This is a genomic window from Burkholderia sp. CCA53, from assembly GCF_001685525.1.
GTDB classification, from domain to species: domain Bacteria; phylum Pseudomonadota; class Gammaproteobacteria; order Burkholderiales; family Burkholderiaceae; genus Burkholderia; species Burkholderia multivorans.
Genome location: NZ_BDDJ01000002.1, coordinates 2,067,878 through 2,125,548, shown reverse-complemented (window position 1 = coordinate 2,125,548; position 57,671 = coordinate 2,067,878). Strand labels below are relative to the sequence as shown.

Genomic DNA, 57,671 nt, shown 5'->3' with positions numbered 1-57,671 from the left:
CGACGTGCAGCGCCGACACGATGCTCGCGAGCACGACGTTGACGACGGCCGCGCGATAGCCGCGCGACGGCGTGGCGGCGGCCGACGCCGCGACAGACGATTCGGTCATCTGCGATCTCCGTTGTGAGCGGTCGCGCGCATCGGCGTATCCGTTGCGGGCACGAGCGAACCGGCGCCCATCATACAAATTGAAGTTCACTTCAAGTAAAGGGGCGCGGCGAGCAACGATGCGTTTCGCCGATCGAGGCAATCGGCGTAATGGTGCGGTCGAGCCAATCGGCGTAATCGGCGTAATCACCGCAATCGAGCCGATCGACGCAATCGGTGCAATCACCGCGTATTGCTGCGATGCAGGCCACGCGTATGCGCGCCGCGCGACGACCGGTGCGCAATCGACCGCGCGGTTCTCGGCCGCGACACACCACAGTCGACGCGCCTCCGTCTCGCAAACCGTCTCAATCGGCTGAGACGAACGTCCCAGCGTCTCACCCGCCGCCCGATGCGCACGTGCAGCACCGCGCGTCGGCGCATTCGCACGGCGCCTTGGCCGGCGCGGCTGCGCACGATGGTGCGCCGCCCATCGCCTGCCCCGCGCGGCGCTCGCGCGCCACACGCAGCACGCTGGCCCCGTTCCTGCATGCGGTGCGTCGCGCGATCGCACAGCGCGCCACGGTGCCGCGCATCGCGGCACGACGACAGACAACCCACGGAGACAACAACATGAGTACACCCGCATCGAGTTCCGCCCGCAGCATGAAGGCCGCCGTGTGGCGCGGCCGCCGCGACATCCGCGTCGAAGAGGTTCCCGTGCCCGAGCGGCCGCCGGCCGGCTGGGTGAAGATCCGCGTGCACTGGTGCGGGATCTGCGGCTCGGACCTGCACGAATACGTCGCCGGCCCCGTATTCATTCCGGTCGATGCGCCGCACCCGCTGACGGGCCTGAAAGGTCAGTGCATCCTCGGTCACGAGTTCAGCGGCGAGATCGCCGAGCTCGGCGACGGCGTGACGGGCTTCGCGATCGGCGACCGCGTGACTGCCGACGCCTGCCAGCATTGCGGCACCTGCTGGTACTGCACACACGGGCTCTACAACATCTGCGAAAACCTCGCGTTCACCGGACTGATGAACAACGGCGCGTTCGCCGAATACGTCAACGTGCCCGCCGAACTGCTGTACCGGCTGCCCGACGGCTTCCCGACCGAGGCCGGCGCGCTGATCGAGCCGCTCGCGGTCGGGCTGCACGCGGTGAAGAAGGCCGGCAGCATCGTCGGGCAGACCGTCGTCGTAGTCGGCGCGGGCACGATCGGGCTGTGCACGATCATGTGCGCGAAGGCAGCCGGCGCGGGCCGCGTGATCGCGCTCGAGATGTCCGACGCGCGCAAGGCGAAGGCGCTCGAAGTCGGCGCGAGCGTCGTCATCGATCCGAAGACCTCGGACGCGATCGCCGAGGTGAAGGCGCTGACGGGCGGCTACGGCGCCGACGTGTCGTTCGAATGCATCGGCCACACGACGACGGCGAAGCTCGCGATCGACGTGATCCGCAAGGCCGGCAAGTCGGTGATGGTCGGGATCTTCGAGGAGCCGGCGCCGTTCAACTTCTTCGACATCGTGTCGACCGAGAAGGAAGTGATCGGCTCGCTGGCCTACAACGGCGAGTTCGCGGACGTGATCCGCTTCATCGCCGACGGCCGGATCGAGGTGCAGCCGCTGATCACCGGCCGCATCGCGCTCGGCGACATCGTCGCGCGCGGCTTCGAGGAACTCGTCCATCACAAGGACCGCAACGTGAAGATCATCGTGCAGCCGGCGACCTAGCCGGCACGGCGCGGTCGGCGCGGCCGCGCGATGCCGGCTGTTTCCTGCCGAGCACCGCCGCACGCGGCATCGCGCGATTCTTCGATATACTGGACCGCACAACTTTCGCGCATGCCCGTCCGGCGGGCGCCTTGGTCCGCTCGGCCTCCGCATGCGCGTCCTGTCCACACACACGCGAGAGTCGCCCGTGAAACCGCGAGCCGGCCTGATCCTCGAATTCGTCGTGAACCTGCTGCTGCCGTGGGTTGCCTACCGCGTCGCGCATCCGTATTTCGGCGAAACCGGCGCGTTGTATGCCTCGGCGGTGCCGCCCGTCGTCTGGTCGATCGTCGAGTTCGTGCGGTCGCGGCGCGTCGACGCCGTGTCGCTCGTCGTGCTGTTCGGCATCGCGCTGTCGATCGTCGGGATGGCACTCGGCGGCAGCGCGCGGACGCTCTTGATGCGCGAGTCGCTCGCGTCCGGCGCGATCGGCGTGGTGTTCCTGCTCTCGCTGTTCCGTGAACGGCCGCTGATCTTCTATCTCGCCCGCGCGACCGTCGCACGCGAGATGGCCGGCGGCGCGGCGCGCTTCGAGGCCGTCTGGGCCGAACAATCGGGGCTGCGGCAGATGCTTCGGCTGATGACGTTCGTCTGGGGCGTCGGGATGACGCTCGAGATGCTGCTGCGCTGCTGGATGGTCGCGACGTGGCCGGTCGAGCGCGTGCTGGTCGTGTCGCCGATCATCGGCTACTCGGTGTTCGGCGGGCTGCTCGCCTGGACGTTCTGGTACCGGCGGCGGATGCGCGCCCGCAACAGCGTCGACATCCCGACCCGCGAAGGGCTCACGGAAACCGCAGGCCCCTGAAGAGCGGCCGGTTCCCGGCCGGTGCGGCCTCGCAGCGGCGCACGGCCGCCTGCCTGTATCGCTGCGGTATGATGCGCGCCATCTTGTCTGACGAATCCGACGCGCCGCATGACCGCCCTCTCTTTCCCCTTCGTCGCGACGTGGTTCGCGCTGTTCGCGTCCGCCGCGCTCGCGTGGCATCGTCCGCTGCGCCGCGCGAGCCTCGTGCTGGCCGTGCTCGGCTATGCGGGCGCACTCGCGCTCGGCGAACTCGCGCCGATCGCGCTGCTGCCGCTCGCCCTGCTGGCCGCGATTGCGTGGGGTGTCGCGCCGGGCCGTCCGCCGACGCTGCGCATCGTCGCGCACATCGCCTTCGTCGCGCTGGCGATCGCATTGAGCCTGCATCTGCTGCCGGGTTTTCATAATCCCCGCGTGATCGGCCCCGTGCGCTTCACGCCCGATGCGGTGCCGTTCACGATGTACCTGAACCTCGACAAGCCGCTCGTCGGACTCTGGCTGATGTGGGTGCTGCCCTGGATCGCGCCCGCCGTGCCGATCTCACGCGCCGTGCGCGTCGGTGCCGCCGCAGCCGTCGCGACGGCCGGCGCCTGTCTCGCGGGCGCACTCGCGTTCGGCCTCGTCGGCTGGGCGCCGAAATGGCCGCCGTCCGGCTGGCTGTGGCTCGCGAACAACGTGCTGCTCGTCACGCTCGCCGAAGAGGCGCTGTTTCGCGGCTATCTGCAAGGCGGGCTCGAACGCGTGCTGCGCCGGTTCTCGTGGGGTGCGCCCGCGGCGCTCGCGATCGCCGCGCTGGCGTTCGGCGCCGCGCACGCGGCCGGCGGCTGGCCGTGGATCGTGCTCGGCACCGTTGCGGGCATCGGCTATGGCATCGCCTGGCGACGCGGCGGGCTGTTCGCCGCCGCGCTCGCGCACATCGGGCTGAATCTCGTGCACTTCGCGCTGTTCACGTATCCGATGCTCGCCGCCGCGCGCTGACGGCAAGCGGCGCCGCGCGATGCGTGACGGCGCCGTCAGTTGAACCCGGCGACCGCGTGCGGCACGTACGGACGTTCGAGCGTCGCGATCTCGTCGTCGGTCAGCTTCAGGTCGAGCGCGGCGAGCGCGTCGTCGAGCTGGGGCAGCTTCGAGATGCCGACGATCGGCGCGGTAACGCCGCGCTTCTGCGCCACCCAGGCGAGCGCGACCTGCGCGCGCGGCACGTTGCGCGCGGCCGCGATCGCGGCAACTGCATCGACGATCGCGCGATCCGCATCGGCCGTCGCATCGTACAGCCGCTGGCCGACCGCATCGCTCTGCTGCCGCTCGGACGATTCGTCCCAGTTGCGCGTCAGGCGCCCGCGCGCGAGCGGGCTCCACGGAATCACCGCGATCCCTTCGGCTTCGCAGAGCGGCAGCATTTCGCGCTCCTCCTCGCGGTACAGCAGGTTCAGGTGATTCTGCATGCTGACGAAGCGCGTCCAGCCGTGCTGCCGTGAGGTGTAGAGCGCCTTCGCGAACTGCCACGCGTACATCGACGACGCGCCGATATAGCGCGCCTTGCCCGCCTTCACGACGTCGTGCAGTGCCTCGAGCGTCTCCTCGATCGGCGTGCTGTCGTCCCAGCGGTGGATCTGGTACAGGTCGACGTAGTCGGTGCCGAGCCGCTTCAGGCTCTGGTCGATGTCGGTCATGATCGCCTTGCGCGACAGCCCCGCGCCGTTCGGGCCCGGCCGCATCCGGTAGAACACCTTCGTCGCGATCACGACCTCGTCGCGTTTCGCGAAGTCGCGCAGCGCGCGACCGACGATCTCTTCGGACGTGCCGTCCGAGTACATGTTCGCGGTATCGAAGAAGTTGATGCCGGCTTCGATCGCGCGGCGGATGATCGGGCGGCTTTCCGCTTCCGGGAGCGTCCACGGGTGCGTGCCGCGCGACGGTTCGCCGAACGTCATGCAGCCGAGCACCAGCTTCGACACTTCCAGTCCTGTGGATCCGAATTTCACGTATTCCATCGTCTGCCTCGCCAGTCGGGTTGAGCTTGCGGCCGATGCGCGACGAAACGCGCGCACGCGCCGCGGCCGAAACGTTGCATGTTATACCGGCCCGCGCGCGCCTGCAGGCGCGGGGATCGGTGCGGGGCGAACGTCAGCGGATCTGGTCGGCGATCGGCCGCAGGAATTCGGAGAAGCCGGTCAGCATGATCTGCACGCCGACGCACAGCAGCAGGAACGCGGACACGCGCATCGCGACCTTCGTCCCTTCGGTGCCGAGATAGCGCGCGAGCAGCGCGGCACGGCTGTACGTGAGCCAGATCACGACGCCGATCAGTGCCGACACCGCAACCGATACGATGCTCGACAGCATGAATTCGGAGAGCTTGTGCGTGCGGTTCGCGTTCAGCGCGATCGCGGTCGCGATGGAGCCCGGGCCGACGGTCAGCGGCACCGTGAGCGGGAAAAACGCGCGCGTCATGATCGCGTTCGCGTCGATCGGCTTGACGGGCGTATCGCCGCCGCCCGGCACGTCCGGTTCGTTCAGCATCTGCCAGCCCGACACTGCGACCGCGAAGCCGCCGCCGATGCGCAGCGCCTCCATCGAGATCCCGAAGAAATGCAGCACCGGCGTGCCGACGAAGAATGCGACCATCAGCACGATGAACGCGTTGAACGCGACCTTCTTCGCGAGCAGATGCCGCTCGTGCTCGGTCAGCGTTTCGGTGCGTTCGAGAAACAGGAAGGCGATGCCGATCGGATTGATGATCCCCATCAGGCCGGTGAAACCGAACAGGATCTCGGAGATAAGGCGGTGAACGATCATCGGCGCGAACAAACGGTCGGGGCTGGGCCGGCGGCGTGCCGGGGGTCACGCATTGTAGAGCAAGCGCCTGGCGCCGCGCGCAAATCGTGCACGCGTTGCGCAACGCGCCGCTCGCGCGCGCATCCCGCAAGCGAGGCGAGAACACAATGCGCGGGCCCGCCTTTATTCCGCAGCCGGCTCCCACGCAGGCGCACGCTTCGCGAAGAACGCAGCGAAGCCCTCCTTCGCTTCGTCGGTCGCGCGCACGCGCGAGATCGTCTGAGCGGTGAACGCCGCGCGGGCGTCCGACTGCGGATACTCGCCGATCGCATCGAAGAAGCGCTTGATCTCCATCAGCGCGTTCGGGCCGTTGCGGCCGAGTTCGGCGAGCGTCTTGTCGAGCGCGTCGTCGAGTGCATCGAGCGGGACGGCCTGATGGATCAGCCCGATCGCGACCGCGTCGTGCGCGCTCAGCTGCGTCGCCGTCAACGCGAGCCGGCGCGCCTGACGCTGGCCCACTGCCTCGACCAGATACGGACCGATCACGGCCGGCAGAATCCCGAAGCGCGCCTCGCTGACCGCGAACCGCGCGTGCTCGCTCGCGATCACGATGTCGCAGGCCGCGCAGAGGCCGACGCCGCCGCCGAACGCGTGGCCCTGCACGCGCGCGACGGTCGGCTTCGGACACTGCCGGATCGCACGCATCATCGCGGCGAACCGCTCCGCGTCGCGCAGGTTCGCGGCAGCGTCGTTCGCGCTCGCACGCTGCATCCACTGCAGGTCGGCGCCGGCGCAGAACGCGCGGCCGTCCGAGCGCAGCACGATCGCACGCACACCGTCGCGCGCGCCGAGCACGGTAAACGCGTCGGTCAGCTCGGCGATCATCGTCTCGTCGAATGCGTTCAGCACGTCGCCGCGCTGCAATGCGACGGTCGCGATGCCGCGCGCATCGACCGTCACGGCCAGAGTCTTCAATCCATCCATCGAACAGGTTTCCTCGCTAAAAGACAGCAGCGCCCGCCACGGCGCCGCGATTACGCGGCGATCCGCCGGTCGACCACGCGTCGCGCCTTGCCGGTCGCGCTCGCCGGAATGCCGCCCGCGGCCAGCACGGTCACGCCGGCCGACACGCCGATCATCGTCTTGATGCGATGCTGCAGCGCGCGTGCGATCTCGGCTCGTTCGCCGTCGGTCGTGCTCGCGGTCGCTTCGGAGCGCAGCTCGACCGCGAGGTCGAGCCGGTCCATGTGCCCGTCGCGCGACAGCGTGATCTGGAATTGGCCGGACAGCTTCGGCTGCGCGACCACGAGTTCCTCGATCTGGCTCGGGAACACGTTCACGCCGCGCACGATCAGCATGTCGTCGGAGCGGCCGGTGATCTTCGCGAGGCGGCGCATCGCGCGCGCGGTCGGCGGCAGCAGCGCGGTGAGATCGCGCGTGCGATAGCGGATCACCGGCATCGCCTCCTTCGTCAGCGACGTGAACACGAGTTCGCCCTCGCTGCCGTCCGGCAGCACCTCGCCCGTCACCGGATCGACGATCTCCGGATAGAAGTGGTCTTCCCAGATCACCGGGCCGTCCTTCGTCTCCACGCATTCGCACGCGACGCCCGGGCCCATCACTTCGGACAGCCCGTAGATGTCGAGCGCATCGATGCCCGCGCGCGTCTCCACTTCTTCGCGCAGCGCCTGCGTCCACGGCTCGGCGCCGAAGATGCCGATCTTCAGCGACGACTGCGCCGGGTCCATTCCCTGCCGCACCATCTCGTCGATCAGGTTCAGCATGTACGACGGCGTGACGAGGATGATCTTCGGCTCGAAGTCGCGGATCAGCTGTACCTGCTTCTCGGTCTGGCCGCCCGACATCGGCACGACCATGCAGCCGAGCCGTTCCGCGCCGTAGTGAATCCCGAGCCCGCCGGTGAAGAGTCCATAGCCGAACGCGTTGTGCAGCGTGTCGCCGGGCCGGCCGCCCGCCGCGCGGATCGACCGTGCGGTGACGTTCGCCCACGTGTCGATGTCGCGCGCCGTGTAGCCGACCACGGTCGGCTTGCCGGTCGTGCCGCTCGACGCGTGCACGCGCACGACGTGCTCGCGCGGCACCGCGAACAGCCCGAACGGATAGTTGTCGCGCAGGTCGTGCTTCGTCGAGAACGGGAACTTCGCGAGATCGGCAAGCGTTTTCAGATCGTCCGGATGCACGCCCGCCGCGTCGAACGTGCGGCGATAGTGCGCGACGTTGTCATACGCATGGCGAAGCGACCATTTGAGGCGCTCGAGCTGCAGCGCCTGCAGTTCGTCGCGGCTGGCGGTCTCGATCGGCTCGAGCGCGGCGGCGGGGTGCGTCGGGTAAGTCATCGGGCTGCTCCTCCAAGGGAATATGTCGTTGTCGTGATCGGGATCGCGGCTACGCGCGCAACGACCGGCCGGCCGCGTGCCGCGCGGCGATGCGCGGCGAGACGCGATAGCGGTCCTCGCCGTAGCTCGCGGCGAGGTTCGACAGCACGCGGTACACGCGGCCGACGCCGATCGCGTCGGCCCACGCGAGCGGGCCGCACGGGTAGTTGACGCCCTTCTCCATCGCGAGATCGAGATCGGCGGGCGAGCAAACGCCCTGGTTCACGGCGTCGGCCGCCTCGTTCGCGAGCATCGCGACCGTGCGCATCGCGATCATTCCCGGCACGTCGCCGAGGCCGATCACGCGGAAACCGGCCTCCTGGAACAGGCCGACCGCGTCCGCATAGGCGGCGTCGCTGCATTGCAGGGCGCGCGCGAGCGCGACGACGCCGGCCTGCGTGTAATCGCGCGCGAGATCGACGAGCACGAGATCGGCCATACCCGTTTGCGCGGCGCGCTCGGTCGCGGTGCGGCCGTCCGTCAGCGCGATCGACGCGCGGCCGGCCGTCGCGATCAGCTCGTGCGGATGCGCATCCTGCACGCGCGCGCCCGCGATGCGCTCGGCCAGGCGCGCATGCAGCGCGGCGGCCGGGCCGTCGACGGCGAACAGCACGACGTCGACCGGCGCGTCGCGCGGCGGTTCGACCTCGGCGACGGGCGGCGCAGCGCCGTCCGCATAGGAATAGAAGCCGCGCCCCGACTTGCGGCCGAGGAAACCCGCGTTCACGAGTTCCTGCTGGATCAGCGAGGGTGTGTAGCGCGGATCGTTGAAGTACGCGCGGAACACCGATTCGGTCACCGCGAAGTTCACGTCGTGGCCGATCAGGTCCATCAGTTCGAACGGCCCCATCCGGAAGCCGCCGGCGTCGCGCAGCACCGCGTCGATCGACGCGGGCGTGCCGCCCTGTTCGTTCAGCACGCGCAGCGCCTCCGCGTAGTACGGCCGCGCGACGCGATTGACGATGAAGCCGGGCGTCGACTTCGCCATCACGGGCTTCTTGCCCCACGCGGCCGCGGCCGCGTAAAGCGCCTGCGCGACCTCGGGCGCGGTCGCGAGCCCGCTGACGACCTCGACGAGCGCCATCAGCGGCGCCGGGTTGAAGAAATGCAGGCCGGCGACGCGCTGCGGCGCGCGCAGCCCGGCCGCAATCGACGTGATCGAGATCGACGACGTGTTTGTCGCGAGCAGACACGCATCGTCGACATGACGTTCCAGCGTCGCGAAAATCTCGCGCTTCACGTCGAGCCGCTCCGCAGCCGCCTCGACGATCAGCGCCGCGGGCGCGAAGTCGGCGAGCGCGCGCACGGCGCGGATGCGGCCGCCGGCGGATTCGGCCTCGGCCGGCTCGAGCCGCCCTTTCTCCGCGAGCCGCGCGAACTGCGCACGAATGCCGGCCAGCGCCTTGTCGCAAGCGGCTTCGTTCAGGTCGTACAGCAAGACCGTGTGGCCGGCCGCAGCCGCAACCTGCGCGATACCTGCGCCCATCGCGCCGGCGCCGATCACGCCGACGACGGCCGACAGCGGCAACGCGCCGGGGTTCGTCGAATGTGCAGAAGAAACAGCCATCGCTTGCGATCCGTCATCAAGTGGAAGTGCGAGCGATTATAAACCGACCGGTCGGTAGATTTATGTCAGGGCGAGCCCGAATTTGTCGGGCAACGCAGCATGACGGAAGCTGCGACGACACAAAATCGACATGGCCGGGCACTTTTTTCGAACAGAAAGGTCAATGTAAGCGTTCGAAAACGAGATAACGGTCCCGGAACGCCTGATAAGATTCGACGAATCGCCGGCTTTCGGGGGAAAACCGCGTGTCGAGCCGACATCGGCGCCCGGCGTCGGTCATGCGGGGCCGGAACGGCGCCGCGACCGCCCCGCCGGCCGCATCGAACCGTTTCATCCAGCGACGGGCTCCGGCCCGCCCGCGCCCGTCGCGGCCTCGCGGCCGCACACCTCGGCGACGCTGCCGCGCCGCCATCCTTCAGCTGCATCGTCCTCGTTCGGCGGATTGTCCGGCCGGGCTTCGTCAACCCGTGGCGACGCATCGCGCGTCGCCACTCGAATAAGGAAACCCTCCATGCCGATCTCGTCCAACCAGCTCCCACGCTGGACCCTCTGGGCCCCGCTTGCCGCCTGGCTGGTGCTCGCGCTGTCGCGCGTCGTGCCGGCCGAAGGCCTCGTCATCGCGCTGTTCGCCGCCGCGCTCGCGGGCGCCGTGTTCGCCGCCGTTCACCATGCCGAAGTGGTCGCGCATCGCGTCGGCGAGCCGTTCGGCACGCTTGTGCTCGCGGTCGCCGTGACGGTCATCGAAGTCGCGCTGATCGTGTCCGTGATGCTGGGCGCCGGCCCCGAGAAATCGGGCCTCGCGCGCGACACCGTGTTCGCCGCCGTGATGATCATCTGCAACGGCATCGTCGGGCTGTGTCTGCTCGTCGGCGCCTGGAAGCACGGCGAACAGGACTTTCAGGGGCGCGGCGCAAGCAAGGCGCTCGCGGTGCTCGCGTCGCTGTCCGTGTTGTCGCTCGTGATGCCGAACTATCTGAGCGCGGCGCCCGGCCCGATGCTGTCGAAGTCGCAGCTCGCGTTCGCCGGCGTGTCGTCGCTCGTGCTGTACGGCGTCTTCGTGTTCGTGCAGACGGTGCGCCATCGCGACTACTTTCTCGCCGATCACGACAGCGCGAACGAGGCCGTGCATGCGGCGCCGCCGAGCGGCCGCACCGCACTGATCAGCCTCGCGCTGCTGTTCGCGAGCCTCGTCGCGGTCGTGCTGCTCGCGAAGCTGCTGTCGCCGGCCGTCGAGCATGCCGTGATGAAGCTCGGCGCCCCGGAAGCGGCGGTCGGGATCGTGATCGCCGCGCTCGTGCTGCTGCCCGAAGGGCTCGCGGCCGTGACGGCCGCACGCGCGAACCGGCTGCAAACCAGCATGAATCTCGCGCTCGGCTCCGCGCTCGCGAGTATCGGGCTCACGATCCCGACGGTCGCGGCCGTGTTCATCTGGGTCGGCCAGCCGCTGACGCTCGGCATCGGCCCGATGGAAACCGTGCTGCTGGCGCTGACGCTGCTCGTCAGCACGCTGACGCTGAGCCAGGGTCGCACGACCGTGCTGCACGGCGTCGTGCATCTGTCGCTGTTCGCCGCGTATCTGTTTCTGTCGGTCACGCATTGACCTGTCGCCGGGCCTGGCCGCACGTCGATTCAAGCGTGCGGCCGGGCCGGCGCTCTGCCCCTTTCCCTTCGCCTTTTCGCTTTGAGCCTTCCTGCGTCGCACTCGCTCGCCGGCGCGACCCTCACGCGATGCCGCCGTCCGCGCTTTCCGTCAGAAACCGTTCGACCATCGCATTGAATACCGGCAGCGCCGGATTGTCGTTGTCGGTCCGCCACGCGAGATACAGTTCGGCCGCGACGTCGACGTCCGCGAGCGGACGAAACACGACGCCGTCCACGTGCAGCTCGCGCGCGGACGCCGGCACGAGCGCGGCGCCGAGCCCCGCGCGCACGAGGCCGAGGATCGTATGCGTCTGCCCGACGTAATGCAGGTAGTTCGGCAGCCGCCCGGCGCTCGCGAACATCCCGGAAATCATGTCGTGGAAATACTTGCCTTCGTTCGGCGAATACGCGATGAACGGCTGGCGATCGAGATCGTCGGGGCCGATCCGTTCGTGCACGGCGAGCGGCGCGCCTTCTGCGACCGCGACGAGCATCGGCTCGCGCTGCACCAGCCGATATTCGAGCGGCTGGCGCGCGGCGCGCTGGCGCACGAACCCCGCATCGAGCATCCGCGACGCGAGCGCGTCGATCTGCACCGTCGACACCATCTCGCGCAACTCGACGTCCACGTCCGGCAAGGCGTGCGCCGCATGCGCGAGCAGCATCGGAATCATCCGGTATGCGCTGACCGCCGTGAAGCCGAGCGTGATGCGGCCCGCGCCGCCGTGCGCGACGCGCTGCGCGGCCTGTTCGGCCCGCGCCGAGAATTCGAGGATGTGCCGCGCGTCACGCAGAAAGCGTTCGCCGGCCGCGGTCAGACTCACCTGCCGGCTGCTGCGCTCGAGCAACGCGATGCCGAGCGCATGTTCGAGCAGCTGGATCTGCCGGCTCAGCGGCGGCTGCGTCATGAAGAGCCGCTTCGCCGCGCGCCCGAAGTGAAGTTCCTCGGCGACCGCGACGAAGCAGCGAAGCTGGTGCAGTTCGATCATTCAAGCGTTGAATCAATCAACAGGCCTTTGATGTTAGGCCAACATCGATGCGATTCCTATACTCGGTTGCACCCGATGCGCGACCCGCGCCGCGCACGCCGACCGAGACGTTGATGACCATCGATATCCTGCTTACCCAGCCGCTTCCCGAATCGATCGACGCCGAACCGTCCGCCCGCTACGCGGTGCATCGGCTATATGCGACCGATGAGCCGGACGCATTGGTCGCGCGCGTCGCACCGCGCATCCCGGGCGTCGTGATCGGCGGCGTCAACGGCTTGTCCGCCGCGCTGATGGACCGGCTCGGCGCGCTCGAAATCGTCGAGATCAACGGCATCGGCACCGACGCCGTCGATCTCGAACGCGCCCGCGCACGCCGCTCGTGATCGGCTACTTCGTCGCGCACACCGGCTCGTTTGCCGGCGCCCTGTGGTTCGTCGCCGCGCACGGGCTGATCGGCATCGCCGCGTACGCGTGGCTTGCGGGCCGCTTCGAGCGGATTCGCGTCGCAGCGGACGGGTGATCGCCGCGGTTCAGGATCGCGCGTTCGGGCGATACGCCCGCGCGCCGCATCACGCTCGCTTCAGGCCGCCGCTTTGCGCCTGCTCGGTCGTCAGCCGGTCGAGCTCGCGCAGGTCGTTCTCCAGCGCCGGCGTCAGCGTCGTGCGCAGATGGTCGAGGAACGTGCGGATCTTCGCATCGAGATAGCGGCGCGTCGCATAGACCGCATAGACGCTGACGGTCTGCAACCGGTATTCGGGCAGCACGCGGATCAGACGCCCTTCGCGGATATCGTCGAGCACCGTATAGAGGGCGACGCAGGCGATCCCGCGCCCGGCGCGCACCGCGACGCAGAGCGCGTCCGGCACGTTGACCTGGAACGGCGCGGGCTGCAGTTCGTACACGGTCTCCTCGCCGTCGGCGCGTTCGAGCCGCCACTCGCTCGCGGGCGACGCCGGTGTGTCGAGACGCAGGCACACGTGATTCGGCAGATCGTCCGGCGTCTGCGGCGTGCCGTGCCGCGCGAGATAGTCGCGCGACGCGACGAGCACGCTGCAGCTCGTGCCGCAGGTCTGCGCGACGTAGCCCGAATCGGGCAACTGCGACGCCGTGACGATCGACACGTCGTACCCTTCCTCGACGAGGTTCGGCATGCGCTGCGCAAGCGTCAGCTCGACCGACACCTCGGGGTTGTCCTCCTGATAGCGGACGATCGACGATACGACATGACTCTGCCCGAGCCCCGTCATCGCATGGATGCGCATTTTCCCGCTCGGCCGCAGCAGCGCATTGCGCGCCTCGGCGTTCGCGTAGTCGATCTCCGCGAGGATCGATTTCGCGCGCTCGAAATAGCGCTCGCCGCTTTCGGTCAGACCGAGATGACGCGTCGTGCGATGCAGAAGACGCGTCTGCACGTGCGCTTCGAGATTCGACACGGCGCGCGACACCTGCGCTGTAGTCGCATCGATCTCTTTCGCGACCGCAGTGAAACTGCCGGCTTCGACAACGCGCACGAACAGGCGCATGTTTTCGAGCATGTCCATTGAATTGGCTTCGGAAGAGTCTGTGGGGAGAAGGCGTCGGCCGCGCGCGCGTCAGCCGGGCGATGCAGCACGGCCACGAACCGCGCGACATCGCTCACCGTGCCGGGGAGAAGGCGGGAGAGCGGGCATGGCGGACGGGGTTCTGACATAGCGGGGATTCGGTGGCCGGAATTGTACGCCGCCGCAGACAAATTTGCGCAATGACGCACGCGGCGGCTTTCATCGAATGAAAGGTTGCCGCAAGGAACGCGCGTCGCCTGCGCGCAACGCGTTGATGCAGCGCGACAATTTGTATCACGACGCGATATAATTCCGGCCCGGCCCGCGGCATGCCGCCGCGATGCGTCGGATCTTTTCAACCGTTACGTCCATGTCGTCAGGCTCCTCCCCGTCGCGCCGCACGCTGCGCCAATGGCTGCACAGCTTCATTCCCCACCCGATGACGCTCGGCTGGCGCGAGCGCCTGCGTTCGTGCACGGGCGCGCTCGTCGGCATTGCGACGGTCGGCGTCACGATGCGGCTGCTGCCGGGCGTGCCGGGCCTCGTGCCGCTGCTGGTCGCGCCGATGGGCGCCTCGGCCGTGCTGCTGTTCGCGGTGCCCGCGAGTCCGCTCGCGCAGCCGTGGTCGATCATCGGCGGCAATCTCGTCGCCGCGACCGTCGGCGTCGCGTGCGCACAGTGGATCGCGGATCCGATCACGGCGGCCGCGGTCGCGATCGCCTGCGCGATCGGCGGGATGTTCGTGCTGCGCTGCGTGCACCCGCCGTCGGGTGCGGTCGCGCTCACGGCCGTGGTCGGCGGCCCCGCGATCCATGCGCTCGGCTTCGGCTTCGTGCTCGAACCGATTCTGCTGCAATCGGCGATCCTGCTGTCGGCCGCGCTCGTGTACCACGCGCTGACCGGCCACCGCTATCCGCACGGCAGCGCGCGCGGCGACGCGAAGCCGCAGGCGGCGACGCCGGCACGCGGCGGCTTCAGGCGCGAGGATCTCGACGCGGTGCTCAAGCGTCGCAGCGAATGGCTCGACGTCGATCCGGACGATCTCGAAACGCTGCTGCGCGAAACCGAAATGCAGGCCTATGCGCGCACGTTTGGCCAGCTCACGTGCGCGGACCTGATGACGAAGAACGCGATCAGCATCGCGCCGTCGACGTCGATCACCGCGGCGCTCACGCTGCTCGACCGTCATCGCGTGAAGGCGCTGCCCGTCGTCGACGCGGACGGCCGGCTGACCGGCATCGTCACGCGCGCGGACCTCACGCGCCCGCTGCGCCGGCCTGCCGCGCTGTGGCAGCGCCTGTCCGCGCGGCTGCCCGAATCGTTCGGCGGCCAGCCGCCGAGCGTGTCGACCGTGATGACGCGCGACGTCGCGTCGGTGCCGCAGACGCTGCCGCTGACCGCGCTCGTGCCGCTGTTCACGCATTCGGGCCACCACCATATTCCGGTCGTCGACGCGTCGCGCCGGCTCGTCGGCATCATCACGCAGACGGACCTCGTCACGGGCCTGTACCAGCAGACGCAGATACTCGAAGCCGCGTAACGCGCGCGAAAGCCGAACAACGCAAACATCGTTCAAATACGGCCATTTATATCATGTTGTGATATATTGGCGCGCTATTGAAACCGACCTTCCGCCCCTGCGATGACCGATAGCCGACGTGCGCTGACCAAAAGCGACTTCCAGCAACTGTCCGAATTCCGCTACCAGATGCGGCGTTTCGAACGCTTCTCTGAGCGCGCCGCGCAAAGCGAAGGCGTGACGCCGCTGCAATACCTGCTGCTGCTGCACATCAAGGGCTATCCGCACCGCGAATGGGCGACCATCGGCGAACTCGCCGAGCGGCTGCAGGCGCAGCATCACGGCGTCGTCGCGCTCGTCACACGCTGCGAGGCGCTCGGCCTCGTGAAGCGCAAGCCGAGCGAAGCCGATCGCCGGCAGGTCGAGGTGCACCTCGAGCCGGCAGGCGAAACGCTGCTTGCGCGCCTCGCGGCGATGCATCGCGCCGAGCTGAAGTCGCTCAAGGGCGCATTCCAGGTTCCCCAGATCGATTACTGACCTCCGTTTTTCCGACTCCGATGAACGCACCGCACAAACGCGATTTCTCGACCAACGAACGCCTGCCCAGGATCGCGTTGCTAGCCGCCGTGATCGGCCTGCTCAGCACGCTCGCAGCGTTCGTGCTGTTGAGCCTGATCCATCTGTTCACGAACCTGTTCTTCTTCCAGCAGTTCTCGTTCGCTGACCGCTCGCCCGCCGGCAACACGCTCGGCGCATGGGTCATCGCCGTACCGGTGATCGGCGCGCTCGTCGTCGGCCTGATGGCGCGCTTCGGTTCGGAGAAGATCCGCGGGCACGGCATCCCCGAAGCGATCGAGGCGATCCTGTTCGGCAAGAGCCGCATGTCGCCGAAGGTCGCGGTGCTCAAGCCGCTGTCGTCGGGCATCGTGATCGGCAGCGGCGGCCCGTTCGGCGCCGAAGGCCCGATCATCATGACGGGCGGCGCGCTCGGCTCGCTGATTGCGCAATGCGTGCACGTGACGGCCGCCGAGCGCAAGACGCTGCTCGTCGCCGGTGCGGCCGCCGGCATGACGGCCGTGTTCGGCACGCCGGTCGCCGCGGTGCTGCTCGCCGTCGAGCTGCTGCTGTTCGAATGGCGGCCGCGCAGCTTCCTGCCGGTCGCGCTCGCCTGTGCGGTGGCCGGCTTCGCGCGCGCGCTGTTCTTCGGCGTCGAGCCGCTGTTTCCGCTGACGACGGCCGCGCCCTCGCCCGTCGCGCTGCTGTCGTGCCTCGTCGCGGGCCTGCTGTCCGGCGTGCTCGCCTGCGGGCTGTCGGCCGCGCTGTATCGCGTCGAGGACACGTTCGCGAAGCTGCCCGTGCACTGGATGTGGTGGCCCGCGCTCGGCGCGATCGTGATCGGCGTCGGCGGCTGGCTCGAGCCGCGCGCGCTCGGTGTCGGCTACGACGTGATCGGCGATCTGCTTCATCAGCACATCGCACTGCAGATCGCCCTCGCGTTGCTCGTCGTGAAAGCCGTGATGTGGGTCATCGCGCTCGGCTCGGGCACGTCGGGCGGCGTGCTCGCGCCGCTGCTGATGCTCGGCGCGGGCCTCGGCACCGTGCTGTCGCCGGTGCTGCCGGGCGGCGATCCGGCGCTGTGGCCGCTCGTCTGCATGGCGGCGACGCTCGGCGCGACGCTCGGCGCACCGCTGACCGCGATCGTCTTCGCATTCGGACTCACGCACGACGCGAATGCGTTGCTGCCGCTGCTCGCCGCGACGCTCGTCGCGCACGGCTTCGCGACCGTCGCGATGAAGCGCTCGATCATGACCGAGAAGATCGCGCGCCGCGGCTATCACATCTATCGCGAATACGGCGTCGATCCGCTCGAACGGCACGACGTCGGCGAGGTGATGACGCCCGCCGACGCGCTCGTCGCGATCGACGGCACGGCGACGCTCGAGGCGGTGGCCGCGCAGTTCTTCGGCGCGCAGCAAACGCATCGCGCCTATCCGGTCGTGCAGAACGGCCGGCTGCTCGGCGTCGTCGATCGCGCCTTCGTCGACGCGCAGCGCGCGCAACGCACGCCCGACACGTCGATCGCGACCGCGCTCGCCGATCGCGCGCCGGCGATCGCGCTGGCGCACGAGACCTGCCGCCTCGTCGCGTCGCGCCTCGCGATGCTCGGGCTCGAGCGGCTGCCGGTCGTCGACGATCCGCAATCGATGCGCCTCACCGGGATCGTGTCGCGCAGCGATCTGATCAAGCCCGCGCTTCAGCATTTCGACGACGAACACAAGCGCGAGCGCTTCCGTCCGATCGTGCCGGCGAATCTGCGCGATCCGGGCGCGCGCAAGGCGGGCTGATGCGGTCGCGGGGCCGGGGCCGCATTGCCGCGTTGCGCTGCCCCGCGCCGCACCGTCGCTGCGTTTAAAGTTGGTTGACAATTAAGCAGACGAAAATTTGTCATCATGGCACTCATGCGACGGGGCCATCAGCGGTCTTCCCAGCCATTCCAACCTCGCAGTTCGATAACGACAATCAACGATCCGGCGCGCGACGCGGCATGGCGGCAACGCATGCTGCGTCGCGATCGCCGCGATCGTCGCGTTGCCCGATCGCCGAACGCGGCGCGTTCGTCGATGCGCAGCTCGTGAAAAACGGATGCCGCAATCGGCCGGCGAGCGTGCGCCCGTTCGACAAGGACGTCTCGGCAACCGCCAGCACTTTCCCCGGTAGAACGAAACGCGCGATCAGCGCCCGCTTGCGACGCACTCGCAATCCATCGGCGCCTGCGCACGAATGCTGCAAGGCGATCTTCGAATTCCCATACGTGAATGAGATGACGCGCGGTACGAACTGCGCGGCATCACTTAGCGCGCCTATCGTTTTCGTACTCGCCCGGCCGGTATTGCGCGCCACTCTGCGATGGCGGACCTGCGGCGCGAGAAACGGCATTGGCGAACGCCTGCCGTTGAGTGCATTTCAATTGCACGCAAGATCGCGTCGACCGGAATGGCCGGCAAAATTTCGGAAGGACGCGACGACGAGAGTTGGCGCAACCAGCCGGCCACCCTGCTGACAAACACGTCGGCACACGACGCGCTCGAAGGCGCCCGGGAAACGGCCGCCGCGCTGCTGCAGGTCTCCGCGCGAAGCGCGAAGCCCACCCTCATCGCGACCTCCACACCCGACGATCCGACGACGATCGACGCGATGACGCACGCGTGCGCCGCTTCCGCTTGCCCATGCCGCGCCGCTCGATCGGCACACCGTACTTTCGGCGGTCGGACCGCGCGACTGCCGCACCGTCGAGCGCGAAACCGGCCGCTCGCGAACACCGCACCGCGAGCGGCCGCCCCACCTTCAGAACTTCCACAACAGGTTGCCGTACAACGCGTGATCGCTGACGTGGCCGCCGACCTGGCCGCTATACGACAGTCCCACCGACAGGTTCTTCGTGACCGCCGCATCGACGCCGACTTCGAGCACCGCAGCGTCACGCGCGACCGGCACGCCGACCACGTTGAACGGCGTCCCGCCGCTCGCGAACGACAGCGTCGAACCGGGCTGCGTATTGCCGAACGCATGCCGCCAACCGACCGTGCCGTACGCGGAGACCTTGCCCTTCGTCGTGACCGCCAGATCGGTCGACGCACGCACGCCGAGCGTCGAGAAGCCGAGCCCGCTCGTGCGCGATTCGCCCTGCAGCGCGGCCGCGCCGCCGCTCTCGTTGAAGCCGCCGGTATGCACGCTCGCGTAGGCGAGGCCGACGAACGGCTCGAGCGCGACGTTGCGAATCGCGGTCGAGTAGCCGATCTCGGTGAACACCTGCGTCGCGTTCGCGTCGTAGCTGGCGGTGTCGTGATCGGCGAAGCTGCCGAACGACGGATTGCGCTCGCTGTGCACGCGATACCACGACTGCGCGAGGCCGCCCCGGATGTTCCACGCGTCGTATCGGCCGCTCGCGTACAGCGCGATCGTCTCGCCGTTCACCTTCGCCGATTCGTTCTGGTCGGTATTGAGCAGGCTGCGCGATGCGCCGCCCGCGATACCGACGCGCCAGTGGCTGCTGACTTCCGCGTCCGTACCGACGATGAAGCCATACAGGTTGCGGTCGATCGATGCGACGTCGTCGCCGTCGAAGCGGCTGTGCGAGCCGTAGATGCGGCCCCACACCGCCGGCTTGAACGACTTCGCCGGCGTACAGCCGTTCTCCGCCGCAAGCCGACGATCGAGCGACGCCGCATGATCGTCCGCCGACACCGGCGCCTCGCAGCCGCACAACGCCCCGCCCGGCTGCGAGCCGAGACGCGCGCGATCGAGCACCGCGTCACGCACGTAGCGGCTGTCCGACAGCAGCACGCTACGCGTGCTCGGATACAGATCGCCGGCCAGTTGCGCGAATGCGCGGCTCGCGGTCGGCGCATCGGCCGTCAGCACCGTATCGAACAGCGGGTTGCCGGCGCCCAGCGTGCCGACCGCGCCGGCCGCCGCCTGCCCGTCGGGCGTCGAAGCCACCGAGGCAAACGGCGTGCCGTTCGGCGCGAGCGACAGCAGCACGCGCGATGCGTCGTACTGGAGCGTCGGCGTGAGGAACGCATACGTCGAGTTCACCGCGCTGAATTGCCCTTGCACGCCTGCGCCCGCATTGACGATCGTATAGAGCTTGCCCGGCTGATACTGCCCGGTCGCCGCGACGACCTGCACCGTCCCGCCGTTGAGCGCGGCCGAACCCGTCACGTCGAGGCCGCCGCTTTGCTGCGGCGTGGCGCCGACTTGCAGCGTCGAGCCGGGCTGGAACGTCGCGTTGCCCGCCACCTTCAGCGGCTGGCCGAGCTGCAGCACCGATGCGGTGCCGCCGCCCGACACGACCAGACCGCCGATCGTGCCCGTTCCCGTGACCGTCGCGCCGTTGCCGACCGTCACCGGCGAGTTCGCCAGCGAACCGGTGACGGCAAGCGTGCCGCCGGTCACGTTCGTCGGGCCCGACAGCGGGTTCGTCCCGCTCAGCACTTGCGCGCCCGTGCCGGCCAGCGTCAGCGGGCCGGTGCCCGACAGCGTGCCAGCGAACGTGCCGGTGCCCGCCGTGTTCACCGTCAGCGGCGTGCTGCCGAGGTTCACGTTCGAGCCCGTCGTGCCCGACAGCGCGCCGATCGACTGCGGTGCGGCCGAGCCCGCCAGGTTCAGCGTCGCGCCGCTGCCCGCGAGCGTCACCGGGCTCGTCGGCGCGAGGCTGCCTGCGCCCGACAGCGCGAGCGTGCTGCCGCTGCCGATCGTCGTGCCGCCGGTGTACGTGTTCGCGCCGGTCAGCGTCTGCGTGCCGCCGCCCTGCACCGCGAAACCGCCGCTGCCGGCGATCGTGCCGCCGAACACGCCGCCCGCGGGGCCGGCCACGGTCAGCGTATTGCCGCCGAGGTTCACGGTCGAACCGGCCGTGCCCGACAACGCGCTTGCCGTCTGCGGCGTCGTGGCACCGCCGACATCGAGCGTCGCACCGTTACCGGCCAGCGTCAGCGCGCTGCCGGCCGACAGGCTGCCGGTGCCGCCGACGGCCAGCGTGCTGCCGGTGCCGATCGTCGTGCTGCCGGTGTACGTGTTCGCGCCGCTCAGCGTCGTCGTCGACGGGCCGTTCACCGCGAGGTTGCCGCCGCCCGAAATCGGGCCGCTCAGGCCGAGGTTGTTCGCGCCGCCGACCGTCAGCGTCGAGCCCGTGCCGAGGTTCACCGCGTTGCCGAGCGTCGTGCCGGCCACACTGGTGCCGAGCGTGCCGCCGCTGCCGCCGACGCTCAGCGTGCCGCTGCCGAGCGCCGTCGGCGTGCCGGCCACCAGCGTGCCGCCACCCGTGACGAGCGTGCCGCCTGTGTAGCTGTTGGCGCCGGAAAGCGTCGTCGTCGACGGGCCCGTGAGCGCGAGCGTGCCGCTGCCCGAGATCGGGCCGCTCAGGCCGAGGCTGTTCGTGCCGCCGACCGTCAGCGTCGAACCGCTGCCGAGATTCACCGCGTTGCCCAGCGTCGTGCCCGGCGTGCTCGCGGCCAGCGTGCCGCCCGCGCCGCTCGTGTTCAGCGCGCCCGTGCCGAGTGCCGTGTTGCTGCCCGCGATCAGCGTGCCTCCGCCCGTCAGGTTCGTGCCGCCCGTGTACGTGTTCGTGCCGGTCAGCGTTTCGGTGCCCGTACCCGACAGCGTCAGGCTGCCGCCCGTGCCCGCGATCGTGCCGCCGTACGTGCCGTTGCCCGTGCCGCCCAGCGTCAGGTTGTTGCTGCCGAGGTTCACCGTCGAACCGGCGACACCCGAGAGCGTGCCGGTTGTTTGCGGCGTGGTCGCGCCGCTCACGTCGAAGGTCGCGCCCGCACCGGCGAGGTTCACCGGGCTGCTCGACGAGAGGCTGCCGTTGCCGCTGATCGCCAGCGTGCCGCTGTTGATCGTCGTCGCGCCGGTGTAGGTGTTGTTGCCCGTCAGCGTTTCAGTGCCCGTGCCCGACAGCGTCAGGCCGCCCGTGCCGCCCACCGTCCCACCGAACGTGCCGTTGCCCGAACCGCCGAGCGTCAGCGTGTTGCCGCCGAGGTTCACGGTCGAACCCGACACACCCGACAACGCGCCCGTCGATTGCGGCGTCGTCGCGGCGCTTACATCGAGCGTGGCGCCCGTGCCGGCCAGATCGATCGCGCTGCCGCCCGAAAGACTCCCGCCCGCACCAACGGCGAGCGTGCTGCCGCCGCCGATCGACGTGTTGCCGGTGTACGTGTTGGTGCCGGTCAGCGTCGTCGTCGACGGACCGTTCACGGCCAGATTGCCGCTGCCCGAGATCGTGCCGCCGAGGCCGAGGTTGTTGGCACCGCCGACCGTCAGCGTCGAACCCGAACCGAGATTGATCGCATTGGTCAGCGTCGTGCCGGCCACGCTCGTGCCGAGCGTGCCGCCTGCGCCGCTCGTGTTCACCGCGCCGGTGCCGAGCGCCGAGCTGTTGCCGGCCAGCAGCGTGCCGCCGCCCGTCAGGTTCGTGCCACCCGTGTATGTGTTGTTGCCCGTCAGCGTCTCGGTGCCGGTACCCGCCAACGTCAGGCTGCCGCCCGCACCCGCGATCGTGCCGTCATACGTCCCGCTGCCCGAACCGCCGAGCGTCAGCGCATTGCCGCCGAGATTCACGGTCGAACCCGCGACACCCGAGAGCGCGCCCGTCGATTGCGGCGTCGTGGCGGCGCTCAGGTCAAGCGTCGCGCCGGCGCCGCCCAGATTCACCGCACTGCCGCCCGACAGAGCGCCCCCCGCACCGACAGCGAGCGTGCTGCCGTTGCCGATCGTCGTATTGCCCGTGTACGTATTCGTACCGGTGAGCGTCGTCGTCGACGGGCCGTTCACGGCCAGATTGCCGCTGCCCGAGATCGTGCCGCCGAGGCCGAGGTTGTTAGCACCGCCGACCGTCAGCGTCGAACCCGCACCGAGATTGACCGCGTTGTTCAGCGTTGTGCCTGCCACGCTCGTGCCGAGCGTGCCGCCTGCGCCGCTCGTGTTCAGCGCGCCCGTGCCGAGTGCCGCGCCGTTGCTCGCGATCAGCGTGCCGCCGCCCGTCAGGTTCGTGCCGCCCGTGTAGGTGTTGTTGCCCGTCAGCGTTTCGGTGCCGGTGCCCGCCAGCGTGAGGCTGCCGCCCGCACCGGCGATCGTGCCGTCATACGTGCCGCTGCCCGTGCCGCCCAGCGTCAGGTTGTTGCCGCCGAGGTTCACCGTCGAACCCGCGACACCCGACAGCGTGCCCGTCGTCTGCGGCGTGGTCGCGCCGCTCAGGTCGAACGTTGCGCCCGCACCCGTCAGGCTCACCGGTGTCGTCGCCGACAGGCTGCCGCCCGCGCCGATCGCGAGCGTGCCGCTGTTGATCGTCGTCGCACCGGTGTAGGTGTTGGCGCCCGTCAGCGTTTCCGTGCCCGTGCCGCTCATCGTCACGCCGCCGGTGCCGGCGATGTTGCCTGCGTAGGTGCCGTCGCCCGACCCGCCGAGCGTCAGGTTGTTGTTACCGAGGTTCACCGTCGAGCCCGCCACGCCCGAGATCGTGCCCGTCGATTGCGGCGACGCGGCGCCGCTCAGGTCGAGCGTGGCGCCGGCCGCCGTCAGGCTCACCGGGCTGCTCGACGAGAGGCTGCCGTTGCCGCTGATCGCGAGCGTGCCGCTGTTGATCGTCGTCGCGCCGGTATACGTGTTGTTGCCCGTCAGCGTTTCGGTGCCCGTGCCCGACAGCGTCAGCCCGCCCGTGCCGCCGATCACGCCCGCATACGTGCCGCTGTCCGCGCCGGCGAGCGTCAGCGTATTGCTGCCGAGGTTCACGTTCGTGCCCGTGCCGCCCGACAGCGCGCCGGTCGTCTGCGGCGACGTGGCCGCGCTCAGGTCGAGCGTCGCGCCCGTGCCGGACAGGTCGATCGTGCTGCCCGACGACAGCGTGCCGCCCGCCCCGACCGCCAGCGTGCTGCCGCCGCCGATCGTCGTGCTGCCCGTGTAGGTGTTGGTGCCCGACAGCGTCGTCGTCGCCGGACCGCTGACGGCCAGATTGCCTGCGCCGGAAATCGCGCCGCCCAGCCCGAGATCGTTCGTGCCGCCAACCGTCAGCGTCGAGCCGCTGCCGAGATTCACCGCGTTGCCCAGCGTCGTGCCCGGCGTGCTCGCGGCCAGCGTGCCGCCCGCGCCGCTCGTGTTCAGCGCGCCCGTGCCGAGTGCCGAGCTGCTGCCAGCGATCAGCGTGCCGCCGCCGGTCAGGTTCGTGCCGCCCGTGTAGGTGTTCGTGCCCGTGAGCGTTTCGGTACCCGGGCCCGACAGCGTCAGGCTGCCGCCCGCGCCCGCGATCGTGCCGCCGTACGTGCCGTTGCCGGTGCCGCCCAGCGTCAGGTTGTTGCTGCCGAGATTCACCGTCGAACCGGCGACACCCGACAGCGTGCCCGTCGTCTGCGGCGTGGTCGCGCCGCTCACGTCGAAGGTCGCGCCGGCACCGGCGAGATTCACCGGGCTGCTCGACGAGAGGCTGCCGTTGCCGCTGATCGCCAGCGTGCCGCTGTTGATCGTCGTCGCGCCGGTGTAGGTGTTGTTGCCCGTCAGCGTTTCGGTGCCCGTGCCCGACAGCGTCAGGCCGCCCGTGCCGCCGACCGTCCCGCCGAACGTGCCGTTGCCCGAACCGCCGAGCGTCAGCGTGTTGCCGCCGAGGTTCACGGTCGAGCCCGCAGTGCCTGACAACGCGCCCGTCGATTGCGGCGTCGTCGCGGCGCTTACATCGAGCGTGGCGCCCGTGCCGGCCAGATCGATCGCGCTGCCACCCGAAAGACTCCCGCCCGCCCCGACCGCGAGCGTGCTGCCGCCGCCGATCGACGTGTTGCCCGTGTACGTGTTGGTGCCGGTCAGCGTCGTCGTCGACGGACCGTTCACGGCCAGATTGCCGCTACCCGAGATCGTGCCGCCGAGGCCGAGATTGTTCGCACCGCCGACCGTCAGCGTCGAACCCGAACCGAGATTGATCGCATTGGTCAGCGTCGTGCCTGCCACGCTCGTGCCGAGCGTGCCGCCCGCGCCGCTCGTGTTCACCGCGCCGGTGCCGAGCGCCGAGCTGTTGCCGGCCAGCAGCGTGCCGCCGCCCGTCAGGTTCGTGCCGCCTGTGTAGGTGTTCGTGCCCGTCAGCGTCTCGGTGCCCGTACCCGCCAACGTCAGGCTGCCGCCTGCACCCGCGATCGTGCCGTCATACGTCCCGCTACCCGAACCGCCGAGCGTCAGGTTGTTGCTGCCGAGGTTCACCGTCGAACCGGCGACACCCGACAGCGTGCCCGTCGTCTGCGGCGTGGTCGCGCCGCTCACGTCGAAGGTCGCGCCCGCACCGGCGAGATTCACGGGGCTGCTCGCCGACAGGCTGCCGCCCGCACCGATCGCCAGCGTGCCGCTGTTGATCGTCGTCGCGCCGGTGTAGGTGTTGGTCCCCGTCAGCGTTTCGGTGCCCGTGCCCGACATCGTCAAGCCGCCGGTGCCGCCGATCGTGCCCGCAAAATTGCCGTTGCCGGAACCCGCCAGCGTCAGCGTGTTGCCGCCGAGGTTCACGCTCGTGCCCGACACGCCGGACAGCATGCCGCTCGTCTGCGGCGTCGTCGCCGCGCTGATGTCGAGCGCCGCGCCGGTGCCGGCGAGATCGAGCGCGCTGGCCGCCGACAGACTGCCGCCCGCGCCGACCGCGAGCGTGCTGCCGCTGCCGATCGTCGTATTGCCCGTATAGGTGTTCGTGCCGGTGAGCGTCGTCGTCGACGGGCCGCTGACCGACAGACCGCCGTTCCCCGAAATCGCACCGCCGAGGCCGAGATCGTTCGCGCCGCCGACCGTCAGCGTCGCGCCTGCGCCGAGATTCACCGCATTGCCGAGCGTCGTGCCGGCGACGTTCGTGCCGAGCGAACCGCCGTTGCCGCTGACGTTCAGCGCGCCGGTCCCAAGTGCGCTGCCGTTGCCGGCGATGAGACCGCCGCCGCTCAGCGTCGTGCCGCCGTCGTACGTATTCGTGCCGGTGAGCGTCGTCGTCCCGCTGCCGGTCTGCGCGAGGCTGCCGCTGCCGGAAATCGTGCCGCTCAGGCCGAGATCGTTCGCGCCGTTCAGCCCGAGCGTCGCGCCCCCGCCGAGCGTGATCGCGTTGCCGAGCGTCGTGCCGCTCACGCTCGCGCTCAGCGTGCCGTTGCCGGTCACGTCCAGCGCGCCGGTACCGAGCGCGGTGTTGCTGCCGACGCTCAGTCCGCCGTTGCTCAGCGTCGTCCCGCCGCCGTAGGTGTTCGCGCCGCCGAGCGTAGTCGTGCCGCTGCCCGACTGCACGAGGCCGCCCGCACCGGAAATGATGCCGTTCAGCCCGAAGTCGAACGCACCGCCGAGATTCAGCGCCGAACCGGCGCCGAGATCGACCGCGTTCGCGAGCAGCAGGTTGGCCGTGCTCGCGCTGAGCGTGCCGCTCGTGCCGGTAACGCTGAGCGTGCCCGTGCCGAGCGCCGTGTTGTTGCCGACCGACAGGCCGCCGGCATTCAACGTCGTGCCGCCCGAATAGGTGTTCGCGCCGGTCAGTGCCGTCGTCCCCGTGCCGCTTTGCGCGAGACTGCCGCCGCCCGAGATGATGCCGCTCAGACCGAGGTTGTTCGTACCGCCGAGCGTGAGCGCCGAACCCGTGCCGAGGTTCACGGCGTTGCCGAGCGTCGTGCCGGCGCTGCGCGCGGCGAGCGTGCCGCCCGCGCCGCTCGTGTTCAGTGCGCCCGTGCCGAGCGCCGACGCGTTGCCGGCGACGAGCGTGCCGCCGCCCGTGAGGCTCGTGCCGCCCGTGTACGTGTTCGCGCCGTTCAGCGTTTCGGTGCCGGTGCCGGAGAGCGCGAGGCTGCCGCCCGCGCCGGCGATCGTGCCGTCGAACGTGCCGCTGCCCGTGCCGCCGAGCGTGAGGCTGTTGCCGCCGAGATTGACGGTCGCGCCGGCCACACCGGACAGCGCGCCCGTCGTCTGCGGCAGCGTCGCGCCGCTCAGGTCGAACGTCGCGCCGGCGCCGGCCAGGTTCACCGTGCCGTTCGCGGCCAGGCTCCCGGCGCCGCCGATCGCCAGTGTGCCGCTGTTGATCGTCGTGCCGCCCGTATAGGTGTTCGCGCCGGTCAGCGTCTCCGTGCCGGTGCCGGACATCGCGAGCCCGCCTGCGCCGCCGATCGTGCCGCCGAACGTGCCGTTGGCGGTGCCGCCGAGCGTCAACGTATTGCCGCCGAGATTCACGGCCGAGCCGGCTGCGCCGACCAGCCCGCCCGTCGTCTGCGGCGACGTGGCCGCGCTGAGGTCGAGCGTCGCGCCCGCGCCTGCCAGATCGAACAAGCTGCCGCCGGACAGGCTGCCGCCCGCACCTACCGCGAGCGTGCTGCCGTTGCCGATCGTCGTGTTGCCGGTGTAGCTGCCCGCCCCCGTGAGCGTCGTGATCGACGGGCCGCTCACCGCGAGATTGCCGCCGCCCGAAATCGCGCCGCCCAGGCCCAGGTTGTTCGCGCCGCCGACCGTCAGCGTCGCGCCCGCGCCCAGGTTCACCGCATTGCCGAGCACCGTGCCGCCGACGCTCGTGCCGAGCGAGCCGCCTGCGCCCGTCACGTTCAGTGCCCCTGTGCCGAGCGCCGAGCCGTTGGCCGCGATCAGCCCGCCGCCGCTCAGCGTCGTGCCGCCCGTGTACGTGTTGGCGCCGAGCAGCGTCGTGATGCCTGCGCCGGTCTGCGCAATGCCGCCGTCGCCGGCGATCGCGCCGCCGAGGCTCAGATCGGCCGCGCCGTTCAGGCCGAGCGTCGCGCCGGCGCCGAGGTTCACCGCGTTGCCGAGCAAGGTGCCGGCGACGTTCGTGGCGAGCGTGCCGCCCGCCCCGCTGACATTCAGCGCACCGGTGCCGAGCGCCGCGCCGTTGCCCGCGATCAGTCCGCCGCCGCTCAGCGTGGTGCCGCCCGTGAACGTGTTCGCGCCGAGCAGCGTCGTCGTGCCGGTGCCGGTTTGCGCGAGGCTGCCGTTGCCCGCGATCGTACCGCTCAGCCCAAGATCGTTCGCGCCGTTCAGCCCCAGCGTGACGCCGGCACCGAGATTGACCGCATTGCCGAGCGTCACGCCCGGCACGCTCGCGCCAAGCGAAGCCGAGCCGTTGACGTCGAGCGCGCCGACGCCGAGCGCCGCGCCGCTGCCGACGATCAGGCTGCCGCCCGTCAGCGCCGTGCCGCCTGCGTAGGTGTTCGTGCCGATCAGCGCTTGCGAGCCGGTGCCGGAAAGCGTCAGCCCGCCCGCACCGCCGATGTTGCCCGCGAAAACGCCGCTACCGCTGCCTGCGAGCGTCAGGTTGTTCGAACCGAGATCGATCGTCGAACCCGCGACACCGGACAGCGTGCCGATCGACTGCGGCGTGGTTGCACCGGCGATGTTGAACTGCGCGCCAGCGCCCGTCAGGTTGACGGGACTCGACGCGGCGAGGCTGCCGCCCGCGCCGATCGCGAGCGTGCCGCTGCCGATCGTGGTGCCGCCGGTAAACGTCTCGGCCGCGGTGAGCTTCGTCGTACCCGGGCCGCTCACGGACAGACCGCCCGCGCCGGAAATGATCCCGCCCAACTCGAGATCGTTCGCACCGCCAACCGTCAGTGCTGCGCCCGCGCCGAGCTGGATCGCATTGCCGAGCACCGTGCCGCCGACGGTCGTGCCGAGCGAGCCGCCCGCGCCCGTCACGTTCAGCGCGCCCGTGCCGAGCGCGCTGCCGTTGCCGGCCAGCAGCCCGCCGCCGCTCAAGGTCGTGCCGCCCGTGTACGTGTTCGCGCCGAGCAGCGTCGTGATGCCCGTGCCGGTCTGCGCGAGGCCGCCGTCGCCGGCGATCGTGCCGCTCAGGCCGAGATCGTTCGCGCCGGTCAGCGCGAGCGTCGCGCCCGCGCCGAGGTTCACCGCGTTGCCCAGCGTCGTGCCGCTCACGCTCGCGCCGAGCGCGCCGCCGGCGCCCGCGACGTTCAGCGCGCCGCTGCCGAGCGCCGTATTGCTGCCCGCGAGCAGCGTGCCGGCGCTCAGCGTCGTGCCGCCGCCGAAGGTGTTCGCACCGGACAGCGTCGTCGTCCCCGCGCCGCTCAGCACGAGGCCGCCGGTGCCACCGATCGCGCCGCTCAGCCCGAGGTCGTGCGCGCCGTTCAGCGTCAGCGACGCACCGTTCAGGTTGATCGCATTCGCAAGCGACGCGCCGGCGGCCAGATCCGCGCTCAGCGAACCGCCGAGGCCGCTCACGTTCAACGCGCCGCCGACGCCGAGCGCGCTGCCGCCTTCGACGATCAGGCTGCCGCCGCCGGTCAGGCTCGCGCCGCCGGTAAACGTGTTCGCGCCGGACAAGGTCGTCGCGCCAGTGCCGCCGAGCGCCAGGCCGCCCGCGCCCGAGATCGCGCCGCTCAGGCCGAGATCGGCCGCGCCGTTCAGCCCGAGCGTGGCGCCCGCGCCGAGGTTGACCGCATTGCCGAGCACCGTGCCGCTCGCGTTCGTCGCGAGCGAACCGCCGGCGCCGATCACGTTCAGCGCGCCCGTGCCCAATGCCGCCGCATTGCCGGCGACGAGGCCGCCGGCACCGAGCGTCGTGCCGCCGCTAAACGTGTTCGCGCCGAGCAGCGTCGTCGTGCCGGCGCCGGTTTGCGCGAGGCTGCCGCTGCCGCCGATCGCGCCGCCGAGGCTCAGGTCGACCGAGCCGTTCAGGCCCAGCGTCGCGCCGGCGCCGAGATTGACCGCATTGCCGAGCAGCGTGCCGGCCGCATTCGTCGCGAGCGTGCCGCCGGTGCCGGTCACGTTCAACGCGCCCGTGCCCAACGCCGCCCCACTGCCCGCGACGAGCCCGCCACCGCTCAGCGTCGTGCCGCCGCTGAACGTGTTCGCGCCGAGCAGCGTCGTCGTGCCGGTGCCGCTTTGCGCGAGGCCGCCGTTGCCGCCGATCGCGCCGCCGAGGCTCAAGTCGGCCGCGCCGTTCAGGCCGAGCGTGGCGCCTGCGTCGAGGTTCACCGCGTTGCCGAGCAGCGTGCCGCTCGCATTCGTCGCAAGCGAGCCGCCCGCGCCGCTGACATGCAGCGCGCCCGCGCCGAGCGCGGAGCCGTTCCCGGCGATCAGTCCGCCGCCGCTCAGCGTCGTGCCGCCCGTGAACGTGTTGATGCCGGTGAGCGTCGTCGTGCCCGTGCCGGTTTGCGCGAGACTGCCACTACCGCCGATCACGCCGCCGAGGCCGAAGCTGGCCGAGCCGTTCAGGCCCAGCGTGACGTTCGGGTCGAGATTGACCGCATTGCCGAGCACCGTGCCGCCGACGCTCGTGCCGAGCGAGCCGCCCGCGCCCGTCACGTTGAGCGCGCCGCTGCCGAGCGCGCTGCCCGTGCCGACGACGATGCCGCCCCCGCCCGTCAGATTCGTTCCGCCCGTGAACGAATTGGCGCCGTTCAGCGCCAGCGTGCCGGTGCCGTTCACGTTCAGCGCACCGCTGCCGCCGATCGCCCCCGACAGCGCGAGCCCGTTCCCGCCGTCGATCGTGAGGCCGCCGTTCAGGCCGCCGTTCAGCGTCACGTTGTTGAGCAGATTGACGCCGGCCGCGCCGGCCTCGAGCGTGCCGCCGCCGGCGACGATCGTGCCGGTGCCGAGCGCCCCGGTGCCATGAACGATCGCGGTGCCGCCCGTCAGCGACGCGTCGGTCGCGGTCGACGCGCCGGTGATGTCCCACGTGCCGCCTTGTACGGCGAGGTGATTGAAATTGGCGAACGTATCGACCGCGATGGCGCCGTTCGTCGCGCCGCCGGCGGCCGTGTTCAGTTGCAGGTTGAGCGTGTTGTTGCCGCCCAGCCCGGCGTCGACGCCGAGCCCGACCGACGACCCGGTCAGCGCATTGAACGTGTTCGACGTGCCGAGCGCCGCGCCCAGCGAGACGTTGCCCGTGACGGTGCCGGCATTCGTGAACGTGTTCCCTGCGCCCGGCGTGCCGCTGGGCGCGAGCACCACCGACCCGTTGATCGTGCCGCTGCTCGCGTTGGTGAAGTTGGTCTGCGCGCCGCCCGACGTGGTCACGACCTGCGCGGTCGGCCCCGCGCCGAAGCCGAGCAGGCCGGTCGTACCGATCATGCCGGCGTTCGTGATGTTGGTCGTGCCGCCGATGCCGTTGTTTACGGTCAAAGCCGGCCCGTTCACCAGCGAGCTCGTCGACCCCATCATCACGCCCGTGCTGGTGTTCGTGACGTTGACGGTGCTCGCCGACGCGCTATTGCCGACCACCGTGCCGTTCGACACGACACTCAGCCCGGACAACGCGGGGTCGATCCGGCCGTTGTTGGTCAGCGTGACGCCGCTGCCCGTCAGCGACAGCGCGGTGCCGCCGAACAACGGCACCACGGAAATGGTCGCGCCGGACTCGACGGTCAGGTTCAGATTGTTCGTGCCGTTCGAATAGGACGTGCTGGTTCCGGTACAACTGACGGACGTCGTTCCGGTGCAGGCAGCCAGGGCGTCGGCGGGGACGATCCCGGCGCCGATCAGCGCGACCAGCATGCCGGTCGGGACGAGGAATTTCGGACGTGCTTCCGCGCGCTTTTTATTCGATCCCATGCGCATACGCATAATCACACCTTCCCATTAAAGAGCATCAACGACACAGAGCCATTCCTTTCACACACTCAAATCGGAAGGAAAATACCGGCATGCGTTAATCGATATTTTTGGCAAATACCTTCCCGCCGCCAATTCGGAACGGATGGCATGGATTAACAACTGACGAGAATCAATCGACGAGCATTATTCGATCTTCATTTTTTTGCTTTTACGCCCCCTCCGGTAATTTTTTCCCTCTTCACGGTTTGCTGTTTCGCGCGAAACGGCTTTGCCGCCCGTTCGTCCGCTCCTCGTGCATCGCTCGATACGAATCAAACGGCATCCGAACGTGGATCGACGCTGCGCCGGGGCGCTACCGCCCGTAAGCGAACACTGAGTTCAGCAGTGAAACAAGCGAACTTCAGCCGTTCCGCATGTCGATTCATTAATGAATGCCGCTTGATCCGCGCGCCTCCCGTGTTGATCGCGAGTCAAATATAGGCCCGAGTCGCAAACGTTTTCCACGAACTGGAAAACATTTTGTCAAAACTCAACAATCTTTCCGTGCGATGTAATAACTTGTATGCTCGTTGTAACTTTCATGCGTTAACTATTCGCCACCGATCGTTAAAAAAGGCAAAAAAATCGAATTCCCGGACGCCGGCTTTTTGGTTAATCTGCTTTAATCGATTTACATCACATCCGACGCATTACGATTTTCGTCTCGCGAACGATAACGACGTGTCCAAGGGAGAATTTCACGATGGTGACGTTGAACATCAATAACCGGCGGGCGGAAGTCGACGCCGATCCGTCGACGCCCGTGCTGTGGGTGCTGCGCGACAACCTCGGGCTGACGGGCACCAAGTTCGGCTGCGGGACGGGCGACTGCGGCGCATGCACCGTGCACGTCGACGGCCGGCCGGTGCACAGCTGCACGCTCGCGCTGTCGTCGGTGGGCAGCGCGCGCATCACGACCTCCGAGCACCTGGCCGACGATGCGGTCGGCAAGGCCGTCCTCGATGCGTGGCTTCGGCACGACGTCGCGCAGTGCGGCTACTGTCAGAGCGGCCAGATGATGAGTGCGGCCGGCCTGCTGCGCAGCAACAAGGCGCCGACCGATGCCGATATCGACAGCGCGATGGCCGGCAATCTGTGCCGTTGCGCCACCTACCAGCGCATCCGCGCCGCGATTCACGATGCGGCGCGGGCACTCGCCTGAGCCTGCCGGGAGATAGCGATCATGCGTATTGGTACTGCCGGGCGTCCGGCGCATAGCGACGTCGTCCACGCCGAGGCTTCCCCCGAAATCGGCGCCGCGGCGCCGATGCCGGGCCGGCGCGGCTTCCTGAAACTCACGATGGCGGCGAGCGGCTGTCTCGCGCTCGGCATCCCGCCGCTGCGCGCGCGCGCCGAAGCCGGCGCCGTGCTGCGGAGTTCGCCGCCGCAAGCATTCCTGATCATCGCGCCGGACAACACGGTGACCGTCGCCGTGAACCGGACCGAGGCCGGCCAGGGCGTCAGCACCGCGCTGCCGATGGCGCTGGCCGACGAGCTCGACGCCGACTGGCGCAACGTGCGCACGGTCCTCGCGCCGGCCGGCGAGCCGTACAAGGATCCGGTGACCGGTATCCAGATGACCGGCAGCTCGACGTCGGTCAACCATTCGTTTACGCAATACCGCGAGCTCGGCGCGTCCGCGCGCGCCATGCTGGTCGCGGCGGCCGCGCAGCGCTGGAACGTCGATCCGGCCACCTGCCGCACCGCGAACGGCGTCGTGACGTCGGGCAATCATCGCGCGACCTACGGCGAGCTGGCGCCGGACGCAATGGCGATGCCGGTGCCGCAGCACGTGACGCTGAAGTCGCCCGACCAGTTCCGCCTGATCGGCAAGCCGACGCCGCGCGTGGATGCGCGTTCGATGCTCGACGGCTCGCTGAAGTACGGAATGGACTGGCGCCTGCCGGACATGATGGTGGCCGTCGTCGCGCGTCCGCCGCGTTTCGGCGGACAGGTCGCGAGCTACAACGCGGCGGCGGCCCGGGCCGTCAAGGGCGTCGTCGAAGTCGTCGAGATTCCGACCGCGCGCGGCGGCACGGGCGTCGCCGTGATCGCGAACGGCTACTGGCCGGCCAAGCTCGGCCGCGATGCGCTGCAGGTCACGTGGAAGGACGCCGGCTCGACCGTGTCGTCCGCCGAACAGATGCAGGCCTACAAGCAGCTCGCCGGCACGCCGGGCACCGTCGTGCGCACGGCCGATGCCGGCACCGCGCCGGCCGCGGCGACGCGCATCCGCACCGACTACGAATTTCCCTATCTCGCCCACGCGCCGATGGAACCGCTCAGCTGCACGGTCGACGTCGGGCCGGCGAGCTGCGCTTGCGGAATCAAGATCTGGGGCGGCTCGGCGATGCAGACGACCGATCGCGCGGCGGTGGCGAAGGCGCTCGCCGTCGCCCCGGAGAAAGTGCAGATCTTCACGCTGACGTCGGGCGGCGACTACGGGCGGCGCTCGACGCCGACCTCCGACTACGTGGTCGAAGCGGCGCACGTAGCGGCCGCGTATCTGGCGGCCGGTCATCTCGGCCCCGTCAAGACGATCTGGACGCGCGAGGACGACCTGCGCGGCGGCTACTACCGCCCGATGGTGCTGCATCGCGTCGACATCGGCGTCGACGGCAGCGGCGGCGTGCGCGACTGGCAGCATGTCGTCGTCGGCCAGTCGGTGCTGAAGGGTTCGCCGCTCGCGCCCGCGACGATGCGCAAAGGCGGCACCGATCCCGATCTGACCGACGGCGTCGCCAACAACCCGTACGGCTTCCCGATGCAGCTATCGGTTCATCAGCCCGACGTCGACGTCCCGGTCCAGTCCTGGCGCTCGGGCGGCCATACGCATACGGCCTTCGTGATGGAAACGCTCGTCGACGAGCTCGCGCACGCGGCGCATCAGGACCCGGTCGCGTACCGGATGGCGCGGCTGTCCGGTCCCGAGCATGCGCGCCATCGCGAGGCGCTCGCGCTCGCCGTCGACAAGTCGGGTTACGGGACGCGCACGCTGCCGGCCGGGCATGCGTGGGGCGTCGCGATGCACGAAACGGCCGGTACGGTCGTCGCCTACGTGACCGAGGTGTCGATTCAGGCGCAGCAGCCGCGCGTGCATCGCGTGACGGCCGGCGTGTATGCCGGGCGCATCGTGAATCCGACCGGCGCGGAAGCGCAGATTCAGGGCGGTGCGCTGTTCGGCCTCGCGACGACGAAGCCCGGTTTCGCGATCGACGTCGACCACGGCGCCGTCCGCAACGCCAGCTTCGTCGACTACCCGCCGGTGCGGATGCAGGAAGCGGCGCCGGTCGACGTGTTCTTCGTGCCGTCCGACGCGCATCCGACCGGCTTGAGCGAAGCCGGCGTGCCGCCGATCGCGCCGGCGGTCGCCAACGGCGCGTTCGCGCTGACCGGCCAGCGGATGCGCGCGCTGCCGTTCGCGCCGATGCTGGTCGCCTCGACGGCGCCGACGCTGCCGGCCGCGGCTGAGGACGATCCGTACGCCGACCTGCCGGCCGGCGGCTGCCGGCTTCCGCGCAAGGCGAAGTCGGCGGCGCTCACGCCGAAGGTCAATCACAGCCAGGCCGGTGTCGGGCAGCCGAGCGCGGTGCCGAAATTCCTGCGGCCCAAGCGGCGTGCCGGGATTCCGTGTATCGATGCGCTGAAGAAGGGGACGGTCACGTAACGGGCAAGCGGCGAGACGGACCTGCCGGTGGTGGCGCATACCGGGCGCGGCAGGTTCGTCGCGAGGTTCTCGAGCGGCGACGGTGCGCCGCCCTTGCCGATCGTGGCGTACCCTTCGGGCCGGTCGATACGCACGTCGACGAGACGAGACGAGACGAGACGACACGGCACGACGCAGGCTGGCTCACCTACCGATGCCGCGCCCGGCGCGCCGGCATCGCGACGAAAAACAGGCGCCCGTTCATTCGTTTGCGACCGGAACGTGAACCGAACGCGAACGGAACGCGTGGCGGAACTCATACGCGCAACGGTGCGAAAGAATCCGCGCCTTATCGGCTAGCGCCCTCGCTCCACCGCCCACGCCGCGCCCCACGCCATCATCGCCGCGCCGATCGACACGACACGCTCAATCGTCCAGCGGCTCGACCGTCACGGCGACCTTCAGCTCCTGTCCCGCCCCGCCGCCGCGAATCACGCCGCGCAGCGGCGCCACGTCCGCATAGTCGCGGCCGATCGACAGCATCACGTAGTCGTCGCCGGGCGCGCGATCGTTGGTCGGATCGAGTTGCAGCCAGCCGCCGTCTTCGGGCCACGCCGGGTCGTACACGGCGGCCCACGCATGCGACGCGTCCGCGCCGATCAGGCGCGGCTGGCCGGGCGGCGGCTGCGTCAGCAGATAGCCGCTGACGTAGCGCGCGGCGAGCCCGAGCGAGCGCAGCGCGCCGATCATCACGTGCGCGAAATCCTGGCACACGCCTTTACGCAGCCGCAGCGCATCGAGCGCGGTCGTCGTGATGTCGGTGCTGTTCGGCGTGTACGCGAAGTCGGCGTGAATGCGCCGCATCAGATCCCATGCGGCCTGAACGAGCGGCCGACCGGGCGTGAAGCTCGCGGCCGCATACGCGGCGAGCGCCGGATCGCACGGCACGTGCGGTGACGCGAACACGAACTCGCTCGCCGCATCGTACGGCTGCCCCGCGCGAAACTGCAGGCGCTCGCGCACGGCTTCCCAGGCGGTCGCATGCGCGGCGGCGGGATGCGCGATAGCCTGCGGCGGCTTCCCGCGCGCGCCCTTCGACCAGGCCGGCGCGCTCACGCGCACGGTGCTGCGGCTGCGCACGAACAGCGCGTCGTGCGGCTGATTCAGCGCAAACGACGCACGCGCGTTGCCGAACGCATCGATCTCGGTGCCGATCGATTCGGGCGCGGGTTCGATGTCGAGCGAGAACGCCAGCAGCTGCTGGCGCGGCGTCGCGAGCGGCTGCAGCCGCGCCTGATGCTGCGCCGATTCGACGCGCGCCGCATAACGGTATTCGGTATCGTGCGTGACGCGCAGCAGCCGGCCCGGCGCGGCATCCGCCGTGGCGGGCGGCGTCGCGTCGACCGCTCCGGCCGGCGTCTTCGTTGTGTGTTTCGACGTCACCATAGCGCTCTGCCCGCCTCGCGCACGTGGCTGAAATAGCGTTCGCCGATGCGGTTCGACAGTTCCCACACGGCCTTCGCCGTCGCGTCGAGCGCGGCGAGCAGCGCCTCGTGCCGGCCGTCGTCGCCGGTCTCGCAGAGCTCGTGCAGCGACCATGCGGCGACGTCCGGAATCGTTTCGGCCAGTTCGGACAACGCATAGCCCTCGCTGCGCTCGACCTTCGTCAGCCGGCCGCGCAGCGCCTGCACGACCCAGCCGAGCGAACGCGGGTTGTCGGTGTCGAGCACGACGAGCGACAGCAGCGGCGCCACGTCGAAACCGCGCTGGAACCGCGAGCGGAACGTGATCGTGCTGTCGAACAGTTCGAGCACGAGCTCGAAGCCGTCCTGACGATGCACGGCGCCGCCGTCGAACGCGAAGCGCAGCACACTGCACAGAAAGTCGAGGCGGTCGATCTGCCGGCCGATCGACAGCAGCCGCCAGCCGTCGTCGCGCGTCATGTTGTCGGTCTGCGCGCCGGTGATCGCGCCGAGCAGCAGGCCGAGGCGCTCGAGCAGCTGCAGCGCTTCGTTGCCGATCTGCTCTTCGGCTTCCGGATGATCGGCGCTGTCCGCGAACAATTGCGTCGCGTCGTCGATCAGCCGCCACTGGTCGCTCGACAGCCGCTCGCGAATCGCGGCGGCCGCGCCGCGCATCCCGAACAGGCAGGCGGCGATCCCCGACGTGCGATCTGCACCGCGCGTGAGCGACGTCGCGAGCGCGTGCTGAAACGCGCCCGGCGCATCGACGGCATTCGGCGCATCGGCCGCGACGAGCCCCGTGTCGCGGCACAGCGCGTCGATCAGCTCGAGGTGCGCGGGGCTCTCGACATCGTCTTCGCCGCGCAGCCGCTCGAGCGCCGCGCGAGCGAGCCGCATCAGGTTGGTCGCGCGTTCGGTGTAGCGGCCGAGCCAGAACAGGTTCTCGGCCGCCCGGCTCGCGATCGCGCGCGGCCGTTCGACGAGATCGTCGGGGCCGAGACGCGTTTGCAGCAGCGTCGTCGAATCGACGATGCCCTCGGTCATCACCCACGTATCGACGGTGCTGCCGCCGCGCGGCATCGGCGCATTGAACAGCGCGTCGCGCGTGCCGACGCGCGACAGCCCGCCCGGCAGCAATCGCCAACGCTGCGCGCCGTCGGCGAGCGCGAACACGCGCAGCAGCAGCGGCTTCGGCACGATGCGCGCGCTGCCGTTGCCGTCCGGCGCACCGTGCGTGCGCCACGTCGGCGCCTGCGACAGCGGCAAGTCGGCCTGCACCGTGTACTGCTCGGGCCGCGCGAGAATCCGCGCGCGCCATTCGGCAAGCTGCGCCTGCGTGAGCCGCGCGCCGATCACCGGTTCCTGCACGCCGGCCGACGCGCCGTCGGCCGGATACGGCGGCCGTACGATGCTGCGCGCGAGCTGCGGCAACGCGTCGTCGCACGCGGCCGCTTCGCCGCACCACCACGAATGCACGGCCGGCAGCGTCAGCGTCTCGCCAAGCACGGCTTCCGCCAGACGCGGCATGAAGCCGAGCATGCCCGGCGATTCGAGAAAGCCGGACCCCGGCGCATTCGCCAGCAGCACGTTGCCCGCGCGCACGGCCTGCAGCAGCCCCGGCACGCCGAGCAGCGAATCGGGGCGCAGCTCGAGCGGATCGAGCCACGCGTCGTCGACGCGCCGCAGGATGCCGTGCACGGGCTCGAGCCCGCGCAGCGTCTTCAGGAACACGCGGTTGTCGCGCGCGGTGAGGTCGCCGCCTTCGACGAGCGTGAGGCCGAGGTAGCGCGCGAGGTACGCATGCTCGAAATAGGTCGCGCTGTGCGGCCCCGGCGTCAGCAGGACGATGCGCGAATTGCGCCGCGCCGGGCTGAGCGCCTGCAGGCTCTGCAGCAGCGACCGGTACGCGGAGGCGAGCCGCTGCACGCGCAGCCCGCGAAAGCCGCGCGGAAAGAGCCGCGACACGATCAACCGGTTTTCGAGCAGATAGCCGAGGCCGGCCGCGCCCTGCGTGTGCTGCGCGACCATCCGCCACTGGCCGTCCGGCCCGCGCGCGAGATCGAAGGCGACGACGTGCAGCCAGGTATCGCCCGGCACGCGCGCGCCACGCATCGCGCGCAGATAGCCGGGATGTCCGGTGACGAGCGCGGGCGGCAGCAGGCCGCGCGCGAGGATCGTCTGCGGGCCGTAGAGGTCGGCCATCGTCGCGTTGAGCAGCCGCACGCGCTGCAGCACGCCGCGCTCGATCGCGACCCAGTCCTCGGGCGTGACGATCATCGGCAGCAGGTCGAGCGACCACGGGCCGGCCGCGCCGTCGCCGGCGCGCTGTTCGTGCAGCTGATAGAACAGGCCGTTCTCGCGCATGCGCCGCTGCAGTGCGTCCGCGCGGCGGTCCAGATCGGCAACGCCGTCGCTGCCTATCGCGGTGAAGAAGCTGCGCCACGCCGGCGCGAGCGCGGGCGCATGGAGGCCCGCCACGCTGCCGCGCAGTTCGTCGTAGCGGCCGGCGGCGGCCGGCGCGGCGAGCGCGGCGGCCAGCTCGGCCGCATCCGGGTGTGCGCCGGTATCGAAGAGCGTGGGCATCGCGTCGGCGAGAGCGTCGGGGTGAATGGGCGACACGGTGTCGTTCCGTCGTCAGCGGGCAGGCGCGCGCGTGCGTGCCCGGATCGGCAAGCGGCGGGTGGCCGCAGCCTGCCCGCATCCTAGCACTGCGGCCCGTGGGCCGCGAGGTCGAAAGCCGTGCATCGTCGTCGGTCCCCTCATCGGCCGCTCAGGGCCGGCGCAAGTCGAGCGTGAACGGGAATTCGCGGCTCGGCGCGGCCGCCGCGACGTCCATCCGCCCCGGCGTGTGTCCCATCGCGACGAAACGCGCGAGCCGGCGGCTTTCGGCTTCGTACGCATTGACCGGAAACGTCGCGTAGTTGCGCCCGCCCGGATGCGCGACGTGATACCGGCAGCCGCCGAGCGAGCGCTGCAGCCACGTATCGACGACGTCGAACGTCAGCGGCGCATCGACGCCGAGCGTCGGGTGCAGCGCCGACGGCGGCGACCACGCCTTGTAGCGCACGCCCGCGACGTATTCGCCGGCCGTGCCGGTCGGCTGCAGCGGCAGCGCGCGGCCGTTGACGGTCACGACGTGCCGGTTGTCGTTCAGCCCCGTCACGCGCACTTCGAGCCGCTCGACCGACGAATCGACATAGCGGACGGTCCCGCCCACCGCGCCCTCCTCGCCCATCACGTGCCACGGCTCGAGCGCGCCGCGCAGCGTCAGCTGCATCCCGTTCACCGCGATCTGGCCGAACAGCGGGAAGCGGAATTCGAAGTGCGGCGCGAACCACGCGGCGTCGAATGCGAAGCCGCTGTCGCGCAGTTCGTTCAGCACGTCGTCGAAGTCCATCTTCACGAAGGCGGGCAGCATGAAGCGATCGTGCAGCGCGGTGCCCCAGCGCGTGAGCGGCGTCGTATACGGCGCGGCCCAGAAGCGGGCGATCAGTGCGCGCAGCAGCAGTTGCTGCACGATGCTCATCCGCGCATGCGGCGGCATCTCGAACGCGCGCAGTTCGAGCAGGCCGAGCCGGCCGGTCGGCGAATCGGGCGAATAGAGCTTGTCGATGCAGAACTCGCTGCGGTGCGTGTTGCCGGTCACGTCGATCAGCAGGTTGCGCAGCACGCGATCGACGAGCCAGGGCGGCGGCGGCTCGCCGCCCTGCACGTGACGCCGGATCGCCGCGAACGCGATGTCGAGCTCGTAGAGCTGATCGTTGCGCGCTTCGTCGACGCGCGGCGCCTGGCTCGTCGGCCCGATGAAAAGACCCGAAAACAGATACGACAACGACGGATGGTTGAGCCAGTACGCGATCAGGCTCGCGAGCAGATCCGGGCGGCGCAGGAACGGGCTGTCGGCCGGCGTCGCGCCGCCGAGCACGACATGGTTGCCGCCGCCGGTGCCGACGTGGCGGCCGTCGACCATGAATTTCTCGCTCGAAAGCCGCGACTGCCACGCGGCGTCGTACAGAAATTCGGTCTGCGCGACGAGGTCGTCGAAATTCGCGGCCGGATGAACGTTCACCTCGATCACGCCGGGATCGGGCGTCACCTGCAGCATCTTCAGCCGCGCGTCGCGCGGCGGCGGATAGCCTTCGAGCACGAGCTTGACGCCGAGCGCCTGCGCGGTCGCCTCGATCGCTGCGAGCAGGTGCAGGTAGTCGTCGAGCGCGGCGAGCGGCGGCATGAACAGATACAGGATGCCGTCGCGCACCTGCGCGCAAAGCGCAGTACGCGTGACCCACGCGGCCGATTCGAAGCGTTCGGGATAGCGCGATGCGCGCGCGTCCTGTGCGCCCTGTGTGTCGTCGCGCTTGCCGTCGTCGCGCCACTGCATCACCGTCTGCGCCTGCGCTTCGCGATGCACGCCCGGCACGTAGCGCGGCGCGGCGCCCGCATCGGCCGACGCGGCCGGGCCGCCATAGCGCGCGCGCAATGCGGCGGCATCGGGCAATGCCTCGGTCGGCGCGAACGGATCGCGTTCGTACAGATGCGGATAGTCGCCGGCCGCCACCCACGGCAGCGAATCGAGCGGCAGCCGATAGCCCATCGGCGAATCGCCCGGCACCAGATACATGCGCTCGTCGCGGAAGAACCACGGGCCGGTCTGCCAGCGTGCGCCGTCGAGCAGCGGCGTGCCGTCCACGCGCCGGATCGGCAGCACGTAGCCGACGACGCTGTCGAGCCGCTGATCGAACACCTTGCGCAGCCGCGCCCGTTCGAGCTCGTCGTCGACGCGCGAATCGAACGGATCGACGTTGACGGGCAGCCGGCGTTCGCGCCACAGGTAATACCAGACGTCTTCGTAGCCGGGCCGGATGAACTCGCCGCTCAGCCCGAGCCGTGCGGCGAGCGCATCGATGAAGCGCTTCGCGTCGGCAGTGCCCAGCGCGGACGGCTCGCGTTCGTCCGCGAACAGCGACGGGTCGTCCCACACGGGCTCGCCGTCCGCGCGCCAGAAGATCGACATCGCCCAGCGCGGCAGCTGTTCGCCCGGATACCACTTGCCCTGCCCGACATGCAGAAAGCCGCCGCGGCCGTATTCGGCGCGCAGCCGCTGCACGAGCGCCGTCGCATAGCCGCGCTTGGTCGGACCCAGCGCGTCGGTGTTCCATTCGGCGCCGTCGCGGTCGTCGATCGACACGAAGGTCGGCTCGCCGCCCTGCGTGAGCCGCACGTCGCCGGCCGCGAGCGCGCCGTCGACCTGCGTGCCGAGCGCACGCACCGCCTGCCACTGCGCGTCGGAATACGGCTTCGTCACGCGCGGCGATTCGTAGACGCGCGTGACGGTCATCTCGTGCTCGAACGCGACCTCGCATTCGTCGATCAGCCCGTCGACCGGCGCCGCGCTCGTCGGCTGCGGCGTGCAGGCAAGCGGAATGTGCCCTTCGCCGGCGAGCAGGCCCGACGTCGGATCGAAGCCGATCCAGCCGGCGCCCGGCAGATAGACCTCGCACCACGCATGCAGGTCGGTGAAATCGACCGACGTGCCGCTCGGGCCGTCGAGCGACTTCTGGTCGGGCGCAAGCTGGATCAGATAGCCGGACACGAAGCGCGCGGCGATGCCGAGATGCCGGCACAGCTGCACGAGCAGCCAGCCGCTGTCGCGGCACGATCCCGAGCCGAGCTCGAGCGTCTGCGCGGGCGTCTGCACGCCGGGCTCCATCCGCACGAGATAGCGGATGTCGCGCTGCAGTCGCTGATTCAGCGCGACCAGGAAATTCACGGTGCCGGCCGGCGTGCGATCGACGCCGTCGAGATACGCGCGGAACGCCGGCGCGGCACTCGTCTGCGGATCGCAGGCGAGATACGGCGCGAGTTCGATCTTCAGCGCCTCGTCATAGCTGAACGGATACTGCTCCGCGCTGCTTTCGAGGAAGAAGTCGAACGGGTTGTACACCGACATCTCGGCGACCAGATCGATCGTGATGTCGAAATGGTCGGTGCGTTCGGGAAACACGAGCCGCGCAAGATGGTTCGAGAACGGGTCCTGCTGCCAGTTGATGAAGTGCCGGGCGGGCTCGACCGTCATCGAATACGCGACGATCGGCGTCCGGCAGTGCGGCGCGGGACGCAGCCGCACGATCTGCGGGCCGAGATTGACGAGCCGGTCGTAGCGATAGCGGGTGGCGTGGTGCAGCGCGACGTGGATGGGCATGGGAGCTCGGATCGGGGTTGGGTCGGGCCGGCGTCGCGCCGCCTCGACGCGTCGCGCGCGGCACGGCGGTGGCGACGCGCGGGTGCGTCAGACAAGTTCCGGAGACTGCGCGACGCTGATGTCGACGCCCACGGCGATCGCGCCGATGCCGGTCACCGGCTGCGCATCGCGGCAGTCGAGCCCGACCGCGATGCGCACGTAGCGCTCGTCCGGGCAACGGTTCATGAACGGATCGAAGCCGACCCAGCCGAGCCCGTCGACATGCGCCTCGGCCCACGCGTGACCGGCCGGCGGTTGCATCAGCGCGACGGGCTGCGGCCGCGCATCGAGCGCCGCCTTCGCATGCGCCGGCCCTTGCGACTGCGACTGGCCGGCATGCGATGCGCCGAGCACCTGCTGCATGCCGTCGCCGATCTGCAGCGCGAGCGCCTTTTCGCGTTCGCCGCCGGCGTTCTGCTTCGCGTCGGCGACGCGCTGCATCGCGCCGTCGGCCAGCACATAGCCGGAGACGAAGCGCGCCGGGATCTTCAGCGCGCGCGCGGCCGCGATGAACGCATGCGCATGGTCGCGGCTCGTCCCTTCGCCGCTTTGCAGCGCGGTCTCCGCATCGACGGGCGTGTCGGTGCCGTCCGGCGCATAGGCGATGCGCTCGTGCACCGCGGTCATCAACCAGTGCAGTGCGTCGAGGCTGCGCGGCTCGAGCGGCAGCGCGCCGGCCAGCGCGCGCACGACGTCGCCCGCTTTCGTCAGCACGGTGTCGCGCTCGAACAGCCACGGCGGCGCATAGCCGTCGGGATCGCCGACGATGCCGGCCCGGTCCTGCGTCTCGACGACGCCGGCCGCGACGACGACGATCTCCGGTTTCGCGCCGCGATCGTGCCGCACGAGATCGATGCGGTTGCCGAGGCCGTCGGCGTAGGACAGCGTCGGCTCGGCGCCGTCGATCGTGACCTGCCAGGCGCGCACCGTCTGGCCGGGCCCCGATTGCGGGCGCAGCCGCAGGCGCTGCAGCGCGTGCGTCGCCCGCTCGTCGAACTGGTAACGCGAGATGTGTCGGATCGCGAGTCGCATGGCAAGCCTCAGTCGAAGTTGTATGCCTCGGCGATGTCGACGCCGAGGTTGTTGTTGCGGCCGATGAAATCGGTCAGGAATTCGTGCAGCCCGCTCTTGAAGATCCGCTCGACCGACGTGTCGGACAACATCTGCAGAATCTTCGCCGCCGTGTCGTGACACGGATGCGTGACGCCGTAATCCTTCGCGAGCAGGTTCAGGCTCGACACGACGCGCCCGTAGCAATAGCGCAGCGAACGCGGCATGCGGCCGTTCAGGATCAGGTAGTCGGCGATGTTCACCGGCTTGTACTGCACGTCGTACACCCAGCGGTACGACCGGTGCGCGGCCACGCAGCGCAGGATCGTCTCCCATTGGTAGTTGTCGAGAATCGTGCCGACGTGCGACACCGACGGCAGCAGCAGGTGGTACTTGACGTCGAGGATCCGCGCGGTGTTGTCCGCGCGCTCGACGAACGCGCCGATCTGCGCGAAGTCGAAGATCTCGTTGCGCAGCATCGTGCTGTAGAAGCTGCCGAGGATCATCGCGGTTTCGCGCTTCACCTCGTCGAGCACCGCCGGCAGCGCGCTTTCCGGCACCGGCTGCGCGAAGGCACGCCGCAGCGCGAGCCACGCGCCGTTCACGCTCTCCCACGCCTCGCGCGTGAGCGCCGTGCGCACCATCCGCGCGTTCGAGCGCGCGGCGTCGATGCACGACAGCACGCTCGACGGGTTGTCGCGGTCGCGCAGCAGATAGTCGGTCACCGTATCGGCCGCATACGCGTCGTATTTCTGCCGGTAGCCGTGGTCGGCGCCCGAGCTGACGAGCACCGACGACCATTCGGCCGGCGCGTCCGACGTGCGCGTGAGTGCCATCCTCAGCCCGGCATCGACGATGCGCGCGATGTTCTCCGCGCGCTCGATATAGCGGTACATCCAGTAGAGGCCGCTCGCAGTCCGTCCCAGAAGCATCTCGTGTCCACTCCGTGTTCGTTCGATTCGCGCGGCGCGTTCGGCGCGCGCGTGCGTCGCACTCAGTCGGCCAGCACCCAGGTGTCCTTGGTGCCGCCGCCCTGGCTCGAATTGACGACCAGCGATCCCTCCTTGAGCGCGACGCGCGTGAGCCCGCCCGGCGTGATGCGGATGCGGTCGGACACGAGTACGAACGGGCGCAGATCGACGTGCCGCGGTGCGAGCCCCGCTTCGGTGAGGATCGGCGTCGTGGACAGCGCGAGCGTCGGCTGCGCGATGTAGTTCGCGGGACGCACGCGCAGCTTCGTTGCGAACGCATCGAGTTCGGCCTTCGATGCGCACGGCCCGACGAGCATCCCGTAGCCGCCGGAGCCGTGCACTTCCTTGACCACCAGCTCGTCGAGATGATCGAGCACGTACTTCAGGCTGTCGGCGTCGCCGCAGCGCCAGGTCGGCACGTTCTGCAGCAGCGCCTTGCGGCCCGTGTAGAACTCGACGATCTCCGGCATGTACGAATAAATCGCCTTGTCGTCGGCGATGCCGGTGCCGGGCGCGTTCGCGATCGTGATGTTGCCGGCGCGGTAGACGTCCATGATCCCCGCGACGCCGAGCACCGAATCGGCGCGGAACGTGAGCGGATCGAGAAACGCGTCGTCGACGCGGCGATAAAGCACGTCGATCGGCTGGAAGCCCTCGGTCGTGCGCATCGCGACGCGCCCGTCGATCACCTGCAGGTCGCTGCCTTCGACCAGATGCACGCCCATCTGGTCGGCGAGGAACGAATGCTCGTAGTAGGCCGAATTGTGGATGCCGGGCGTCAGCACGGCGACGGTCGGGTTGTCCGCGTTGCCGCCCGGCGGACAGACGGCCGCCAGCGACTGGCGCAGCATCTGCGGATAGGTTTCGACCGGGCGCACCTTCACCTGCTGGAACAGCTCCGGAAACAGCTGCATCATCGTCTCGCGGTTTTCCAGCATGTAGGACACGCCGGACGGCGTGCGCGCGTTGTCCTCGAGCACGTAGAAGTCGTTCTCGCCGGTGCGCACGATGTCGACGCCGATGATGTGCGTATAAACGTTCCCCGGCGGCCGGAAGTCGATCATCTCGGGCAGGAACGCATCGTTGTGCGCGATCAGGTGTTTCGGCACGATGCCCGCGCGAACGATCTCCTGGCGGTGATAGATGTCGTCGAGGAACGCATTGAGCGCCATCACGCGCTGCTCGATGCCGAGCGACAGCCGGTTCCATTCCGCGCCCGAGATGATGCGCGGAACGATGTCGAACGGAATCAGCCGCTCGGCGGCCTCCGCGTCGCCGTAGACGGCGAACGTGATGCCCGTCCTGCGGAACACGCCTTCCGCGTCGTGGGCTTTCTGGGCGAGGCTCGCGGGGTTCTGCGTGTCGAGCCATTGCTTCAGGCGCGCATAAGGCAGCCTGACCGTGTCGCCGGATTGCAGCATTTCATCGAACGGTTTCATCGACTTGTTCTCCATCGTTCTGCCGGCATTACGCATGCCGGACCGGCGTACACAGTGCCCTGCAAGGAGCGTGCCTTCCGGATCCCCCGCTTTCGCGCCGACTCGGCGCCGCCGGGCATGCCGCCGCACCACGGCGGTGCAGCGTTCGCCGCGCAGCGCCGCATCGATGCGCCGCGATCGCGCACGCGCGCGTGCATCGCGGCCGGCATTTTGCAAGCGCGTTAACAACTTGTTTCGGAATTGTCGGAACCGCGTCCGACGACGGCGACTCTCACTTCCACGCAGCGTTGCTGCGCTTCCCACTCAATCAATCACGACTCGAGGGAGATAACGAACGTGAAATACTTACCGCTCATCGCATTGACCGTGGCAATTTCTGCTCATGCAGCCGGCCCTGCCGTGCAGAATGTGGGACAAAGCCAGAAGCCGGCAGAAGATGTGTCGGCCTGTATCGCCAAGACGTGGGCCGACAAGTCGCAGCAGCAGGTGATCTCGCAGAACGTGCTCGCGAACGGCCTCGCGACCGACGTGTACGTGCCGGGTCAGCAGCCGCCGAACGGCGCCGCCGCGATGGTGCGTCCGTCGTGGCAGGCCGGCGCGAAGACGTGGGTGGGCCTGCGCGGCGACGCAGCGGCCGCCGGCGACATCAACGCGTGCCTGTAACGGCCGGTGCCGGACGGCGTTGCGCCGTCCTTGCACAAACAGCGAGCCCCGCTTCGGCGGGGCTTTTTTTTGCGGTGCGATGCGCGCTTACAGATAGCTGCAGACGTAATCGAGCGTCTCGATCACCTCGATGTCGAAGCGGCTCTTGCCCGGCACCGAGAACGATTCGCCCGCGCCGTAGGTCTGCCATGTGTCGCTGCCGTCGAGCTTCACGCGGCACTTGCCGGCCTGCACTTCCATCAATTCGGGGGCGTCCGTGCCGAAGTTGAGCGCGCACGGCAGGATCACGCCGAGCGTCTTGCGCGTGCCGTCCGGAAAGAGCACGGTATGCGACACGCACTTGCCGTCGAAATAGACGTTCGCGCGTTTGACGACCGACACGTCGTCAAATTGGGTAGCACTGGTCATGAAATGTCTCTCGTTGCTGAATGGAAACGCCTGAACGGCGATGAATCGCAGGCCGGCCGCGACGGCAGGCCGGCCGTCATGATACCGGGTCGCGGTCGCGGCCTGTTCGTGGAACCCGCATACGCGTCGCGCCCTAGCGCAACCCCTTGCGACGTGCGGAGTCGCGCAGGCAGTCGAGCAGCATCGCGGCGGCCGGCGTCAGTGGACTGTCGCGGCGCGTGATCACCTGCACCGACACGGCCGGCAGACGCTCGCGGATCGGCAGCACCGCGAGCCGGTCGCGTGCCCATTCGACCTCGAGCAGCTGCTCGGGCATCGACGCGAGCAGATCGGCGCCCGTCATCAGACTGTGCGCGAGACCGAAGCTCGGACATTCGACGACGCGCGTCGGCACCGGCAGCCCGTACGCGACGAACGAATTGAACAGCACCTGCGTCGAGCTTTCCGGCGACGGGTTCATCAGCCAGTCGGCATCGACGAGATCGGCGAGCGACGTCGCCGACGCGAGCGGATGCTCCTTGCGCGCGACGATCAGCGAACGGCTCGCGTACAGCTCGGCGTGATCGAATTCGGCCGCGAGCAGTTCGGGCACGACGACGGCCACCGCGAAATCGAGCGAGCCGTCGTGCAGCCGCGGCAGCGCGACGCCCGGAAATCCTTCGACGAAACTCACGCGCGCGACCGGAAAGCGCCGGCGAAACGCGCGAAACGCGTCGGGCAGGATCGTGACCGCCGCGGCCGGCGTGATCGCCGCGGCGACCGAGCCCGTCATCGCGCCTTGCGCCTGTTCGATGTCGTCGCGTGCGCGCTGCATCTCGGCGACGATCAGCCGCGCGCGCACCTGCAGCTGCTGACCGAATGCGGTGAGCTGCACGCCGCGCGCGGTGCGCACGACGAGCGACACGCCGAGCGCGATCTCCAGCTCCTTCACGGCCTTCGTCAGCGCGGCCGGCGACACGTTCAGCCGGCGCGCGGCCGCGCGAATGCTGCCCTCTTCCGCGACGGTGACGAACGCTTTCAACTGGTGATATTTCATGGCGGCAATGCGCGATTCGTGGAAACCCGAAGCCCGTCCGGCCGCGCCGCGTCAGGGTATTCCCGGCGGCAACCGGCGGTAAGCACCGAAGCAATTTATCAGCTTCTGGTACGCAAAAGAAATTTATATGCTTGCGGGTCATAAGCGCATCAAACGCCTCACCCGCCCCATCGGAGACACCATGCCCGCAGCCGTGAACCCCGTCATCCCCGGCATCGCCGCGATCGCGCCCGAACTCATCGACGTGCGGCGCCGCATCCACGCCCATCCCGAACTCGCCTTCGAAGAAACGCTGACGAGCGATCTCGTCGCCGAGCTGCTCGCCGGCTGGGGCTACGAGGTGCATCGCGGGATCGGCAAGACCGGCGTGGTCGGCGTGCTGCGCGAAGGCCAGGGTGCCCGCACGGTCGGCCTGCGCGCCGACATGGACGCGCTGCCGCTCGCCGAAGCGACCGGGCTGCCGTATGCGAGCCGTCACGCGAACAAGATGCATGCATGCGGCCACGACGGCCATACCGCGATGCTGCTGTGCGCGGCGCGCCACCTCGCCGCCACGCGCCGCTTCTCGGGCACGCTGAACCTGATCTTCCAGCCGGCCGAGGAAAACTTCGGCGGCGCGAAGGCGATGATGGACGACGGGCTGTTCGACCGCTTCCCGTGCGATGCGATCTTCGCGATCCACAACATGCCGGGCCGCGCGGCCGGCGACATGGCGTTCCGCAGCGGCGCGACGATGGCGTCGGCCGACCGCGTGACGATCACGCTGCGCGGCGTCGGCGGTCACGGCGCAATGCCGCACTACGCGCGCGATCCGATGTCGGCGGCCGGCAGCATCATGGTCGCGCTGCAGACCATCGTCGCGCGCGAAGTCGATGCGCAGCACGCGGCGGTGATCACGGTCGGCAGCGTGCAGGCCGGCGAGACCTTCAACGTGATTCCGGAAACGGTCGTGATGAAGCTGTCGGTGCGCGCGCTCGACGCCGACGTGCGCGCGCTGCTCGCGCGCCGCATCGAAGCGCTCGTGAAGGGCCAGGCCGAGAGCTTCGGCGTGACGGCCGACGTCGACTACGACTACGGGTATCCGGTGCTCGTCAATCATGCGGAGCCCACGGCCTTCGCGGCCGACATCGCGCGCGGCATGCTCGGCGACGATCGCGTGCAGATCGACGCGCCGCCGCTGATGGGCAGCGAGGACTTCGCGTTCATGCTCGAAGCGCGGCCCGGCTGCTATGCGTTCATCGGCAACGGGATCGGCAGCAAGGGCGGCTGCATGGTGCACAACCCCGGCTACGACTTCAACGACGACATCCTGGCGATCGGCGCGAGCTACTGGGTGCGCGTCGCCGAAGGCTGGCTCGCGGCCTGACGGCCTGTTCTCACGCCGCTGTGCGCTTATCGGGAAATCCCATGGAAACGTCTACCCTTTCGTTCGCCGGTACGCCGGCCGATGCACCGACCGCCGCGAAAAAGCGCCGCCTGATCGCGGCGGCCGCCGTCGGCAACGCGCTCGAGTTCTACGATTTCACCGTCTACAGCTTCTTCGCGATCCTGATCGGCAAGCTGTTCTTTCCGGTCCATTCGTCGTTCGGGCAGCTCATGCTCGCGGTCGCGAGTTTCGGCGTCGGTTTCGTCACGCGGCCGCTCGGCGGGCTCGTGATCGGCATGTACGCGGATCGCGTCGGCCGCAAGAAAGCGATGATCCTGACGCTGCTGCTGATGGCGCTCGGCACCGCGATGATCGCCGTCGCGCCGACCTTCGCGCAGATCGGCATCGCGGCGCCGCTGCTGCTCGTGCTTGCGCGTCTGCTGCAAGGATTCGCGTCGGGCGGCGAAGTCGGCGCATCGACGACGCTGCTGCTCGAACAGGCGCCGCAGCATCGTCGCGGGTTCTACGCGTCGTTCCAGTTCTCGAGCCAGGGGCTCGCCGCGCTCGCGGGCGCGCTGACCGGCGTCGCGCTGACGTCGACGCTGAGCGCCGCGCAGCTCGAAAGCTGGGGCTGGCGCGTGCCGTTCGTGATCGGCACGCTGTTCGTGCCGCTCGGCTACTGGCTGCGCCGCACGGTCGAGGAGGTGCCGTCGGCCGCGCACGCGCCTGCCGAGAAAGTCGCGTCGCTGCCGCTCGCGGACGTGCTGCGCTATCACGGCAAGGCGGTGTTCGCGGGGCTCGGCGTGACGATCGGCGGCACGTCGATCCACTACATCATCGTGTTCTACATGGCGATCTACGGCGTGCAGGTGCTGCATCTGCCGACCTGGCTGTCGATGACGGCCGGCTGCGTCGCGGGCGCGATCCTGATGCTCGCGACGCCGATCGGCGGCTATCTGTCCGACGTGGTCGGCCGCAACCGGATCGTCTGGTGGACGCGCGTTGCGCTGATGCTCGCGATCTACCCGGCCTTCATCGCGCTGAACCGCTGGCCGGGCGCCGTGTCGCTGCTGTCGATCATCGCCGCGCTGTCGGTCGTGCATGCGATCAACATCGGCGCGACCGGTGCGATGCTCGGCGAACTGTTCCCGCGTGCGGTGCGCGCGACGGGCGGCGCGCTCGTGTACAGCGTCGGCGTCGCGATCTTCGGCGGCTTCGCGCAATTTTTCGTCACCTGGCTGATCGCGGCAACCGGCAACCCGAACGCGCCGGCGTGGTATGCGATCGGCTGCGGCGTGCTGACGCTGGTCGCGGTGCGGTGCATGGACGAAAAGGCCGGGCACCCGCTCGACTGACGAGCGGGCGCCCGAAAGCTGCACGACGGCCGCAGACGCGTACGGCACGCAGTGCGCCGCGCTGCCATGCCAAGGACACGGGCCCGCCGGGCCCGTGTGTCTTTTATGGCATGTGCCGCTCAGAACGTATGCATCATCCCCACGTAGGCGCCCGTCTGCGATTCGCCCGTCATCGGGCTCGTGTTCGGCGACGCATCGCGCGGCGTCGCGAGCAGCGAGAAGTTCGAGTTGCCGCCGTTGCGCACGTACGCGACCGTCCCGTACAGGAACGTGCGCTTCGACAGGTTGTACGTGGTGCCGAGCACGTACATGATCGCGTGGCCGGACGGATCGTGCGACGCATCGCCGCCGCCGTCGCCGACCTTCACGTAGTAGCCGCCGGCCGTCATCGCCCATTGCGGCGTCGCCGCATAGGTCGCGCCGAGCCAGTAGTGGTCCGCGCGATCGGCAACGCCGGCCGGGCTGTCCGGCGCCTGGTAGTGCGTATAGGCACCCTGGATCTTGAACTTCGAAATCTTCACGTTCGCGCCGACGAAATACTCGCGCGATGCCGTGAAGATGTTGCTGAACTTGCCGTTGTTGTCGCGCAGCTCGTCGTAGATGCCGCGCACGTCGAGCACCGGCGAATGGTACGAGATCATGATCCCGTCCGAGCGGCCGAAATCGTCGGCCGCGCCGTAGTTGAAGCCGCGCGACTGGTTGCCGAACGCGTACTGCGCCTGCACGTCGAACCCGCCGATCACCGGGCTGTGATACTCGATGTTGTTGCTCGTCTGCTGCCAGTTGCGGCCGCGCACGAGCGACGCCGATGAAAACGCCTGCTGCACGAACGGATCGAATTCCCACACGCCGTCGCTGTCGATGAACAGGTTGCGGCCGGCCTGCAGCTGGCCCCACGTGTCGCTCTTCAGCCCGACGTACGCGCGCCGCGACCACAGGCGGCCGCCACCGGTGCGGCCGTTCATTACCTGGAACGCGGTCTCGAGGTTGAACACGGTCGACATCCCGCCGCCGAGATCCTCGACGCCCTTCAGCCCGAACATGCTGGTACCCCAGTCGCCGCCTTCGGCGCTCCAGCGCGTCGCGCTGCCGTTCGGCGTCGCGATGTGGTTCAGGTATTCGACGCCGCCGTCGATACGGCCGTACAGCGTCACGCTGGTCTGCGCGATCGCCACCGCCGGTGCGACGGCCGCGATCAGCGATGCGAAGTATGTGAGTCGCAAAGTGATGCCCCCTCGGAGTCTCGACCGTCCGACGCGCGCCCCATGCGCGCGCCCGGTCATCCGCGATCGATCGAAAACCGACCGGGCCCCGCCGCGCACAGCGCGAGCAAGCCGCCCGAGATCGCGATGTTCTTGTAGAAATGAATCATGTTGTTGATCTGCTCGCCGCCCGTCATCGTCCAGTAGCGGTGGCCGATGAGCGCGGTGCCGATCGTGTACAGCGCAAGCAGCAGCGCGAGCGGCCGCGTCTGGAAGCCGACCAGGATCGCGATCCCGACGACGAGTTCCATCACGACCGCGATCGCGGCGGACACGATCGGCGCGGGCGCGCCCTCGGTGCCCATGAATGCGATCGTGCCGGAGAAGTCGACGATCTTCTTCCAGCCGAACATCACGAACAGGATCACGAGCAGGATACGGGCAAGCAGCAGCAGCACATCGCGCTGGGACGCGAGAAACGGTTGGTTCGGTGTCATGGTATTGATCAGCGAAAGACGATGCGCGCGATGCGCACCGCATTGCGAACGAACCGGAGCGGGCGGCCGCACGTGCCGCCCGCCCCGCTCTGCAACAACCGGCATCGGGCCCGCCCGATGTGCTGTGCTCCTCCTGTTCCTATCGGTTGCGCCGTGTCGGCGCGCCCGACTATGTCAGCGCAGCTTCGCGACGTCCTGCTCCGTCACCTTCGCCGCCGGATTGCCGAACTGCGCGGTCACGTAGTTCGTCAGCGCGGCGATCTGCGCGTCGTTCAGATCGTAGCGGAAAGCGGGCATCCCGATATCCTCGCTGCCGATCTTGCGCTGCACGCCGTTCAGGATCACCTGCACGAGGTTCGACGGATTCGACGCGCCGACGGTGGAGTTGTGGAACAGCGACGGGTAATAGCCGTCCGGCGTGCCCTTGCCCTGCATCTGGTGGCACGTCGCGCAGTTGCCGAGATACAGCCGCGCCGGATCGATGCCCGACGACGCGAGCGCGACACCGCGCAGCTTCAGCCCGTCCTCGGCCGGCTTGCCCCACGACGACCGCGGCTGCTTCGCGTTGCTGTCGGCAACGGCCGGCACCGTGCGGACGTACGTGGCGATCGCACCGATGTCCGCTTCGGTCATCTTCGAGAAGCTGTGCTCGACCGCCTCGGCCATCGGCCCGGCCGCCTGCGCGACGCCCGGCACGCTGCCGGTGCGCAAATACTGCACGAGCTGCTGCTGCGTCCAGCTGCCGATCCCCGCATTCGGGTCCGACGTGATGTTGTAGCCGTCCCAGCCGGCGAGCACCGACCCCGCGAGGAAGCTGCCGCCGGTTTCGTCGAGCGACTTCTCCTGCATCGCGATGCCGCGCGGCGTGTGGCACGTGCTGCAGTGCGCGAGACCCTGCACCAGATACGCGCCGCGATTCCATTCGGCGCTCTGCGACGGCTTCGGCTGGTACGGGCCGTCCTTCAGGAACAGCCAGTTCCAGATCTTCAGCGGCCAGCGCATGCTGAGCAGCGCGGGAATCTCGTTCTTCGGCGGCGCCTGCTTGACCGGCTCGACGCCGTGCATGAAGTAGGCGTACAGCGCGCGTACGTCGTCGTCCGTGATCTTCGCGTACGACACGTACGGCATCGCCGGATACAGGTTGTCGCCGTTCTTCGACACGCCGTGCCGCACCGCGCGCTCGAAGTCCTCGAACGTCCATTTGCCGATGCCCGTATCGGGATCGGGCGTGATGTTGCTCGTGTAGATCTTGCCGAGCATCGGTACCGGCATGCCAAGGCCGCCCGCGTACGGCTTGCCGCCCTTCACGGTGTGGCAGGCCATGCAGTCGCCGGCGGTCGCGAGGTATTCGCCGCGCTTGACCAGCGCCGGATCGGCCGCATCGGCCGCGCGCGCGAAGCCCGGCAACGCGAGGCAGCCGGCGATGAGGAAAGTGAGAGTAGATTTCCGCACGGTCAGACTTCCTTCTTCAGCGTGTCCGACATCCGCAGCGCGAGCGCGGCGATCGTCAGCGTCACGTTTACGGTACCGACGGTCGGCATCGTCGCGCTGCTCGAAATGAACAGGTTCGGATGGTCGAACGTGCGGCAGTCCTTGTCGACGACGGAGTCGCGCGCATCGGCGCCCATGATCGTCGAGCCCGTGATGTGATTGTTCGGCGCGAATTCGTCGTTGAACACGACGTCCGTGCCGCCGAGCACCTTCGCGGCGGTCGCGTAGACCTCGCGCGTATGCGCGGCGCCGCGCTTCACGTAGTCGTCGATCGCATACGTGATCTCGGGGCGCGGAATGCCGATCGCATCGGTCGCCGTCTTGCTCGGCACGATGCGGTTCTCGGGTTGCGGCAGGATTTCGTGGAAGCAGTCGAACTGCACGTAGCGTGCGGAACGGTCGCGGATCTGCGCGTCGAGCTCGTCGGGCTTCATCAGCTTGCCGGCCTTGAAGATCTTCTGCGTCTCCTGGTCGATGCGCGACAGGTTCGACAGGTGGATCTTCTTCGCCGCTTCGGTCGCGCGGAACGGACCGTCGCGGAAACCGATCAGCGACGTCATCTCCTGCGGGCCGCGGCCCGGCCACAGCTTCTCGCTCGCATAGAACGACACGCCGGTGCCCGGATGGTCCATCAGGTTGCGGCCGACCATGTCCGAGCTGTTCGCGACACCGTTCGGGAAATCGCGGTTCGCGGACATCAGCAGGATCTTCGGCGTCTCGATGCCGTTCGCGGCGAGCACGAAATACTTGCCTTCGACGCGATGCTCGGCGCCCGTCTTGTCCTTGTAGAGCGCCGCGACGATGCGCTTGTCCGGGCCCGTCTCGAGCTTGTAGACGACCGCGTTCTCGATCAGCTTCGCGCCGGCGCGTTCGGCCTTCTCGACGTGCACGATGCCGTTGTACATCGCGCCGATCGGGCAGATCGGCATGCAGTTGTTGTTGCCGCAACAAGTCGGGCGGCCGTCGTACGGGCGGCTGTTGCGCGCGACCGGCTCGGTCACGACATGGAACTTCGGATCGTAGTTGTTCAGCGCCGTCTTGATGGTCTGCTCGTTGAACGACAACGGCAGCGGCGGCATCGGATACGGCTGCTTGCGCGGCGAGTACAGATCTTCCTCGGGGCCCGGGCCCCACACGCCGAGCTCTTCCTCCGCGCGCTGATAGTACGGCTCGAGATCGTCGTACTGGATCGGCCAGTCGCGGCCGACGCCGTACACGCTCTTCATCTTGAAGTCGTTCGGAATGAAGCGCCACGCCGACGCGGCCCAGTGCCACGTCGTGCCGCCCACCGCGCGGATGTACTGCGAGTTGAACTTGTGCTCGCCCTTCAGGATCAGGTAGTCGTTCGGCGGGCCGTACTCGGGATGCGGCGCCCAGGGGCTCGACGGGTACGGCGCCATGAAGTCCATCTTGTCGGGCTGATTGCGGAAGCGCTCGACGATTTCCCAGCGCGGCATGCGCGGGCCCGCTTCGAGCAGGATCACCGCCTTGCCCGCCATCGCGAGCTGATGCGCGACGATCGCGCCCGCGACACCCGATCCAACGACGACGACGTCGGCCTTTTGCGTATCGGTATCGGCCATCAGGCTTGCCTCTCGATCGGTTTGTCGGCCCAGAAGCCGGGTTTGTTGGGGCAATACGAACGGATCACGAGCGTATCGGACACGACGCCGAACATTAATGCTTCCTCGTACGTAATCACGACGTTGTCGACGATGCCGAGATACCAGGCCTCGAGGATCGTCAGTGCGAGCGATTCCTGTTCAGGCGTCAGCGAACCGGACGCGAGCGCGCCGGCGAGCTGCGGCAGGCTGTCGGCCGTCTTGAACGAGCCCTTCTGCAGCGCCTGCAGCAGGCGCTCGCCGATCACGCGGCTGAGCCCTTTCTTGCCGGTCAGCGATTCGGAAAGCGTCATGAACGTATCGAGCGGCGCAGTGCCGGGGTTGTCTGCAAGCGCCCGCAATGTCAGCGAACCCGTGAGGCCCGCTGCGGTCAGCGCCAGCGCGCCTTGCAACCATTGACGCCGCGTGATGCCTGATGCGGCTGCGTCGCCGTGGCGACGCGAGTGGGGAGTGTTGTCGTTGTGCATGTTTCCTTCTCTCGAACACCGGATTCGGGAAAACCACGCTTGATATTTCTCAAAAATCGGCGCGGACCTGAAATGTACGCGCACATTCCGGAACGGACAATGGTTTTATAGTCCATTCAATGTGTCGCCATTCGTAACGATCGCCATTTCGCTGCATTTTTGTGTCGTCGGCGCGACACGTGTGCGACACGAAGCATGTCGCGTTCCGCCTCACAGACGCTCGGTTAGAATCGCGTGCAATCAAACAGAAAGCTTCCCTCCGAGGGCATCGAGCGATGAAGCAACGCAAACACGATAACAAACCTGAGCGAATCCATCATCCCGATCGCGCTCGTCGTCTCTGGCAGGCAGGCGCACTCGCGGCGCTCGCCGGCGCCGCGGCGCTGTCGCTGCATGCGGGCGCGGCGCGCACCGTCAGCGTCTCGCCGCAAGGCACCGTCACCGAAGTCCGGCAGGCCGTCGTCAAGTTCGACGAAGCGATGGTCGCGTTCGGCTCGGCGTCCGCGCCGAATCCCGCGCGCGTGACCTGCACCGACGCGGCTGCCGCGCGCGGCCAGGGCCATTGGCTCGACGACAAGACGTGGGTCTACGATTTCGAAAACGACCTGCCGCCCGGCGTTCGGTGCGCGGTCGCACTGAACGACACGCTGCGTTCGGTCGCGGGCAACGCGCTCGGCGGCCCGCATCGCTTCGCGTTTCAAACGGGCGGACCGTTCCCGGTATCGGTGCGGCCCGGCGCGCGCGAGATCGAGGAGCGGCAGGTGTTCGTGCTGAAGCTGAACGGCCCGGCCGACGAGCGCTCGGCGCTCGCGAACATCTGGTGCGAAGCGGCCGGCATCGGCAACCGGATCCCCGTCGCCGCCGCAGACGGCGCGACGCGCACCGCGCTGCTCGACCACTTCGGCTGGAAGCGCGACGCCGCGCGCGTGCTGACGCTGCAATGCGCGCAGGCGCTGCCGGCCAGCGCGAAGATGCAGCTCGTGTACGGCAAGGGTGTCGCGAGCCCGAGCGGCATCGCGAACGAGACGGAGCGGCGCTTCGACTTCACCGTGCGTGCGCCGTTCGCCGCGAGCTTTTCGTGCGAGCGCGAGAACGCGAACGCGCCGTGCACGCCGCTGCGTCCGCTGACGCTGACCTTCAATGCGCCGATCGCGCGCAAGGACGCGGAAGCGATTCGGCTGCGCGGGCCGGACGGCGCACTGTCGCCGACCTTCGCGGCCGACGACCGCAGCGACGAAGTGACGACCGTCACGTTCGCCGCACCGTTGCCCGCGCAGGCCGCGCTGACGATCGAGCTGCCGACGCGGCTGCACGACGTGACGGACCGCCCGCTCGCGAACGCGGACCTGTTCCCGCTCGCGACACGCACCGCGCCGATGCCGCCGCTCGCGAAGTTTTCGTCGGGCACGTTCGGCATCGTCGAGCGTTTCGCCGAGCCCGATACGCCGGCACTCGTGCCCGTCACGCTGCGCAACGTCGAAGCCGATCTGCATGTCGCGGGCCTGAACGCCGGCGATGCGCAATTCTCGAACCTGAAGGTCGACGACGACACGGCGATCC

Annotated in this window: 37 protein-coding genes and 2 pseudogenes (2 of these 39 running past the window's edge); 15 read left to right on the top strand and 24 right to left on the bottom strand. The window is 69.2% G+C overall.

Features of this window, described 5'->3' with window-relative positions:
• Nucleotides 1–109 carry the beginning of a CynX/NimT family MFS transporter gene (locus BCR55_RS25645; protein ID WP_053298479.1) on the bottom strand. 1,106 nt of this gene lie to the left of the window's left edge, so the window shows 109 of its 1,215 coding nt (coding positions 1–109); the start codon lies at nucleotides 107–109; its stop codon lies beyond the left edge, outside the window.
• 644 nt (nucleotides 110–753) lie between these two features.
• Here BCR55_RS25645 and BCR55_RS25635 point away from each other — a divergent pair.
• The 3 genes from BCR55_RS25635 (at nucleotide 754) to BCR55_RS25625 (ending at nucleotide 3,634) form a co-directional block, all read left to right on the top strand.
• Complete coding sequence (locus tag BCR55_RS25635; protein WP_053298477.1) at nucleotides 754–1,815, top strand: 2,3-butanediol dehydrogenase; 1,062 nt, start codon at nucleotides 754–756, stop codon at nucleotides 1,813–1,815.
• A gap of 187 nt (nucleotides 1,816–2,002) precedes the next feature.
• Entirely contained in the window at nucleotides 2,003–2,659 is a 657-nt protein-coding gene (locus BCR55_RS25630) for a VC0807 family protein (protein WP_053298476.1), read from the top strand.
• A gap of 108 nt (nucleotides 2,660–2,767) precedes the next feature.
• Nucleotides 2,768–3,634: a type II CAAX prenyl endopeptidase Rce1 family protein gene (locus BCR55_RS25625; protein ID WP_053298475.1), complete on the top strand. Its 867-nt coding sequence runs from the start codon at nucleotides 2,768–2,770 to the stop codon at nucleotides 3,632–3,634.
• A 35-nt stretch (nucleotides 3,635–3,669) separates the two neighbouring features.
• On the opposite strand, the gene BCR55_RS25620 is transcribed toward BCR55_RS25625, so the two are convergent.
• From BCR55_RS25620 to BCR55_RS33190, 6 genes are all read right to left on the bottom strand, one after another.
• Nucleotides 3,670–4,650 carry an aldo/keto reductase gene (locus BCR55_RS25620; protein WP_012216916.1) on the bottom strand — a complete coding sequence of 327 codons (981 nt, stop codon included), beginning with the start codon at nucleotides 4,648–4,650 and terminating at the stop codon, nucleotides 3,670–3,672.
• A 133-nt stretch (nucleotides 4,651–4,783) separates the two neighbouring features.
• Nucleotides 4,784–5,455 carry a MarC family protein gene (locus BCR55_RS25615; RefSeq protein ID WP_006396931.1) on the bottom strand — a complete coding sequence of 224 codons (672 nt, stop codon included), beginning with the start codon at nucleotides 5,453–5,455 and terminating at the stop codon, nucleotides 4,784–4,786.
• 162 nt (nucleotides 5,456–5,617) lie between these two features.
• Entirely contained in the window at nucleotides 5,618–6,418 is an 801-nt protein-coding gene (locus BCR55_RS25610) for an enoyl-CoA hydratase-related protein (RefSeq protein WP_065496461.1), read from the bottom strand.
• 50 nt (nucleotides 6,419–6,468) lie between these two features.
• Complete coding sequence (gene paaK, locus BCR55_RS25605; protein WP_053298473.1) at nucleotides 6,469–7,791, bottom strand: phenylacetate--CoA ligase PaaK; 1,323 nt, start codon at nucleotides 7,789–7,791, stop codon at nucleotides 6,469–6,471.
• A gap of 49 nt (nucleotides 7,792–7,840) precedes the next feature.
• A complete protein-coding gene (locus BCR55_RS25600; protein ID WP_065496459.1) occupies nucleotides 7,841–9,397 on the bottom strand; it encodes a 3-hydroxyacyl-CoA dehydrogenase in 1,557 nt (518 codons plus the stop codon).
• 160 nt (nucleotides 9,398–9,557) lie between these two features.
• Nucleotides 9,558–9,731, bottom strand: coding sequence for a hypothetical protein (locus BCR55_RS33190; RefSeq protein ID WP_175403846.1), 174 nt, complete (start codon nucleotides 9,729–9,731; stop codon nucleotides 9,558–9,560).
• 177 nt (nucleotides 9,732–9,908) lie between these two features.
• Here BCR55_RS33190 and BCR55_RS25595 point away from each other — a divergent pair, with 177 nt between their 5' ends.
• A complete protein-coding gene (locus tag BCR55_RS25595; protein WP_006403419.1) occupies nucleotides 9,909–10,997 on the top strand; it encodes a calcium:proton antiporter in 1,089 nt (362 codons plus the stop codon).
• Between the two features lie 121 nt (nucleotides 10,998–11,118).
• Here BCR55_RS25595 and BCR55_RS25590 read toward each other — a convergent pair whose 3' ends face one another.
• Nucleotides 11,119–12,027, bottom strand: a complete 909-nt coding sequence (locus BCR55_RS25590; protein WP_006396925.1) for a LysR substrate-binding domain-containing protein — start codon at nucleotides 12,025–12,027, stop codon at nucleotides 11,119–11,121.
• A gap of 113 nt (nucleotides 12,028–12,140) precedes the next feature.
• Between BCR55_RS25590 and BCR55_RS25585 the strand changes: the two are divergent.
• Nucleotides 12,141–12,404, top strand: a pseudogene (locus BCR55_RS25585) (hydroxyacid dehydrogenase); the annotation flags it as partial.
• Nucleotides 12,401–12,550 (top strand): annotated as a pseudogene (locus BCR55_RS32780) (MFS transporter); the annotation flags it as partial. The pseudogenes BCR55_RS25585 and BCR55_RS32780, both read left to right, overlap by 4 nt.
• A gap of 49 nt (nucleotides 12,551–12,599) precedes the next feature.
• Here BCR55_RS32780 and BCR55_RS25580 read toward each other — a convergent pair.
• Nucleotides 12,600–13,571, bottom strand: coding sequence for a LysR family transcriptional regulator (locus tag BCR55_RS25580; protein ID WP_006403417.1), 972 nt, complete (start codon nucleotides 13,569–13,571; stop codon nucleotides 12,600–12,602).
• Nucleotides 13,572–13,941: 370 nt separating this feature from the next.
• Here BCR55_RS25580 and BCR55_RS25575 point away from each other — a divergent pair, with 370 nt between their 5' ends.
• The 3 genes from BCR55_RS25575 to BCR55_RS25565 all read left to right on the top strand — a co-directional run bounded on the left by BCR55_RS25575 (nucleotide 13,942) and on the right by BCR55_RS25565 (nucleotide 17,435).
• Entirely contained in the window at nucleotides 13,942–15,111 is a 1,170-nt protein-coding gene (locus BCR55_RS25575) for an HPP family protein (protein ID WP_012467947.1), read from the top strand.
• A gap of 102 nt (nucleotides 15,112–15,213) precedes the next feature.
• Nucleotides 15,214–15,627, top strand: a complete 414-nt coding sequence (locus BCR55_RS25570; protein ID WP_006396919.1) for a MarR family winged helix-turn-helix transcriptional regulator — start codon at nucleotides 15,214–15,216, stop codon at nucleotides 15,625–15,627.
• Nucleotides 15,628–15,647: 20 nt separating this feature from the next.
• Nucleotides 15,648–17,435 carry a chloride channel protein gene (locus BCR55_RS25565; protein ID WP_059940508.1) on the top strand — a complete coding sequence of 596 codons (1,788 nt, stop codon included), beginning with the start codon at nucleotides 15,648–15,650 and terminating at the stop codon, nucleotides 17,433–17,435.
• 175 nt (nucleotides 17,436–17,610) lie between these two features.
• Here the strand turns inward: BCR55_RS25565 and BCR55_RS25560 are convergent, their stop codons facing one another.
• Together BCR55_RS25560 and BCR55_RS25555 are read right to left on the bottom strand one after the other, a co-directional pair.
• Nucleotides 17,611–18,027 (bottom strand): hypothetical protein, encoded by a 417-nt coding sequence (locus BCR55_RS25560; RefSeq protein WP_035947906.1) that lies wholly within the window; start codon nucleotides 18,025–18,027, stop codon nucleotides 17,611–17,613.
• 408 nt (nucleotides 18,028–18,435) lie between these two features.
• Complete coding sequence (locus tag BCR55_RS25555; RefSeq protein ID WP_053298469.1) at nucleotides 18,436–31,164, bottom strand: autotransporter-associated beta strand repeat-containing protein; 12,729 nt, start codon at nucleotides 31,162–31,164, stop codon at nucleotides 18,436–18,438.
• Between the two features lie 733 nt (nucleotides 31,165–31,897).
• On the opposite strand from BCR55_RS25555, the gene BCR55_RS25550 reads away from it, so the two are divergent.
• A complete protein-coding gene (locus BCR55_RS25550; RefSeq protein ID WP_006403411.1) occupies nucleotides 31,898–32,356 on the top strand; it encodes a (2Fe-2S)-binding protein in 459 nt (152 codons plus the stop codon).
• 21 nt (nucleotides 32,357–32,377) lie between these two features.
• Nucleotides 32,378–34,861, top strand: a complete 2,484-nt coding sequence (locus BCR55_RS25545; RefSeq protein WP_006403410.1) for a xanthine dehydrogenase family protein molybdopterin-binding subunit — start codon at nucleotides 32,378–32,380, stop codon at nucleotides 34,859–34,861.
• Between the two features lie 405 nt (nucleotides 34,862–35,266).
• Here the strand turns inward: BCR55_RS25545 and BCR55_RS25540 are convergent, their stop codons facing one another.
• The 6 genes from BCR55_RS25540 to BCR55_RS25515 all read right to left on the bottom strand — a co-directional run bounded on the left by BCR55_RS25540 (nucleotide 35,267) and on the right by BCR55_RS25515 (nucleotide 46,004).
• Complete coding sequence (locus BCR55_RS25540) at nucleotides 35,267–36,286, bottom strand: transglutaminase family protein (RefSeq protein WP_059940505.1); 1,020 nt, start codon at nucleotides 36,284–36,286, stop codon at nucleotides 35,267–35,269.
• A complete protein-coding gene (locus tag BCR55_RS25535) occupies nucleotides 36,280–38,886 on the bottom strand; it encodes a circularly permuted type 2 ATP-grasp protein (RefSeq protein ID WP_006403408.1) in 2,607 nt (868 codons plus the stop codon). The genes BCR55_RS25540 and BCR55_RS25535 overlap by 7 nt, the downstream gene beginning before the upstream one ends.
• Before the next feature lie 187 nt (nucleotides 38,887–39,073).
• Nucleotides 39,074–42,505: a DUF2126 domain-containing protein gene (locus BCR55_RS25530; RefSeq protein WP_065496457.1), complete on the bottom strand. Its 3,432-nt coding sequence runs from the start codon at nucleotides 42,503–42,505 to the stop codon at nucleotides 39,074–39,076.
• A gap of 87 nt (nucleotides 42,506–42,592) precedes the next feature.
• Entirely contained in the window at nucleotides 42,593–43,576 is a 984-nt protein-coding gene (locus BCR55_RS25525) for a transglutaminase family protein (protein ID WP_065496455.1), read from the bottom strand.
• Nucleotides 43,577–43,584: 8 nt separating this feature from the next.
• Complete coding sequence (locus BCR55_RS25520) at nucleotides 43,585–44,526, bottom strand: alpha-E domain-containing protein (protein ID WP_006396908.1); 942 nt, start codon at nucleotides 44,524–44,526, stop codon at nucleotides 43,585–43,587.
• 62 nt (nucleotides 44,527–44,588) lie between these two features.
• Nucleotides 44,589–46,004, bottom strand: coding sequence for a circularly permuted type 2 ATP-grasp protein (locus BCR55_RS25515; protein WP_035488112.1), 1,416 nt, complete (start codon nucleotides 46,002–46,004; stop codon nucleotides 44,589–44,591).
• 336 nt (nucleotides 46,005–46,340) lie between these two features.
• Here BCR55_RS25515 and BCR55_RS25510 point away from each other — a divergent pair, with 336 nt between their 5' ends.
• Nucleotides 46,341–46,667 carry a hypothetical protein gene (locus BCR55_RS25510; protein WP_012216902.1) on the top strand — a complete coding sequence of 109 codons (327 nt, stop codon included), beginning with the start codon at nucleotides 46,341–46,343 and terminating at the stop codon, nucleotides 46,665–46,667.
• A gap of 87 nt (nucleotides 46,668–46,754) precedes the next feature.
• On the opposite strand, the gene BCR55_RS25505 is transcribed toward BCR55_RS25510, so the two are convergent.
• Together BCR55_RS25505 and BCR55_RS25500 are read right to left on the bottom strand one after the other, a co-directional pair.
• Nucleotides 46,755–47,075 (bottom strand): pyrimidine/purine nucleoside phosphorylase, encoded by a 321-nt coding sequence (locus tag BCR55_RS25505; RefSeq protein WP_053298464.1) that lies wholly within the window; start codon nucleotides 47,073–47,075, stop codon nucleotides 46,755–46,757.
• Nucleotides 47,076–47,208: 133 nt separating this feature from the next.
• Nucleotides 47,209–48,111 (bottom strand): LysR substrate-binding domain-containing protein, encoded by a 903-nt coding sequence (locus BCR55_RS25500; protein ID WP_006403396.1) that lies wholly within the window; start codon nucleotides 48,109–48,111, stop codon nucleotides 47,209–47,211.
• Between the two features lie 181 nt (nucleotides 48,112–48,292).
• Here BCR55_RS25500 and BCR55_RS25495 point away from each other — a divergent pair, with 181 nt between their 5' ends.
• Nucleotides 48,293–49,477 (top strand): M20 aminoacylase family protein, encoded by a 1,185-nt coding sequence (locus BCR55_RS25495; RefSeq protein ID WP_006403395.1) that lies wholly within the window; start codon nucleotides 48,293–48,295, stop codon nucleotides 49,475–49,477.
• Between the two features lie 41 nt (nucleotides 49,478–49,518).
• Complete coding sequence (locus tag BCR55_RS25490) at nucleotides 49,519–50,832, top strand: MFS transporter (protein ID WP_006403394.1); 1,314 nt, start codon at nucleotides 49,519–49,521, stop codon at nucleotides 50,830–50,832.
• Nucleotides 50,833–50,951: 119 nt separating this feature from the next.
• Here BCR55_RS25490 and BCR55_RS25485 read toward each other — a convergent pair whose 3' ends face one another.
• From BCR55_RS25485 to BCR55_RS25465, 5 genes are all read right to left on the bottom strand, one after another.
• The gene (locus BCR55_RS25485; protein ID WP_006403393.1) at nucleotides 50,952–52,055 is read right to left on the bottom strand and encodes a porin; all 1,104 of its coding nucleotides are present in this window, start codon (nucleotides 52,053–52,055) and stop codon (nucleotides 50,952–50,954) included.
• 56 nt (nucleotides 52,056–52,111) lie between these two features.
• On the bottom strand, nucleotides 52,112–52,531 hold the full coding sequence (locus BCR55_RS25480) for a DoxX family protein (protein WP_006412656.1): 420 nt from the start codon (nucleotides 52,529–52,531) through the stop codon (nucleotides 52,112–52,114).
• Between the two features lie 174 nt (nucleotides 52,532–52,705).
• Nucleotides 52,706–53,983, bottom strand: coding sequence for a cytochrome c (locus BCR55_RS25475; protein WP_006403391.1), 1,278 nt, complete (start codon nucleotides 53,981–53,983; stop codon nucleotides 52,706–52,708).
• Between the two features lie 2 nt (nucleotides 53,984–53,985).
• Nucleotides 53,986–55,605: a GMC family oxidoreductase gene (locus BCR55_RS25470; protein ID WP_006396898.1), complete on the bottom strand. Its 1,620-nt coding sequence runs from the start codon at nucleotides 55,603–55,605 to the stop codon at nucleotides 53,986–53,988.
• Entirely contained in the window at nucleotides 55,605–56,111 is a 507-nt protein-coding gene (locus BCR55_RS25465; protein WP_006396897.1) for a sugar dehydrogenase complex small subunit, read from the bottom strand. The genes BCR55_RS25470 and BCR55_RS25465 overlap by 1 nt, the downstream gene beginning before the upstream one ends.
• 275 nt (nucleotides 56,112–56,386) lie before the next feature.
• Between BCR55_RS25465 and BCR55_RS25460 the strand changes: the two genes are divergently transcribed.
• Nucleotides 56,387–57,671 carry the beginning of an MG2 domain-containing protein gene (locus BCR55_RS25460; protein ID WP_065496453.1) on the top strand. The gene runs 4,757 nt beyond the window's last position, so only the first 1,285 of its 6,042 coding nucleotides appear in the window; it begins with the start codon at nucleotides 56,387–56,389; its stop codon lies beyond the right edge, outside the window.

Excerpts from the sequence above, each read along its gene's own strand:
- BCR55_RS25590 (WP_006396925.1), bottom strand. The coding sequence starts at position 12,027 with ATGATCGAACTGCACCAGCTTCGCTGCTTCGTCGCGGTCGCCGAGGAA.
- BCR55_RS25545 (WP_006403410.1), top strand. The coding sequence starts at position 32,378 with ATGCGTATTGGTACTGCCGGGCGTCCGGCGCATAGCGACGTCGTCCAC.
- BCR55_RS25615 (WP_006396931.1), bottom strand. The coding sequence starts at position 5,455 with ATGATCGTTCACCGCCTTATCTCCGAGATCCTGTTCGGTTTCACCGGC.
- BCR55_RS25580 (WP_006403417.1), bottom strand. The coding sequence starts at position 13,571 with ATGGACATGCTCGAAAACATGCGCCTGTTCGTGCGCGTTGTCGAAGCC.
- BCR55_RS25535 (WP_006403408.1), bottom strand. The coding sequence starts at position 38,886 with ATGCCCACGCTCTTCGATACCGGCGCACACCCGGATGCGGCCGAGCTG.
- BCR55_RS25555 (WP_053298469.1), bottom strand. The coding sequence starts at position 31,164 with ATGCGTATGCGCATGGGATCGAATAAAAAGCGCGCGGAAGCACGTCCG.
- BCR55_RS25625 (WP_053298475.1), top strand. The coding sequence starts at position 2,768 with ATGACCGCCCTCTCTTTCCCCTTCGTCGCGACGTGGTTCGCGCTGTTC.
- BCR55_RS25525 (WP_065496455.1), bottom strand. The coding sequence starts at position 43,576 with ATGCGACTCGCGATCCGACACATCTCGCGTTACCAGTTCGACGAGCGG.
- BCR55_RS25540 (WP_059940505.1), bottom strand. The coding sequence starts at position 36,286 with ATGGTGACGTCGAAACACACAACGAAGACGCCGGCCGGAGCGGTCGAC.
- BCR55_RS25530 (WP_065496457.1), bottom strand. The coding sequence starts at position 42,505 with ATGCCCATCCACGTCGCGCTGCACCACGCCACCCGCTATCGCTACGAC.
- BCR55_RS25505 (WP_053298464.1), bottom strand. The coding sequence starts at position 47,075 with ATGACCAGTGCTACCCAATTTGACGACGTGTCGGTCGTCAAACGCGCG.
- BCR55_RS25520 (WP_006396908.1), bottom strand. The coding sequence starts at position 44,526 with ATGCTTCTGGGACGGACTGCGAGCGGCCTCTACTGGATGTACCGCTAT.
- BCR55_RS33190 (WP_175403846.1), bottom strand. The coding sequence starts at position 9,731 with ATGAAACGGTTCGATGCGGCCGGCGGGGCGGTCGCGGCGCCGTTCCGG.
- BCR55_RS25635 (WP_053298477.1), top strand. The coding sequence starts at position 754 with ATGAAGGCCGCCGTGTGGCGCGGCCGCCGCGACATCCGCGTCGAAGAG.
- BCR55_RS25610 (WP_065496461.1), bottom strand. The coding sequence starts at position 6,418 with ATGGATGGATTGAAGACTCTGGCCGTGACGGTCGATGCGCGCGGCATC.
- BCR55_RS25570 (WP_006396919.1), top strand. The coding sequence starts at position 15,214 with ATGACCGATAGCCGACGTGCGCTGACCAAAAGCGACTTCCAGCAACTG.
- BCR55_RS25465 (WP_006396897.1), bottom strand. The coding sequence starts at position 56,111 with ATGCACAACGACAACACTCCCCACTCGCGTCGCCACGGCGACGCAGCC.
- BCR55_RS25595 (WP_006403419.1), top strand. The coding sequence starts at position 9,909 with ATGCCGATCTCGTCCAACCAGCTCCCACGCTGGACCCTCTGGGCCCCG.
- BCR55_RS25620 (WP_012216916.1), bottom strand. The coding sequence starts at position 4,650 with ATGGAATACGTGAAATTCGGATCCACAGGACTGGAAGTGTCGAAGCTG.
- BCR55_RS25560 (WP_035947906.1), bottom strand. The coding sequence starts at position 18,027 with ATGCCGTTTCTCGCGCCGCAGGTCCGCCATCGCAGAGTGGCGCGCAAT.
- BCR55_RS25480 (WP_006412656.1), bottom strand. The coding sequence starts at position 52,531 with ATGACACCGAACCAACCGTTTCTCGCGTCCCAGCGCGATGTGCTGCTG.
- BCR55_RS25565 (WP_059940508.1), top strand. The coding sequence starts at position 15,648 with ATGAACGCACCGCACAAACGCGATTTCTCGACCAACGAACGCCTGCCC.
- BCR55_RS25515 (WP_035488112.1), bottom strand. The coding sequence starts at position 46,004 with ATGAAACCGTTCGATGAAATGCTGCAATCCGGCGACACGGTCAGGCTG.
- BCR55_RS25470 (WP_006396898.1), bottom strand. The coding sequence starts at position 55,605 with ATGGCCGATACCGATACGCAAAAGGCCGACGTCGTCGTCGTTGGATCG.
- BCR55_RS25490 (WP_006403394.1), top strand. The coding sequence starts at position 49,519 with ATGGAAACGTCTACCCTTTCGTTCGCCGGTACGCCGGCCGATGCACCG.
- paaK (WP_053298473.1), bottom strand. The coding sequence starts at position 7,791 with ATGACTTACCCGACGCACCCCGCCGCCGCGCTCGAGCCGATCGAGACC.
- BCR55_RS25500 (WP_006403396.1), bottom strand. The coding sequence starts at position 48,111 with ATGAAATATCACCAGTTGAAAGCGTTCGTCACCGTCGCGGAAGAGGGC.
- BCR55_RS25600 (WP_065496459.1), bottom strand. The coding sequence starts at position 9,397 with ATGGCTGTTTCTTCTGCACATTCGACGAACCCCGGCGCGTTGCCGCTG.
- BCR55_RS25550 (WP_006403411.1), top strand. The coding sequence starts at position 31,898 with ATGGTGACGTTGAACATCAATAACCGGCGGGCGGAAGTCGACGCCGAT.
- BCR55_RS25495 (WP_006403395.1), top strand. The coding sequence starts at position 48,293 with ATGCCCGCAGCCGTGAACCCCGTCATCCCCGGCATCGCCGCGATCGCG.
- BCR55_RS25575 (WP_012467947.1), top strand. The coding sequence starts at position 13,942 with ATGTCGTCAGGCTCCTCCCCGTCGCGCCGCACGCTGCGCCAATGGCTG.